The organism is Klebsiella sp. K-Nf6 (assembly GCF_002806655.1).
In the GTDB taxonomy this organism is placed as follows: domain Bacteria; phylum Pseudomonadota; class Gammaproteobacteria; order Enterobacterales; family Enterobacteriaceae; genus Klebsiella; species Klebsiella variicola.
Genome location: NZ_PIBN01000022.1, coordinates 1 through 57,671, shown reverse-complemented (window position 1 = coordinate 57,671; position 57,671 = coordinate 1). Strand labels below are relative to the sequence as shown.

General features: G+C 55.4%; 52 protein-coding genes. 19 read left to right on the top strand and 33 right to left on the bottom strand.

Annotation, left to right across the window (positions count from 1 at the left end):
- Positions 1 to 52: 52 nt before the first annotated feature.
- From yidA to dnaA, 5 genes are all read right to left on the bottom strand, one after another.
- Positions 53 to 865: a sugar-phosphatase gene (yidA, locus tag CWM61_RS25815; RefSeq protein WP_074385305.1), complete on the bottom strand. Its 813-nt coding sequence runs from the start codon at positions 863 to 865 to the stop codon at positions 53 to 55.
- 203 nt (positions 866 to 1,068) lie between these two features.
- Complete coding sequence (gene gyrB, locus CWM61_RS25810; RefSeq protein ID WP_074385300.1) at positions 1,069 to 3,483, bottom strand: DNA topoisomerase (ATP-hydrolyzing) subunit B; 2,415 nt, start codon at positions 3,481 to 3,483, stop codon at positions 1,069 to 1,071.
- Between the two features lie 28 nt (positions 3,484 to 3,511).
- On the bottom strand, positions 3,512 to 4,585 hold the full coding sequence (gene recF, locus CWM61_RS25805; RefSeq protein ID WP_074385299.1) for a DNA replication/repair protein RecF: 1,074 nt from the start codon (positions 4,583 to 4,585) through the stop codon (positions 3,512 to 3,514).
- A gap of 146 nt (positions 4,586 to 4,731) precedes the next feature.
- Positions 4,732 to 5,832, bottom strand: a complete 1,101-nt coding sequence (dnaN, locus tag CWM61_RS25800; protein ID WP_008806743.1) for a DNA polymerase III subunit beta — start codon at positions 5,830 to 5,832, stop codon at positions 4,732 to 4,734.
- 4 nt (positions 5,833 to 5,836) lie between these two features.
- Positions 5,837 to 7,240, bottom strand: a complete 1,404-nt coding sequence (gene dnaA, locus CWM61_RS25795) for a chromosomal replication initiator protein DnaA (RefSeq protein ID WP_061156307.1) — start codon at positions 7,238 to 7,240, stop codon at positions 5,837 to 5,839.
- A 621-nt stretch (positions 7,241 to 7,861) separates the two neighbouring features.
- On the opposite strand from dnaA, the gene rpmH reads away from it, so the two are divergent.
- From rpmH to CWM61_RS25740, 10 genes are all read left to right on the top strand, one after another.
- The gene (gene rpmH / locus CWM61_RS25790; RefSeq protein ID WP_000831330.1) at positions 7,862 to 8,002 is read left to right on the top strand and encodes a 50S ribosomal protein L34; all 141 of its coding nucleotides are present in this window, start codon (positions 7,862 to 7,864) and stop codon (positions 8,000 to 8,002) included.
- A 15-nt stretch (positions 8,003 to 8,017) separates the two neighbouring features.
- Positions 8,018 to 8,377, top strand: coding sequence for a ribonuclease P protein component (gene rnpA, locus CWM61_RS25785; RefSeq protein WP_004151535.1), 360 nt, complete (start codon positions 8,018 to 8,020; stop codon positions 8,375 to 8,377).
- The gene (gene yidD, locus CWM61_RS25780; protein WP_004151536.1) at positions 8,341 to 8,598 is read left to right on the top strand and encodes a membrane protein insertion efficiency factor YidD; all 258 of its coding nucleotides are present in this window, start codon (positions 8,341 to 8,343) and stop codon (positions 8,596 to 8,598) included. Before rnpA ends, yidD begins: the two co-directional genes overlap by 37 nt.
- Positions 8,599 to 8,600: 2 nt before the next feature.
- Positions 8,601 to 10,247 carry a membrane protein insertase YidC gene (gene yidC, locus CWM61_RS25775; RefSeq protein ID WP_061156305.1) on the top strand — a complete coding sequence of 549 codons (1,647 nt, stop codon included), beginning with the start codon at positions 8,601 to 8,603 and terminating at the stop codon, positions 10,245 to 10,247.
- A gap of 194 nt (positions 10,248 to 10,441) precedes the next feature.
- Positions 10,442 to 11,806 (top strand): tRNA uridine-5-carboxymethylaminomethyl(34) synthesis GTPase MnmE, encoded by a 1,365-nt coding sequence (gene mnmE / locus CWM61_RS25765; RefSeq protein WP_100632164.1) that lies wholly within the window; start codon positions 10,442 to 10,444, stop codon positions 11,804 to 11,806.
- A gap of 119 nt (positions 11,807 to 11,925) precedes the next feature.
- Complete coding sequence (locus CWM61_RS25760) at positions 11,926 to 12,345, top strand: GNAT family N-acetyltransferase (RefSeq protein WP_004151539.1); 420 nt, start codon at positions 11,926 to 11,928, stop codon at positions 12,343 to 12,345.
- Positions 12,346 to 12,444: 99 nt separating this feature from the next.
- Positions 12,445 to 13,623, top strand: a complete 1,179-nt coding sequence (locus CWM61_RS25755; protein ID WP_074385297.1) for an MFS transporter — start codon at positions 12,445 to 12,447, stop codon at positions 13,621 to 13,623.
- Positions 13,598 to 14,557 (top strand): HTH-type transcriptional regulator YidZ, encoded by a 960-nt coding sequence (yidZ, locus tag CWM61_RS25750; protein WP_061156302.1) that lies wholly within the window; start codon positions 13,598 to 13,600, stop codon positions 14,555 to 14,557. Before CWM61_RS25755 ends, yidZ begins: the two co-directional genes overlap by 26 nt.
- Positions 14,558 to 14,865: 308 nt before the next feature.
- Positions 14,866 to 15,435 (top strand): 4'-phosphopantetheinyl transferase family protein, encoded by a 570-nt coding sequence (locus tag CWM61_RS25745; protein ID WP_165784261.1) that lies wholly within the window; start codon positions 14,866 to 14,868, stop codon positions 15,433 to 15,435.
- Between the two features lie 36 nt (positions 15,436 to 15,471).
- A complete protein-coding gene (locus tag CWM61_RS25740) occupies positions 15,472 to 16,038 on the top strand; it encodes an NADPH-dependent FMN reductase (RefSeq protein ID WP_100632162.1) in 567 nt (188 codons plus the stop codon).
- A 45-nt stretch (positions 16,039 to 16,083) separates the two neighbouring features.
- On the opposite strand, the gene CWM61_RS25735 is transcribed toward CWM61_RS25740, so the two are convergent.
- Positions 16,084 to 17,421 carry an NCS2 family permease gene (locus CWM61_RS25735; protein ID WP_074385295.1) on the bottom strand — a complete coding sequence of 446 codons (1,338 nt, stop codon included), beginning with the start codon at positions 17,419 to 17,421 and terminating at the stop codon, positions 16,084 to 16,086.
- Positions 17,422 to 17,591: 170 nt separating this feature from the next.
- Between CWM61_RS25735 and yieH the strand changes: the two genes are divergently transcribed.
- A complete protein-coding gene (yieH, locus tag CWM61_RS25725) occupies positions 17,592 to 18,257 on the top strand; it encodes a 6-phosphogluconate phosphatase (protein WP_008806734.1) in 666 nt (221 codons plus the stop codon).
- A gap of 79 nt (positions 18,258 to 18,336) precedes the next feature.
- Here the strand turns inward: yieH and CWM61_RS25720 are convergent, their stop codons facing one another.
- The 23 genes from CWM61_RS25720 to asnC all read right to left on the bottom strand — a co-directional run bounded on the left by CWM61_RS25720 (position 18,337) and on the right by asnC (position 42,959).
- Complete coding sequence (locus CWM61_RS25720) at positions 18,337 to 19,056, bottom strand: glucosamine-6-phosphate deaminase (protein ID WP_074385293.1); 720 nt, start codon at positions 19,054 to 19,056, stop codon at positions 18,337 to 18,339.
- A gap of 49 nt (positions 19,057 to 19,105) precedes the next feature.
- Positions 19,106 to 20,272 (bottom strand): alpha/beta hydrolase-fold protein, encoded by a 1,167-nt coding sequence (locus CWM61_RS25715; protein WP_074385292.1) that lies wholly within the window; start codon positions 20,270 to 20,272, stop codon positions 19,106 to 19,108.
- 44 nt (positions 20,273 to 20,316) lie between these two features.
- The gene (locus CWM61_RS25710) at positions 20,317 to 21,945 is read right to left on the bottom strand and encodes a carbohydrate porin (protein WP_100632161.1); all 1,629 of its coding nucleotides are present in this window, start codon (positions 21,943 to 21,945) and stop codon (positions 20,317 to 20,319) included.
- Between the two features lie 482 nt (positions 21,946 to 22,427).
- Positions 22,428 to 23,153, bottom strand: a complete 726-nt coding sequence (phoU, locus tag CWM61_RS25700) for a phosphate signaling complex protein PhoU (protein WP_004145007.1) — start codon at positions 23,151 to 23,153, stop codon at positions 22,428 to 22,430.
- A gap of 50 nt (positions 23,154 to 23,203) precedes the next feature.
- Positions 23,204 to 23,977, bottom strand: a complete 774-nt coding sequence (gene pstB / locus CWM61_RS25695) for a phosphate ABC transporter ATP-binding protein PstB (RefSeq protein ID WP_004145006.1) — start codon at positions 23,975 to 23,977, stop codon at positions 23,204 to 23,206.
- A gap of 47 nt (positions 23,978 to 24,024) precedes the next feature.
- Positions 24,025 to 24,915 (bottom strand): phosphate ABC transporter permease PstA, encoded by an 891-nt coding sequence (gene pstA, locus CWM61_RS25690; protein WP_061156294.1) that lies wholly within the window; start codon positions 24,913 to 24,915, stop codon positions 24,025 to 24,027.
- A complete protein-coding gene (gene pstC, locus CWM61_RS25685) occupies positions 24,915 to 25,874 on the bottom strand; it encodes a phosphate ABC transporter permease PstC (protein WP_061156293.1) in 960 nt (319 codons plus the stop codon). Before pstC ends, pstA begins: the two co-directional genes overlap by 1 nt.
- A 128-nt stretch (positions 25,875 to 26,002) precedes the next feature.
- The gene (gene pstS, locus CWM61_RS25680) at positions 26,003 to 27,043 is read right to left on the bottom strand and encodes a phosphate ABC transporter substrate-binding protein PstS (RefSeq protein WP_061156292.1); all 1,041 of its coding nucleotides are present in this window, start codon (positions 27,041 to 27,043) and stop codon (positions 26,003 to 26,005) included.
- Positions 27,044 to 27,379: 336 nt separating this feature from the next.
- On the bottom strand, positions 27,380 to 29,209 hold the full coding sequence (glmS, locus tag CWM61_RS25675) for a glutamine--fructose-6-phosphate transaminase (isomerizing) (protein WP_061156291.1): 1,830 nt from the start codon (positions 29,207 to 29,209) through the stop codon (positions 27,380 to 27,382).
- Between the two features lie 183 nt (positions 29,210 to 29,392).
- The gene (gene glmU / locus CWM61_RS25670; RefSeq protein WP_061156290.1) at positions 29,393 to 30,763 is read right to left on the bottom strand and encodes a bifunctional UDP-N-acetylglucosamine diphosphorylase/glucosamine-1-phosphate N-acetyltransferase GlmU; all 1,371 of its coding nucleotides are present in this window, start codon (positions 30,761 to 30,763) and stop codon (positions 29,393 to 29,395) included.
- 693 nt (positions 30,764 to 31,456) lie between these two features.
- On the bottom strand, positions 31,457 to 31,876 hold the full coding sequence (locus CWM61_RS25660) for a F0F1 ATP synthase subunit epsilon (protein WP_008806724.1): 420 nt from the start codon (positions 31,874 to 31,876) through the stop codon (positions 31,457 to 31,459).
- 20 nt (positions 31,877 to 31,896) lie between these two features.
- A complete protein-coding gene (atpD, locus tag CWM61_RS25655; protein ID WP_008806723.1) occupies positions 31,897 to 33,279 on the bottom strand; it encodes a F0F1 ATP synthase subunit beta in 1,383 nt (460 codons plus the stop codon).
- A 26-nt stretch (positions 33,280 to 33,305) separates the two neighbouring features.
- Complete coding sequence (gene atpG / locus CWM61_RS25650) at positions 33,306 to 34,169, bottom strand: F0F1 ATP synthase subunit gamma (protein WP_008806722.1); 864 nt, start codon at positions 34,167 to 34,169, stop codon at positions 33,306 to 33,308.
- A gap of 50 nt (positions 34,170 to 34,219) precedes the next feature.
- Positions 34,220 to 35,761: a F0F1 ATP synthase subunit alpha gene (atpA, locus tag CWM61_RS25645; protein WP_012543303.1), complete on the bottom strand. Its 1,542-nt coding sequence runs from the start codon at positions 35,759 to 35,761 to the stop codon at positions 34,220 to 34,222.
- A 12-nt stretch (positions 35,762 to 35,773) separates the two neighbouring features.
- The gene (gene atpH, locus CWM61_RS25640) at positions 35,774 to 36,307 is read right to left on the bottom strand and encodes a F0F1 ATP synthase subunit delta (protein WP_004202307.1); all 534 of its coding nucleotides are present in this window, start codon (positions 36,305 to 36,307) and stop codon (positions 35,774 to 35,776) included.
- Between the two features lie 14 nt (positions 36,308 to 36,321).
- Complete coding sequence (gene atpF, locus CWM61_RS25635) at positions 36,322 to 36,792, bottom strand: F0F1 ATP synthase subunit B (protein ID WP_004107293.1); 471 nt, start codon at positions 36,790 to 36,792, stop codon at positions 36,322 to 36,324.
- A 50-nt stretch (positions 36,793 to 36,842) separates the two neighbouring features.
- Positions 36,843 to 37,082: a F0F1 ATP synthase subunit C gene (gene atpE, locus CWM61_RS25630; protein WP_000429386.1), complete on the bottom strand. Its 240-nt coding sequence runs from the start codon at positions 37,080 to 37,082 to the stop codon at positions 36,843 to 36,845.
- 48 nt (positions 37,083 to 37,130) lie between these two features.
- Positions 37,131 to 37,946 (bottom strand): F0F1 ATP synthase subunit A, encoded by an 816-nt coding sequence (gene atpB / locus CWM61_RS25625; protein ID WP_016162026.1) that lies wholly within the window; start codon positions 37,944 to 37,946, stop codon positions 37,131 to 37,133.
- A 7-nt stretch (positions 37,947 to 37,953) separates the two neighbouring features.
- Positions 37,954 to 38,334 (bottom strand): F0F1 ATP synthase subunit I, encoded by a 381-nt coding sequence (atpI, locus tag CWM61_RS25620; RefSeq protein WP_008806719.1) that lies wholly within the window; start codon positions 38,332 to 38,334, stop codon positions 37,954 to 37,956.
- Positions 38,335 to 38,950: 616 nt separating this feature from the next.
- Positions 38,951 to 39,574: a 16S rRNA (guanine(527)-N(7))-methyltransferase RsmG gene (gene rsmG / locus CWM61_RS25615; RefSeq protein WP_050887797.1), complete on the bottom strand. Its 624-nt coding sequence runs from the start codon at positions 39,572 to 39,574 to the stop codon at positions 38,951 to 38,953.
- 116 nt (positions 39,575 to 39,690) lie between these two features.
- Positions 39,691 to 41,580 (bottom strand): tRNA uridine-5-carboxymethylaminomethyl(34) synthesis enzyme MnmG, encoded by a 1,890-nt coding sequence (mnmG, locus tag CWM61_RS25610; protein WP_061156287.1) that lies wholly within the window; start codon positions 41,578 to 41,580, stop codon positions 39,691 to 39,693.
- A 381-nt stretch (positions 41,581 to 41,961) separates the two neighbouring features.
- Entirely contained in the window at positions 41,962 to 42,402 is a 441-nt protein-coding gene (gene mioC, locus CWM61_RS25605) for an FMN-binding protein MioC (protein ID WP_008806716.1), read from the bottom strand.
- A 98-nt stretch (positions 42,403 to 42,500) separates the two neighbouring features.
- Positions 42,501 to 42,959: a transcriptional regulator AsnC gene (gene asnC, locus CWM61_RS25600; RefSeq protein WP_002882510.1), complete on the bottom strand. Its 459-nt coding sequence runs from the start codon at positions 42,957 to 42,959 to the stop codon at positions 42,501 to 42,503.
- A 151-nt stretch (positions 42,960 to 43,110) separates the two neighbouring features.
- On the opposite strand from asnC, the gene asnA reads away from it, so the two are divergent.
- Positions 43,111 to 44,103 carry an aspartate--ammonia ligase gene (asnA, locus tag CWM61_RS25595; RefSeq protein WP_100632160.1) on the top strand — a complete coding sequence of 331 codons (993 nt, stop codon included), beginning with the start codon at positions 43,111 to 43,113 and terminating at the stop codon, positions 44,101 to 44,103.
- A 4-nt stretch (positions 44,104 to 44,107) separates the two neighbouring features.
- On the opposite strand, the gene viaA is transcribed toward asnA, so the two are convergent.
- Both viaA and ravA read right to left on the bottom strand, forming a co-directional pair.
- The gene (gene viaA / locus CWM61_RS25590) at positions 44,108 to 45,556 is read right to left on the bottom strand and encodes an ATPase RavA stimulator ViaA (RefSeq protein ID WP_008806714.1); all 1,449 of its coding nucleotides are present in this window, start codon (positions 45,554 to 45,556) and stop codon (positions 44,108 to 44,110) included.
- Entirely contained in the window at positions 45,553 to 47,052 is a 1,500-nt protein-coding gene (ravA, locus tag CWM61_RS25585; RefSeq protein WP_074385288.1) for an ATPase RavA, read from the bottom strand. Before ravA ends, viaA begins: the two co-directional genes overlap by 4 nt.
- Before the next feature lie 217 nt (positions 47,053 to 47,269).
- Between ravA and kup the strand changes: the two genes are divergently transcribed.
- The 7 genes from kup to rbsR all read left to right on the top strand — a co-directional run bounded on the left by kup (position 47,270) and on the right by rbsR (position 55,177).
- A complete protein-coding gene (kup, locus tag CWM61_RS25580) occupies positions 47,270 to 49,138 on the top strand; it encodes a low affinity potassium transporter Kup (RefSeq protein WP_012543298.1) in 1,869 nt (622 codons plus the stop codon).
- Positions 49,139 to 49,323: 185 nt separating this feature from the next.
- Positions 49,324 to 49,743, top strand: coding sequence for a D-ribose pyranase (gene rbsD, locus CWM61_RS25575; protein ID WP_002882527.1), 420 nt, complete (start codon positions 49,324 to 49,326; stop codon positions 49,741 to 49,743).
- 10 nt (positions 49,744 to 49,753) lie between these two features.
- Entirely contained in the window at positions 49,754 to 51,259 is a 1,506-nt protein-coding gene (gene rbsA / locus CWM61_RS25570) for a ribose ABC transporter ATP-binding protein RbsA (protein WP_012543297.1), read from the top strand.
- Between the two features lie 5 nt (positions 51,260 to 51,264).
- Positions 51,265 to 52,230: a ribose ABC transporter permease gene (rbsC, locus tag CWM61_RS25565; protein WP_008806709.1), complete on the top strand. Its 966-nt coding sequence runs from the start codon at positions 51,265 to 51,267 to the stop codon at positions 52,228 to 52,230.
- 27 nt (positions 52,231 to 52,257) lie between these two features.
- Positions 52,258 to 53,148: a ribose ABC transporter substrate-binding protein RbsB gene (rbsB, locus tag CWM61_RS25560; protein WP_012969238.1), complete on the top strand. Its 891-nt coding sequence runs from the start codon at positions 52,258 to 52,260 to the stop codon at positions 53,146 to 53,148.
- A gap of 100 nt (positions 53,149 to 53,248) precedes the next feature.
- Entirely contained in the window at positions 53,249 to 54,181 is a 933-nt protein-coding gene (gene rbsK, locus CWM61_RS25555; RefSeq protein ID WP_162678220.1) for a ribokinase, read from the top strand.
- Positions 54,182 to 54,184: 3 nt separating this feature from the next.
- Positions 54,185 to 55,177, top strand: coding sequence for a ribose operon transcriptional repressor RbsR (rbsR, locus tag CWM61_RS25550; RefSeq protein ID WP_074385287.1), 993 nt, complete (start codon positions 54,185 to 54,187; stop codon positions 55,175 to 55,177).
- On the opposite strand, the gene mdtD is transcribed toward rbsR, so the two are convergent.
- Both mdtD and CWM61_RS25540 read right to left on the bottom strand, forming a co-directional pair.
- On the bottom strand, positions 55,174 to 56,571 hold the full coding sequence (mdtD, locus tag CWM61_RS25545; protein ID WP_074385286.1) for a multidrug transporter subunit MdtD: 1,398 nt from the start codon (positions 56,569 to 56,571) through the stop codon (positions 55,174 to 55,176). The two genes, rbsR and mdtD, sit on opposite strands and share 4 nt — an antisense overlap.
- A gap of 12 nt (positions 56,572 to 56,583) precedes the next feature.
- Positions 56,584 to 57,285: a FadR/GntR family transcriptional regulator gene (locus CWM61_RS25540; protein WP_074385285.1), complete on the bottom strand. Its 702-nt coding sequence runs from the start codon at positions 57,283 to 57,285 to the stop codon at positions 56,584 to 56,586.
- Positions 57,286 to 57,671 lie beyond the last annotated feature (386 nt).

The following is a 57,671-nucleotide window of genomic DNA, read 5'->3' as shown; positions in this document are numbered from 1 at the left end:
GTTCATGAAAAAAGAGAAGACCGGCCCGGACAACGCCGGGCCTGAAGAACGCTTACGCTAAAACGTATTTTTCAATGGCGAAGGCGACGCCATCTTCGAGGTTAGATTTGGTGATGAAGTTCGCCGCTTCTTTGACCGCGGGAATGGCGTTATCCATCGCCACGCCGACGCCGGCAAACTCAATCATCGCGATATCATTTTCCTGATCGCCAATCGCCATAATCTCTTCCGGCTTGATGCCCAGCGCATCGGCCAGGGACTTCACGCCGGTGCCTTTATTGACGCGTTTATCCAGAATTTCGAGGAAGTACGGCGCACTTTTCAGCACGGTATACTTCTCTTTCACTTCCGCCGGGATACGGGCGATGGCCTTATCCAGGATCGCCGGCTCATCGATCATCATCACCTTCAGCAGCTGGATCTCAGGGTCCATCTTCTCCGCTTCACAGAACACCAGCGGGATGGTCGCCACGTAGGATTCGTGGACGGTGTAGTAGCTGATATCGCGGTTCGCGGTGTAGAGCGTGTTGCGATCGAGCGCGTGGAAGTGAGAGCCGACCTCGCGGGAGAGCTGCTCGAGGAAGCGATAGTCATCATAGCTCAGCGCGGTTTGCGCAACGGTACTGCCATCACCGGCCTTCTGTACCAGCGCGCCATTGTAAGTAATGCAGTAATCACCCGGCTGTTCCATATGCAGCTCTTTCAGATAGCTGTGGACACCGGCGTAAGGGCGGCCGGTGGTCAGCACCACGTTGACACCCCGCTCGCGCGCCGCGGCGATGGCGGTTTTCACCGCAGGAGAGATGGTATGGTCTGGCAGCAGCAGAGTGCCGTCCATATCGATTGCAATCAGTTTAATAGCCATAGGATCCCCGGGTAAGATGAGTCTTCCCTCATGCTAACGCGATTCCGCTCAAAAAACAGTAAAAGTGTCGGGCAGAAAGGGGGATGGAAGCGGGGACGAAGAATCCCCTTTTAGCGGTAAAGAAAAGCCCGGTGAAGCTTACGCCTACCGGGCCTGCGCATTGTGCCATCCCGGTAACGCTGCTTACCGGGAGAACTTACGCTTTAGATATCAATATTCGCCGCTTTCAGGGCGTTCTCTTCGATAAAGGCGCGACGCGGCTCAACGGCATCGCCCATCAGAGTGGTGAACAGCTGGTCGGCAGCGATCGCATCCTTAACGGTGACGCGCAGCATGCGGCGGCTGTCCGGATCCATGGTGGTTTCCCACAGCTGATCCGGGTTCATCTCACCCAGACCTTTATAGCGCTGGATAGAGAGACCGCGACGGGACTCCTTCACCAGCCAGTCGAGGGCCTGCTCGAAGCTGGCTACCGGCTGACGGCGTTCGCCGCGCTCGATGTAGGCATCTTCTTCCATCAGGCCACGCAGTTTCTCACCCAGGGTACAGATACGGCGATATTCCGGCCCCATGACGAACTCGTTATCCAGCGGATAGTCGGTATCCACCCCGTGGGTACGGACGCGGATAATCGGTTCAAACTGCTGCAACTCGGTGTTCTCACGGACATCAAATTTCCACTGGCTGCCGTGCTGCTCTTTCTCATTCAGCTCGGAGACCAGGGTGTTCACCCAGCGGGTCACCTTCTGCTCGTCAGCCAGATCGGCCTCGGTCAGGGTCGGCTGATAGATAAGCTCTTTCAGCATCGCTTTCGGGAAGCGGCGCTCCATGCGGCCAATCATTTTCTGGGTGGCGTTGAACTCGGCAACCAGTTTTTCCAGCGGTTCGCCCGCCAGCGCCGGCGCATTGGCGTTGGTATGCAGGGTCGCACCGTCAAGAGCGATAGCGATCTGATACTGATCCATCGCTTCGTCGTCTTTAATGTACTGTTCCTGCTTGCCTTTCTTCACTTTGTACAGCGGCGGCTGGGCAATGTAGACATGGCCGCGTTCGACGATTTCCGGCATCTGACGGTAGAAGAAGGTCAACAGCAGGGTACGAATGTGCGAGCCGTCGACGTCCGCATCGGTCATGATGATGATGCTGTGATAGCGCAGTTTATCCGGGTTGTACTCATCGCGGCCGATGCCGCAGCCAAGGGCGGTGATCAGCGTCGCCACTTCCTGGGAAGAGAGCATTTTATCGAAGCGGGCTTTCTCAACGTTGAGGATTTTACCCTTCAGCGGCAGGATCGCCTGGTTCTTACGGTTACGACCCTGTTTAGCAGAGCCGCCCGCGGAGTCCCCTTCCACCAGGTACAGTTCAGACAGCGCCGGGTCGCGTTCCTGGCAATCCGCCAGTTTGCCCGGCAGGCCTGCCAGGTCAAGGGCGCCTTTACGACGGGTCATCTCACGGGCGCGACGCGCAGCTTCGCGGGCGCGGGCGGCGTCGATAATTTTGCCGACCACAATTTTGGCATCGGACGGGTTTTCCAACAGGTATTCGCTCAGCAGTTCGTTCATCTGCTGTTCTACCGCCGATTTCACCTCGGAAGAGACCAGCTTGTCTTTGGTCTGCGAGGAGAATTTCGGATCCGGCACTTTCACGGATACCACGGCGATCAGGCCTTCACGCGCGTCGTCGCCGGTGGCGCTGACTTTCGCTTTTTTGCTGTAGCCCTCTTTATCCATGTAGGCATTGAGGGTACGGGTCATCGCCGCGCGGAAGCCCGCCAGGTGAGTACCGCCGTCGCGCTGCGGAATGTTGTTGGTAAAGCAGTAGATGTTTTCCTGGAAACCGTCGTTCCACTGCAGCGCCACTTCCACGCCAATACCGTCTTTTTCGGTGGAGAAATAGAAGATATTCGGGTGGATCGGCGTTTTGTTCTTGTTGAGATACTCAACAAACGCCTTAATGCCGCCTTCGTAGTGGAAATGGTCTTCTTTGCCGTCGCGCTTATCGCGCAGGCGGATTGAAACCCCGGAGTTCAGGAACGACAGCTCGCGCAGACGTTTCGCCAGGATCTCATATTCGAATTCAGTAACGTTGGTGAAGGTTTCATGGCTCGGCCAGAAACGCACCATGGTGCCGGTTTTATCGGTCTCGCCGGTCACCGCCAGCGGCGCCTGCGGTACACCGTGCACATAAATCTGTTTGTGGACTTTGTTATCGCGCTGGATAACCAGCTCCAGCTTCTGCGACAGGGCGTTAACCACCGAGACGCCTACGCCGTGCAGACCGCCGGACACTTTATAGGAGTTATCATCGAATTTACCGCCGGCGTGCAGGACGGTCATGATAACTTCCGCTGCGGAGACGCCCTCTTCCGGGTGAATGCCGGTTGGGATGCCGCGACCGTCATCCTGTACGGAGACGGAGTTATCGCTGTGGATGGTCACAACGATATCTTTGCAGTAACCCGCGAGCGCTTCGTCGATAGCGTTATCCACAACCTCGAATACCATGTGGTGCAGACCGGTGCCGTCATCCGTGTCGCCGATATACATACCCGGGCGCTTACGCACCGCATCCAGCCCTTTCAGGACTTTGATACTGGAGGAGTCATAAGAATTCGACATCAACGTTTCTCGCTCATTTAATCTTGGGTTAATCCGTTATTTTACCTTTTTCCACGCGGAACATCTTCGAATTTTTGTCCGACATGTCCATAACGTGTTCAGCGCTGATCGCGCTGACGAAAACCTGCGACTGCGTCGCTTTCAGGCGGCTGGATAACAGACCGCGGCGGGCATCATCAAGTTCCGAGGCAAAATCATCTATCAGGTACAGGCAGCGCCGCCCGCTGACGCGGGTGAGGAACTCACCTTGCGCCAGACGCAGGGCGCACATCAGCAGCTTAAGCTGCCCGCGCGACAAGGTATCTTCCACCGGCGCCCCGTCGGCGCGAATACGGAAATCCGCTTTATGCGGGCCGTGGGCGGTGTAGGTTAACATTCTGTCGCGCTCGAAATTCCGCTCCAGCACCTCCGCGTAGTCGGTCTCTTTTTCCCAACCGCGCTGGAAAGAGAAGGTGAGCGTGAATTCTGGTAAAAATTGCTGACAAGTATCCGCCATGTCTTCGACGATAGCGGCGCTGTATTCGGCACGCCAGCGGCTGATTTGTTCCGCCAGCGGAATGAGTTCCAGATCCCATGGTCGCAGCTGGGCATAGCGGCTGACCTGACGCAGCGCGGCGTTGCGCTGCTTGACCAGGCGCTTCAGGTTGCTCCAGGCGGTGAAGAATCCGGCTTCGTTATGAAAACATCCCCAATCGAGGAATGCTCTTCTGTATTTGGGGCCGCCATTGAGTAAAGTAAACCCCTCCGGCGTAATCAGTTGCATCGGCATCAGGTGCGCCAGCTCCGCCACTTTGTGGCCGTCGGTGCCGTCGATGCGCACCTTGCTGTCGCCCTGTTTGTCTTTGGTCAGGCCGATGGCGGTTTCCCGCTCTTCGCCCTGCAGGCGGCCGTGCAGGACAAAAGCCTCCTGCTCGTGGCGGATCACCCGGCCAATTTGCAAACTACGAAACGCCCGGCCATGACCGAGCGTATAGATAGCTTCCAGCACGCTGGTTTTGCCGCTGCCGTTTGCGCCAACCAGGAAGTTAAAGCTGGGGGATAAAGCGAGATCCGCATTTTCAATATTGCGGAAATCTTTGATGAGCAAGCGCGTCAGTGACATATCAGCGTTCTTTGGGCCAGGGCGTTATCGGCGCAGCCAGTTTCAACGCGGACTGCGCGCAGACCCTGGAGCGTACACGAAGTACGTGACAGGGGCGAGCACAGCCCAGGTTGAAAATGGCAAGTAAGATAGCCCGATATTTTCCACTACAATCTCATAGGCATGACGACATAGGCTGCGGATTGCGAAGCCGCATCCTCAATCTGCACGCTCGACACCGAATCCGTCAGCAAAATGCGCACATTCTCGCACTTCAGCGCATTCAGCACATCCAGCACATAGCTAACGTTGAAGCCAATCTCCATCTCCGTTCCGGCGTAGGTCACATCCAGAATCTCTTCCGCCTCTTCCTGCTCCGGGTTATTGGCGGTGATTTTCAGCTGGTTTTCACTGACGTACAGCCGCACGCCGCGGAATTTCTCGTTCGAGAGGATTGCCGCGCGGGCGAAGGCCTGCTTGAGAATGTCACAGCCAGCATCGAGATGTTTATCCGGATTTTTCGGCAATACGCGGCGATAATCCGGGAAACGGCCATCAACTAGCTTCGACGTAAAGATAAAATCGCCCACGTGAGCGCGGATATTGTTGCTGCCAATCTGCACGCGCAGCGGGGTATCGCCGCCATCGAGCATCCGCATCAACTCAATCACCCCTTTACGCGGCACGATCACCGAATGGTTCGGCAGCGACGCTTCCAGCGGCATCGAACAGACCGCCAGGCGGTGACCATCGGTGGCCACCGTGCGCAGTTCGCTACCTTCGGTTTCAAACAGCATACCGTTTAAGTAGTAACGAACATCCTGGTGCGCCATCGAGAACTGAGTGGCTTCGATCAGACGCTTCATGGTCGCCTGCGGCAGGGTAAATTCCACTTCGCTCTGCCAGTCATCCAGATTCGGGAAGTCGGCAGCAGGCAGCGTCGACAGCGAGAAGCGGCTGCGGCCGGAACGCACCAGCATCCGATCGCCTTCCAGCTGAACCGCGATCTCCGCGCCTTCCGGCAGGCCGCGGCAGATATCAAAGAATTTACGCGCCGGAACGGTCGTTGCGCCCGCTTCGTGCGGCTGAACCAGCGCCACGCGCGCCACCATCTCCATTTCAAGATCGGTACCGGTCAGCGACAGTGCGCCGTCCGCGACCTGAAGCAGCAGGTTACCGAGAATGGGCAGCGTCGGACGACCACCTAACGGACCGCTCACCTGTTGCAGCGGTTTTAATAAATGTTCACGTTCTACGGTAAATTTCATAGCGTCACGAGGATAATGTTCTGATTAAATTGGAAAAATCTTCTTTAATGTCGTGGCTTTCTTCACGCAACTGCTCAATCTTACGGCAGGCGTGCAGCACGGTGGTATGGTCGCGGCCGCCAAACGCATCGCCGATTTCCGGCAGGCTGTGGTTGGTCAGCTCTTTGGCCAGCGCCATCGCCATCTGGCGAGGACGCGCCACCGAACGGGAGCGGCGCTTGGACAGCAGATCCGCTACCTTAATCTTGTAGTACTCCGCCACCGTCTTTTGAATATTGTCGATGGTGACCAGTTTTTCCTGCAGCGCCAGCAGATCGCGCAGCGCTTCGCGCACGAAATCGATGGTGATCGCCCGGCCGGTGAAGTTGGCGTTGGCGATAACGCGGTTCAGCGCCCCCTCCAGCTCACGCACGTTTGAGCGCAGGCGCTTGGCAATAAAGAACGCCACTTCGCCTGGCAGGCGAATGTCGTTTTCATCGGCTTTTTTCATCAGGATCGCGACGCGGGTTTCCAGCTCCGGCGGCTCGATCGCCACCGTCAGGCCCCAGCCGAAGCGGGATTTCAGACGATCTTCAACGCCATTGATCTCTTTTGGATAACGATCCGAGGTCAGGATGATCTGCTGATTACCTTCCAGCAGGGCATTGAAGGTGTGGAAAAACTCTTCCTGGGATCGTTCTTTATTGGCAAAGAACTGAATGTCATCGATCAGCAGGGCGTCAACGGAGCGGTAGTAGCGCTTAAACTCTTCGATGGCGTTGTTTTGCAGCGCTTTGACCATGTCCTGGACGAAACGCTCGGAGTGCATATAGACCACTTTCGCGTTCGGCTTACGCGCCACAATGCCGTTACCCACCGCGTGCAACAGGTGGGTTTTCCCCAGACCGGTACCGCCATAAAGGAACAGCGGGTTGTAGGCGCCGCCCGGGTTATCGGCCACCTGACGCGCCGCCGCGCGGGCCAGCTGGTTAGATTTACCTTCGACGAAGTTATCAAACGTGTGTTTCACGTTAACGTTAGAGCGGTAGGTCGGCTCCGCCGGTGCCGGAACATTATCCCAGCCAGGGCGCACGATCGTCGGCGCCACGCGCGCGGTCTGCACCTGCGCTGCCGGGATGGCCGCTGTGGCCGGGCTTACCGCTCCTTTCTGCAGCGAGCTGGCTGGCTTAGCACCCACCTCAAAACGCAGCTGCGGGGCATCAGCACCGCAAAAATCATTGAGGAGTCCATTGATATTATTGAGGTATTTGTCCCTTACCCAGTCGAGCACAAAACGGTTTGGCGCATACAGTGCCAGCGTGTTATCGCTCAGTTCCGCCTGCAATGGGCGGATCCACATGCTGAATTCTGTGGCTGGTAACTCATCCTGCAATCGGGCAAGACACTGCTGCCAAAGCGAAAGTGACACGGCGGACTCCACTCGAACATAAAATCGATATCAAAGAAAAACAGAAACAATCGTGATTGTTGGCACACGTCGACAAGACCCTGCATTAGCCGAAAAGCCCCTGCACTAAAGGGGTGACGTGCGAACCGCTATCTGCGGTTATTACCCGTTGCGGATCCGGGGATCGCGATCGGGACCGGGGATCATAGCCTAAACTGAGAAAGAGATCTTGTGTTTCTCAACAGATTCTTCCCGATTTATCCACAGGAAGGATCGAAACCGGGTAAGTGTAATCGATCCTGGGGAGAGTGAAGCACGATTTCCGCCGCATATTGGAAAAATTAATGAGCTATGCTGGTTTTGGGCGGAAACGATCTAACAAAGATCCTTCCGGATCCTTGCGCTTTACTGGCCAGGCCGTATAATCCCCCACCCGGCGCGTAATGCCCGTTTTCGTCACGCGTCTCAGCTTATTTTTTGTGCGACAAGGTGCGAGAAATAAGGAAAGAGAATTGACTCCGGAGTGTACAATTATTACAATCCGGCCTCTTTAATCACCCACGCTGAGGCGTAAGTCGTTCGAAGTTCGTTCGGGTCTACGCAAAAGTCAGTGAATTTATTCAAGTTTAGGTAGAAATCGCCATGAAACGCACTTTTCAACCGTCTGTACTGAAGCGCAACCGTTCTCACGGCTTCCGTGCTCGTATGGCTACTAAAAATGGTCGTCAGGTTCTGGCACGTCGTCGTGCTAAAGGCCGCGCTCGTCTGACCGTTTCCAAGTAATAAAGCTAACCCTGCGTGGTTAAGCTCGCATTTCCCAGGGAGTTACGTTTGTTAACTCCCAGTCATTTCACTTTCGTCTTCCAGCAGCCACAACGGGCTGGCACGCCGCAAATCACCATCCTCGGCCGCCTGAATTCGCTGGGGCATCCCCGCATCGGTCTTACGGTCGCCAAGAAAAACGTAAAACGCGCACATGAACGCAATCGGATTAAACGTCTGACGCGTGAAAGTTTTCGTTTGCGTCAACATGAACTCCCGCCAATGGATTTCGTGGTGGTGGCGAAAAGAGGGGTTGCCGACCTCGATAACCGTGCTCTCTCGGAAGCGTTGGAAAAATTATGGCGCCGCCATTGTCGCCTGGCTCGCGGGTCCTGATCGGCCTGATTAGAGTTTATCAGCGCCTGATTAGTCCGCTACTCGGGCCGCATTGTCGTTTCACCCCAACCTGTTCTCAATACGGAATTGAGGCCTTACGCAGGTTTGGTGTGATAAAAGGCAGTTGGTTGACAATGAAACGCGTATTAAAATGCCACCCTTTACACCCTGGTGGTGACGATCCCGTCCCGCCCGGACCATTTGATACCAGAGAACACTAACGATGGATTCGCAACGCAATCTTCTTATCATCGCTTTGTTGTTCGTGTCTTTCATGATCTGGCAAGCCTGGGAGCAGGACAAAAATCCGCAGCCCCAGCAGCAGACCACGCAGACTACGACCACAGCAGCGGGTAGCGCCGCCGACCAGGGCGTACCGGCCAGTGGCCAGGGGAAACTGATTACGGTTAAAACCGACGTGCTTGAGCTGACTATCAACACCAACGGTGGTGATATTGAGCAGGCGCTGCTTCTGGCGTATCCAAAAACGCTGAAGTCGACCGAACCGTTCCAGTTACTGGAAACCACGCCGCAGTTTGTCTACCAGGCGCAGAGCGGCTTAACCGGCCGTGATGGTCCGGATAACCCGGCGAATGGCCCGCGTCCGCTGTACAACGTCGATAAAGAGGCGTTTGTGCTGGCTGATGGCCAGGATGAAATCGTCATTCCGCTGACCTACACCGATAAAGCCGGCAACGTCTTCACCAAAACCTTCACCCTGAAACGTGGTGGCTATGCGGTGAACGTCGGTTATAGCGTGCAGAACGCCAGCGAGAAGCCTCTGGAAGTCTCGACCTTCGGTCAGTTGAAGCAGACCGCGGCGCTGCCGACCAGTCGCGATACGCAGACCGGCGGCCTGTCCACGATGCATACTTTCCGTGGCGCAGCGTTCTCCACCGCGGATTCGAAATACGAAAAATACAAATTCGATACCATTCTGGACAACGAAAACCTGAACGTCAGCACCAAAAACGGTTGGGTTGCCATGCTGCAGCAGTACTTCACCACCGCATGGGTGCCGCAGAATAATGGAACGAATAACTTCTACACCGCCAACCTCGGCAACGGCATTGTGGCTATTGGCTACAAATCGCAGCCGGTACTGGTGCAGCCTGGTCAAACCGACAAGCTGCAGAGCGTGCTGTGGGTCGGTCCGGCTATTCAGGACAAAATGGCTGCCGTTGCGCCGCACCTGGATCTGACCGTCGACTACGGCTGGCTGTGGTTCATCTCCCAACCGCTGTTCAAGCTGCTGAAATTCATCCACAGCTTCCTCGGCAACTGGGGCTTCTCGATCATCGTTATCACCTTTATCGTTCGTGGCATCATGTACCCGCTGACCAAAGCGCAGTACACCTCCATGGCGAAGATGCGTATGCTGCAGCCGAAGATTCAGGCCATGCGTGAGCGTCTGGGCGACGATAAACAACGTCAAAGCCAGGAGATGATGGCGCTGTATAAAGCGGAAAAAGTGAACCCACTGGGTGGCTGCTTCCCGCTGATTATTCAGATGCCGATCTTCCTTGCGCTGTACTACATGCTGAGCGCCTCGGTTGAACTGCGTCATGCGCCGTTTATCCTGTGGATCCACGACCTGTCTGCACAAGACCCGTACTACATCCTGCCGATCATCATGGGCGCGACCATGTTCTTCATCCAGAAGATGTCGCCGACCACCGTGACCGACCCGATGCAACAGAAGATCATGACCTTTATGCCGGTCATCTTCACGGTGTTCTTCCTGTGGTTCCCGTCTGGCCTGGTGGTGTACTACATCGTCAGCAACCTGGTCACCATTATTCAGCAGCAGCTGATTTATCGTGGTCTGGAGAAGCGTGGCCTGCATAGCCGCGAGAAGAAGAAATCCTGATACTCTTCATTCTTCAAGCCGCAGATGCGTTGGTTTCATTAGTTCGCCCCAGTCACTTACTACAGTAAGCTCCTGGGGCCTCACTAACTTGCCGCCTTTCTGCAACTTGAATTATTTCGAGTATCTACGGTAGCGTTAATGCCAGAGAAGGCGGTCAATGGACCGCCTTTTTTACATCTACATAGAGAGTCACCATGAGCCATAACGACACTATCGTCGCCCAGGCCACCCCTCCGGGACGCGGTGGGGTGGGCATCCTGCGTATCTCCGGCCTCAACGCGCGCGATGTCGCGCAGGCGGTGCTGGGCAAGCTGCCGAAGCCGCGTTATGCCGACTACCTGCCGTTCAACGACGTTGACGGTACGCCGCTGGATCAGGGGATTGCGCTGTGGTTCCCCGGGCCGAACTCCTTTACCGGGGAGGATGTGCTTGAGCTGCAGGGTCACGGCGGCCCGGTCATTCTCGATCTGCTGCTCAAACGTATTCTGACGTTGCCCGGCGTACGCATCGCCAGGCCGGGCGAGTTTTCCGAACGCGCGTTCCTCAACGACAAGCTCGACCTGGCGCAGGCAGAAGCCATCGCCGACCTCATCGACGCCAGTTCAGAACAGGCGGCGCGCTCGGCGTTGAACTCCTTGCAAGGGGCCTTCTCCGCGCGGGTTAACCACCTTGTGGAAGCGCTCACTCACCTGCGCATCTACGTGGAAGCGGCGATCGATTTCCCGGATGAAGAAATTGATTTCCTCTCCGACGGCAAAATTGAAGCCCAGCTGAACGGCGTGATGGCCGACCTCGACGCCGTCCGCGCGGAAGCTCGTCAGGGCAGTCTGCTGCGCGAAGGGATGAAAGTGGTGATCGCCGGGCGACCAAATGCCGGTAAATCGAGCCTGCTGAACGCCCTGGCGGGCCGCGAAGCGGCGATCGTCACCGACATTGCGGGCACCACCCGCGACGTGCTGCGCGAACATATCCATATCGACGGCATGCCGCTGCATATCATCGATACCGCGGGCCTGCGCGACGCCAGTGACGAAGTGGAGCGTATCGGCATCGAGCGCGCCTGGCAGGAGATTGAGCAGGCGGATCGGGTGCTGTTTATGGTCGACGGCACCACCACCAGCGCCGTTGACCCGGCGGAGATCTGGCCGGACTTTATCGAGCGCCTGCCCGCTAAACTGCCGATTACCGTGGTGCGCAATAAAGCCGACGTCACTGGCGAAACGCTGGGGCTCAGCGAAGTCAATGGCCACTCACTGATCCGACTGTCGGCACGTACCGGCGAAGGCGTGGAGGTGCTGCGTAACCATCTCAAGCAGAGTATGGGCTTCGATACCAGCATGGAAGGTGGCTTCCTCGCCCGCCGCCGTCACCTGCAGGCGCTGGAAGAGGCGGCGAACCATCTGCAGCAGGGCAAAGCCCAGCTGCTGGGCGCCTGGGCCGGGGAGCTGCTGGCGGAAGAGCTGCGCCTCGCGCAGCAGGCGCTGAGCGAGATCACCGGGGAGTTCACCTCCGACGACCTGTTGGGCCGCATCTTCTCCAGCTTCTGCATCGGCAAATAACGTTTAGTCCGTAAACGTTCACTCACCCGCATTAACGCCGCGTTAATGCGGGTTTTTTCTTGCCCTTTGCGGCGCAACGTTCTCTACTTTTATCTCCCCTTTTACCACGAGACTAAAGCATGACCGTTGAATATACCGTGATCGAGAAGGTGCCCTCCGCCGAAGCGTTTTGCCACCTGCGGGTGGCGGCGGGCATGTCGCCACGCCCCCTGGAAGGCGCCAGAGCCGGACTGCCGCATAGCTGTTACGGCGTACATATCCTCTGGCAGGAGACGCCGATCGCGATGGGACGCATCGTCGGCGACGGCGCGATTAATTTCGATATTGTCGACGTCGCCGTCGATCCGGCTCATCAGGGAAAAGGCCTGGGCCGGCTGGTGATGGAGAAGCTGGTCGCCTGGCTGGACGCTAACGCCTTTGACGGGGCCTATGTCACGCTGGTGGCGGATGTGCCGGAGCTGTATGCGAAGTTCGGCTTCGAAAGCGTCAGACCGGAGAGCGAAGGGATGGCCCGCGTCTGGCGAACCCGGAGTCGTTAGCTCGCATTTCCTGCCAGGAAAAGAGCGTTGTCCAAATGGCAACTCGTCTTGCGGCACGTTCCTCACTATGCTGAACGCCATTCACATCGCGAGGATCCCATGACACGCTTTCTTCTCTGCAGTTTCGCCCTGGTTCTGCTCTATCCTTCCGGCATCGATATGTATCTGGTCGGCCTGCCGCGTATTGCTCAGGACCTGGGAGCCAGCGAGGCACAATTACATATCGCCTTTTCGGTCTATCTGGCCGGTATGGCCTCCGCAATGCTGTTTGCTGGTCGCATCGCCGACCGGTCTGGACGTAAGCCTGTCGCCATTGTGGGCGCGGTGATCTTTGTTGTCGCCTCCCTGCTCTGCGCCCAGGCGCACACCAGCAGCCACTTCCTCGCCGGACGCTTTATCCAGGGGATCGGCGCCGGCAGCTGCTACGTGGTGGCTTTCGCTATCCTGCGCGATACGCTGGACGATCGTCGCCGCGCCAAGGTGCTGTCGTTGCTCAACGGCATTACCTGCATTATCCCCGTCCTGGCGCCGGTGCTTGGTCACCTGATTATGCTGAAATATCCGTGGCAGAGCCTGTTCTACACCATGACCGGCATGGGCGTCATGGTCGGTTTGCTGTCGGTCTTTATCCTGCGCGAGACGCGCCCGACGGCACACCCGCAGACTGCGACACCACAGCATGGCGGCAGTGAGTCGCTGCTGAACCGCTTTTTTCTCAGCCGCATTCTCATCACCACCCTCAGCGTGACGGCGATCCTGACCTACGTGAACGTCTCTCCGGTACTGATGATGGAAGAGATGGGGTTCGACCGGGGAACTTACTCAATGGCGATGGCCCTGATGGCGATGATCAGCATGGCAGTCTCCTTCTCGACGCCGTTCGCCCTGTCGCTGTTTAACCCCCGCACCTTAATGCTGACCTCGCAGGTGCTGTTTCTGGCGGCAGGCCTGGCGCTGAGCCTCGCCACCCGCCAGTCCGTCACCCTGATCGGACTGGGCATGATTTGCGCCGGCTTCTCCATTGGATTCGGCGTCGCGATGAGCCAGGCGCTGGGGCCCTTCACGCTGCGCGCGGGCGTCGCCAGCTCGGTTCTCGGCATCGCGCAGGTGTGCGGTTCATCGCTGTGGATTTGGCTCGCCGCCATCATCGGACTCAGCGCGATGAATATGCTGATCGGGATACTCATTGCCTGTAGCATAATGAGCCTTGTTTTATTACTGGTCGTCACCCCACCGCGGGTTGCGCAATACGATGAAGAAGCCGCTGTCGAGTCTTGATCTTAATTTACTCCTCTGCCTGCAGCTCCTGACCCAGGAGCTCAGCGTTACCCGTACGGCGAAACGGATGAACGTTTCGCCGTCAGCGGTGAGCAAGTCGCTGGCCAAACTGCGCGCCTGGTTTGACGACCCGCTGTTTGTGAAAACCCCTCTGGGTCTGGCGCCTACGCCGCTGGTCAGCAGCATGGAGCAGGATCTGGCGGACTGGATGCAGATGGGCAACCAGATCCTCGATAAACCGCACCACACCATGCCCAGCGGCCTCAAATTCGAGCTGGCGGCGGAAACGCCGCTGCTGATGATCCTGTTTAACACCCTCTCCCAACGCATCTATCAGCGCTATCCGCAGGCATTGATTCGTTTGCGCAACTGGGACTACGACTCCCTGGACGCCATTATTCGCGGCGAGGTGGATATCGGCTTCTGCGGGCGCGAAAGCCATCCGCAGTCGCGGGAGCAGCTGAGCCTGCTGCCGTGGTATATCGATTTTGATGTCCTGTTCACCGACCTGCCGCAGGTCTGGCTGCGCGCCGATCATCCGGCGCTCAGAGAGGAATGGGATCTGGCGGCATTCTTGCGCTATCCGCATATCACTATCTGCTGGGAACAGAGCGATACCTGGGCACTGGACGATGTGCTGCAGGAGCTGGGGTATAAGCGTAACGTGGCGCTGACCGTGCCGGGGTTTGAACAATCGCTCTTTATGGCCGCTCAGCCGCAGCACACCATGCTGGCCACCGCGCCGCGCTACTGCCAGCACTATAATCAGCAGCACCAGCTACCGCTGGTCTCTCGCCCGCTGCCGCTGGAACCTCAGCTTCTGGAAAAGCTCCGCGTCCCCTTCACCTTGCTATGGCATAAGCGCAACAGCTACAACCCCAAGCTCGTCTGGCTTAGAGATACGTTAAAAGAACTCTATTCCGGTACGCTGTAAGCCTTGTTTCGTGTCCATCGCACCTTATTGCGCAAGAATTTGTAAAATTCAAACAAATTCTCTTTTCAACGGGGCATTTCGGCATTAAAACCTGTTAATACCAGGCGATAATAACGCGCGCAATTTTTACCAGACCATTACTCACGGAGCGACGTATGGCAACGCATTTTGCACGAGGGATACTCAGTACCGGGGAGCCGCTATCGACACGTTTGTCGGCGGCCTGTCATCAATCCGCACGTCTACTCCCTGAATACCGCCAGGCTCGCTTTCGTGCTTCGCGTTCGCTGCTCGCCGAACTGCTGTTTATGCTATACGGCATCAGCGAGCTGCCTGAAATCGTCAACGCCGCCAATGGCAGACCGGTTTTTAGCGATCGTCATCTTCCCCACTTTTCTATCTCTTATACTGGCAATATTGTTGGCGTCGCGCTGACCACCGAGGGGGATTGTGGCCTCGACATGGAACTGCAGCGCACGGTGCGTGGACACGACGCTGACCGGCACAATTTCAGTAACAATGAAAATCTGTGGATTAACATTCAGCATGACCCGGATGAAGCGCGTAGCCAGCTGGTGGCGCTGCGGCGAAGCGTGTTGAAACTGACCGGTGAAGCATCAACGCAGCTGCTGCCGGGCTCTGGCCGCCTGCGCACCGCCGGTAGCCAGCCGATCGAAGCCGTCTGTGACGCCGAATCGCTGCTGGTGTGGTCGATTGCCGCCAGCCCAAATATCGGCTCACTGAAGGTCTGGGAATATGACGCTAAGGGGGGCGAATGGCATAGTCTGCCGGATGCTCAGCGGCGCGCACGCGAACCGTCGGCCCGCCTGATGCGCTTTACCAGCTTACCGATGGAAAAAACCTTATCCCTCAATTGACCGGTTTTGCCGGCATCATGATACAAAGGAGCAATCATGTCAGATACCTTAAAAGTGGTTACGTTACTCGGCAGCCTGCGCAAAGGGTCGTTTAATGGAATGGTCGCGCGCACTCTGCCCGGCATCGCGCCCGCGGGCATGGACATCTCCGCGCTGCCGTCGATCGGTGATATCCCGCTGTACGATGCTGATATTCAGGAGGAAGAGGGGTTCCCACAGAGCGTGCAGGATATTGCGCAAAAGATCCGCGAGGCGGATGGCGTGGTGATTGTCACTCCCGAGTATAACTATTCCGTGCCTGGCGGCCTGAAAAACGCTATCGACTGGCTGTCACGCCTGCCCGAGCAGCCGCTGTCCGGCAAACCAGTACTGATTCAGACCAGCTCAATGGGTGCCATCGGCGGCGCACGCTGCCAGTATCATCTGCGCCAGATTCTGGTCTTCCTCGATGCGATGGTGATGAATAAACCGGAATTTATGGGCGGTGTGATCCAGAACAAAGTGGATCCGCAGTCAGGTGAAGTAGTCGATCAGAGCACCCTCGACCATCTGCGCGGCCAGCTGACCGCCTTTGGCGACTATATTCAGCGGGTTAAAGCATAAAAAAAGCCCGGCAGCGATGCCGGGCTTTTTCATCATGCGTGCGGATTAATGTGCATCGATAAAGACAATCTTCAGCACAAACAGCAGCGAGACGATCACCACGCACGGGCTGAGCTCGCGCAGGCGGCCGGTTCCGATCTTCATCACGCAGTAAGAGATAAAGCCTAAGGCGATACCTTCGGTGATCGAGAAGCTAAACGGCATCATCACCGCGGTGATAAACGCCGGTACCGCTTCCGTCAGGTCATCCCACTTCACGCGCGCCAGGCTGGAGGTCATCAGCACGCCAACGTAAATCAGCGCGCCGGCGGCCGCATAGGCTGGAACCATCCCCGCCAGCGGAGACAGGAAGATAACCAGCAGGAACAGGATCCCAACGACAACGGCGGTCAGGCCGGTGCGCCCGCCCACGGAAACGCCGGAGGAGGATTCGATATAGGCCGTCACCGACGAAGTACCGATGAAGGAACCCGCCACCGACGAGACGCTGTCGACAAACAGCGCTTGCTTCATGCGCGGGAATTTACCCTGTGCATCAGCCAGACCCGCTTTATCGGTAACGCCAATCAGCGTCCCGGAGGAGTCAAACAGGTTGACCAGCATAAACGAGAAGATCACGCCGGCCAGGCCCAGGTTCAGGGAGCCCGCCAGATCGACATGACCAATCACCGACGTCACGCTCGGCGGCGCGGAGACGATGCCGGTGTAGTGCACATCGCCCAGCATCCAGCCCAGCAGGGTGGTGACCACAATAGACACCAGGACCGCGGCATGAATGTTACGTGATGCCAGAATTGCGATGATAAAGAAGCCCAGTATGCCCAGCAGCACACTGTGGGAGGTCAGATGACCAATGCTGACCAGCGTTTCCGGATTAGCGACGATAACCCCGGCATTTTTCAGACCCATCATGCCGATAAACAGGCCGATACCGCTGGTGATACCGACGCGCAGGCTCACCGGAATATTGGCGATCATCCAGTAGCGTACACGGAAAATCGTCAGCAGCAGCAGACCGACGGCGCCCCAGAAAATCGCGCCCATGCCTACCTGCCACGGCAGGCCCATCGCCTGTACCACCACAAAGGCGAAGAAGGCGTTCAGACCCATCGCCGGCGCAAGAGCCACCGGCAGGTTCGCGAACAGACCCATCAGGATACTGCCGAACGCAGCAATCAGACAGGTAGTCACAAACACGGCGCTGGTATCCATGCCCGCTACGCCAAGAATTTGTGGGTTAACAAAAACGATATACACCATCGTCAGGAACGTGGTGAAACCGGCGATCGCTTCCGTACGCACTGTGGTGCCGTGCTCGCGCAGCTTAAATACGCGCTCCAGCAGACCCTGGCCAGAAGACTGGCTGGTTTGTTGTTGACTCATTATCGGTTTCCGAACGTAAAGGAGGGAAAATTCGAGGCTATCCTATACCAAAACAGGGCACCCGGCGCAGTTGTATGGTAATTTTTTTCATTTATTTTGCTTATACGGCAACGATTGCGTCGCGGCATTGGGCATGACGAAAACGTTAAACTTGTTAATACGGAAAGACTATGACTCAACCAGAAGCAGTATTTTTTGACTGTGACGGCACACTGGTCGACAGTGAGGTGATTTGCTCCCGCGCCTACGTTCACATGTTCCAGGAATTCGGCATTACGCTGGACCTTGCCGAGATTTTTAAGCGCTTCAAAGGGGTGAAGCTGTACGAAATTATCGACACTATCAACGCTGAGCATGGCGTTAACCTGCAAAAAGCGACGCTGGAGCCCATTTACCGTGCGGAGGTCGCTCGCCTGTTTGATAGCGAACTGGAGGTGATTGCCGGAGCCCAGGCGCTGCTGGATGCGGTAAGCGTCCCGATGTGCGTGGTTTCCAATGGCCCGGTCAGTAAAATGCAGCACTCTCTTGGCCGCACCGGCCTGCTGCACCATTTCGCTGACCGCTTGTACAGCGGCTACGATATTCAGCGCTGGAAGCCTGACCCGGCGCTGATGTTTCATGCGGCAGAGGCCATGCAGGTAAAAGCCGAAAACTGTATCCTGGTGGATGACTCCAGCGCCGGTGCTCAGTCGGGGATTGCCGCCGGTATGGAGGTGTTTTATTTCTGCGCCGATCCGCACAACCAGCCGATCGATCATCCCAAAGTGACCACCTTTACCGATCTGGCAGAGCTGCCGGCATTGTGGCAAGCGCGCGGCTGGGATATCACGCGTTAAGGGCCTGGTGAGCGGCACATTGGCATCGATGTAGCCCCGCTAAGCGTCTGCGCAAGCGGGGAATAGAACCAGCGACTGGTTATGGCTGCAATTCAGTGACTGCCGCCTTATCGGCAATAATCACCAGTGAAGGGTGTAATTTGAGCACCGACGCCGGCACCTGCTCGCTGACCGGGCCTTCAACCACCTGCTTAAGGACTTGCGCCTTCGCCGCGCCGCTCACGATCAACAGCAGATTTTTTGCCGCCATCACGCTTCTCGGCCCCATGGTGACATAGCTATCGGGCACGACGGAAAAATCCCCACCCATCTCGCCGTTAGCGACAATATCAATCATTTCCCCATGAATCGGCACTTCAACCGTCTGATCATGAAAGCGGGTGGTATTCGGCAGGTTGCCGCAAAAATGGCCGTCGGCCCCCAGCCCCAGCACCATCAGGTCAAGGCCACCAGCCTCTTCCAGCTGGCGATCGTGCTGAGCGGCGTTGTCCAGCGTCAGCTTGTGAATATTCTCTTCTTTGATCTGCGCCGGGGTAAAAAACAGCTGGCGCAGATTAGATATCGTGACGCCTTCTCGCGACTGGCCGCGAAAGGGTATCTCATCGAAGTTGTAATAGTGCACCCGATCATAGAATGCTTTGCCTTTCACGGCGGCGGTTAGATGCTCATACATCCGCTTTGGCGTGCTGCCGGCCGTCACGGCGAGATTCACCCGCCGCGGCGCCGTGATATAGCCCAGAACATGATGGCTGGCGACCAGGCTCATCTCTTCATAATCTTCAGTCACAATCATTTTCATCTTGTCGTCCTTCACAAGCACAAAACGGGGGCTGAAGGCCCCCTAACGGTTATTTAAACAGTTTCTGCACAAACTCGGCGTAGGCCGGGCGCCAGACGTCCATTTCATGGTTCAGGCCGGGATACGAGTGATAGTCGAAGTTGATCTTCTGTTTTTCCAGCTCGCTTTTCAGACCAGCGATGTCTTTACCGGTTACGGAATCTTTTTCCCCGACGACCACGGTAAAGTTACGCAGTTGCTTATTGATCGCGTCAGGATGCTTCAGCTGCGCTTCCACGCCGGCATTCGGCACCGTGGTGGTCGTGACACCGCTAAAGGTGGCAAGCCAGCCAAAACTATCCAGATGGTTCATTCCGGAAACCAGCGCCTGATAACCGCCCTGTGACAGGCCAGCCAGCGCCCGGCCATCGGCATCTTTACGCGCGTTAAACCGGGTATCGATCAGCGGAATAATATCCTGCATCAACTCGTTATCCGCCGCCTGTGCATTGAGCGGATAGAAGTTTTTGCGCCGCTCCTGCGGCGGGAAGTTTTCCGCGACCGCTTCCGGGGTGTCGGTTTCGGTATCCGGGACCACCACCAGCATCGGCTTGATTTTGCCCTCCGCCAGCAGGTTATCCATGATCTGCGGGATACGCCCCTGATCGATGGCCGACAGACCGCTGTCGCCAAAGCCATGATAGAAATAGAGCACTGGCAGCGGATCGCCGGTTCCGCTATAGCCCGGCGGCGTCCAGACATAGAGACGACGTTCGGCGTTCAGTGCCTTCGAGTGATAAGTGAGGGTGCGCAGATCGCCATGCGCGACCGCCCGATCGTCGAGAATACTACCAGGTACCAGAATCAAGCTGGTATTCACCTGGCGCTGCGGCTTCTGATAGCGACTGCCGGTATCCACCGAGCGGAAGCCATCCACATCGAAATAGTATTCATAGAGATTGGGTTTCATCGGCTCACTTTTCCATGTCCACACCCCCTGAGCCTCTTTGGTCATGTCGTGTGAGACAAAGGAGTCCGGCGTGGCGCCGGTCACTACCGAGACCCGCCGGGCATCGGGAGCAAACAGGCGATAAGTGATACTCTTATCCGCGTTAACCTGGGTAATAAAGTGGCTCACCGGCAGGGTGGGATCCGGCATCGCGGGTAATGGCGCCGCCTGGAGGGTAAACGCCGCGCCCGCCAGCGCCAGTGCGAAATAAATTGCATGTCGTTTCATCGTTATTCCTCTTCCGTTGTGTCCGTTCTGTTATCGTCTTACCATCAGATTTCCGCCTGCGCCCCCACGGCAAACTGATCGTTTTTACCGTCTTCAAAAATGCTGGTGGTATTATTCGCTGCCTTATCCAGGTCGATATCCTTCGCTTTAATATAGGTGGCATAGAAGCGAATTTCCGGGCGCGAGGTCAGCATACTGGTATTGACTTTGAAGGTATGGAACAGCGTGGTCTTGTAGCCGGACTCGTTATATTTCTTGCCGGTAACATCTTTGTTTTGCTGTTTGAAGTATCCCAGCTCGACGCCGGTCTGGTTATATTTATCCCAGATATAAGCCGGTCGCAGGACCGTGCGAATGGATTCAAAATCGGAGTGGGCCCCGGTCTCGTAGCTATAGACGTCGTTACCAAAGGAGTAGACGATGGCATTCGCCATAATAATGTCATCGCGTAAATAGGTTTCTCCCTGCGAGGTTAAGCGCACCGCGGTGCCATTGGTATGATCGCCATAATAGCGGCCGTTAAAAGTGGTATAGGGGCTGGATCCGGCATAGCGCGAGAAGCTGCTGGCAATAGAATTATTCGCCAGTAAGAAAGAGAATTCGTTAAAGCCGCCGTTAGCCCATTTCTGCGTTAACGAGGTGCCTGCCATCCAGGTATCTTTCCACGGATAATAACCTTCATTGCCCTCTTTATATTTCTCCGAGGAACTTTGGTTGGCAGCGACATAGCGCCCGCTGACCATCAGGCTGGCTTTATCCCACAGCGGAATCGCTTTGTAGCGGACGTCCAGGGTGTTGGTGTTAATTTGCTGCTTATTGCTCAAAGAACGGTCGTAATCATCGACATCTTCTCGGACCAATGCGATATCGAATTTCCCGGCGCCCACCTGCCAGTTTTCCAGCCCCACGCCGGCCGCCGCATCGGTTCTCTGCGTTTTCCAGTCCAGCATCTGGATTTCGATTTTTGGCGCCCCGTGTTTGCCGACCCAGAAATCGGCTTCCGGGGCAAACGGCAGGAACCCTTTGGTGTTAACGTACATATCCGAGAACTGGATGTAGTTTTCGCCGCCAGCGTTGTCACCAAACCAGCCAGCGGAATACTGCTGGCCGACGTTACCGTCGAGCATCACGATGGCATCAACGCGTTTATCGCCTTCCTGAAACACCCGCTGCTTCAGCTGCAGATCGAACCAGCCGGAATATTCATTGCCCAGGCGGCCAAGCGAACCGATCGCCCACGATTTTGGCGAGCCGTGCGAGGCGGTGCCCCAGCCGGAACGGAAGTAGCCGTTATAGCTGAAGCCAATTTCATCTTTCACGAACGTGCTAAAATCTTTCAGCGTCATCGCGCTATAGGCTGGCGCGCCGTCCGTGGCTGGTTGTTGATTTTTGACCAGCACCGCGTCCGGTTTCACCGCTGTTTTCGGCCCGGCGGTCGCCACCCCGGTCTTGCGCTTCTGACCTTCTGCTGGCGGAGACCATGAGGCCCAAATCTGGTCTCTTTTTCTCTCCTGGTCCTGATATTTTTTGAGTTCTTTTTGCGTGTCTTTGAGCGCTTTTTCCAGCAGCTCAAGCCGTTGCTCCACCGTCAACGGGCTCGCTATCAGAGTGGTGGAATAACAAAGCGGTGCCAGCAATACCATCGCCGGAGCGATCCTGGTTTTTCTCATCATAATATTCCCTTATATAAGTATTGGCGTAAATAAAACACGACAGCAACAAGCATCCCGCGCAGGTTCGAATAGCCGTATCCATACCGTTTGAGGTCGCGGCGGCTGTTATTTTTGCGGTTAGACAAAAGCAAAAAAAAACCTGAAGAAGACCATCTGCCTTAACAGATAATCCTCTTCAGGTTTTGCCCGCGCATCGCGGTAGCAACCCTCATTCAGCCATTATTGGCCCGCATAAAACAAAAAAACCTGATACCGCCGCCGTAGGGGCAATATCAGGTTTTGCCTGCTGTCGCAGTCACAATCCGTTTAAACCACCCTGAGCGTTAAAGCTCAGAAGTGAACGCTGATTGTTACGCGATAAAATGAAGAACTCAAATGGGCAGCCTGTTAATTGTGACGATAATCTCAGCAATCTCGCTGCCGCGGGAAAAATTATATCTAATCCTGATAAATCCATTTACCAGAATTAGACAGAATGATTATTACTCTTTCGGATCTTTGCCGGCGAGCAGTTTATCCAGCTCATCGCCGCCAACGTGACGGAAATCCTGACCTTTGACGAAGTAGAAAATATATTCGCAGATATTCTGGCAGCGGTCGCCGATGCGCTCGATCGAACGCGCGCAGAACAGCGCGGTCAGGACGCTCGGGATAGTGCGCGAGTCTTCCATCATGTAGGTCATCAGCTGGCGCACGATGCCTTCATACTCCTGGTCGACTTTCTTATCTTCGCGATAAATACGTACCGCTTCGTCGAGATCCATACGCGCAAACGCATCCAGCACGTCATGCAGCATCTGCACCGTGTGACGGCCCAGCGATTCGAGGCTCACCAGCAGCGGCTGATGCTGCTGGGAAAACTTCTCCAGCGCGGTGCGGCAGATTTTATCCGCCACGTCGCCGATGCGTTCCAGCTCAGCGATAGTCTTGATGATCGCCATCACCAGGCGCAGGTCGCTGGCGGTCGGCTGGCGCTTGGCGATGATGCGCACGCAGGCCTCGTCGATCGCCACTTCCATCATGTTGACCTGCTTGTCGCCGTCGATGACGCGTTTCGCCAGATCGCTGTCCTGATTATGCATCGCGGTGATCGCATCAGAAAGCTGCTGCTCCACCAGCCCACCCATGGTCATCACCTGGGTGCGGATGTACTCCAGTTCAGCGTTGAACTGGCCGGATATATGTTTGTTAAGATTTAGGTTGTCCATGGTGTCTCCTGATTGCCCAACTGGTGAGAGCCTGAAAGCACAAGGGCAAATCAACCGTAGCGGCCAGTAATATAATCTTCAGTTTGTTTCTTCGCGGGCTTGGTGAACAGGTCGTCCGTGTTGCTGAACTCAATCAGCTCGCCAAGATACATAAATGCCGTATGGTCGGAGCAACGCGCAGCCTGCTGCATGTTGTGAGTCACGATAACGACGGTGTAGTCCTGTTTCAGCTCGGTGATCAGCTCTTCGATACGCCCGGTGGAGATCGGGTCCAGCGCGGAGCACGGCTCATCAAGCAGCAGGACTTCCGGACGGATCGCGATACCGCGCGCGATGCACAGGCGCTGTTGCTGGCCACCGGAGAGAGAATACCCGCTCTGGTGCAGTTTATCTTTGGTTTCGTTCCATAATGCGGCTTTGGTCAGCGCCCACTGCACGCGCTCGTCCATATCGGCACGGGACAGCTTTTCAAACAGGCGCACGCCGAAGGCGATATTGTCATAAATGGACATCGGGAACGGCGTCGGTTTCTGGAATACCATGCCAACCTTGGCGCGCAGCAGGGCGATATCCTGGGTGTTGGTCAGAATATTATCGCCATCCAGCAGGATCTCGCCTTCCGCGCGCTGCTCCGGATACAGTTCAAACATTTTGTTGAACGTGCGCAGCAGGGTGGATTTACCACAGCCTGACGGACCGATAAACGCCGTCACCTGGTTTTTGGTGATATCCAGGTTGATGTTCTTCAGGGCATGGAATTTGCCGTAGTAGAAGTTCAGGTTACGAACTGAAATCTTACCCGGAGCTGTATTCACCATACTCATCTCAATCTCTTCCTCATTCAGCGCAGCAGCCGCTGCGCCGCAAAAAATTAACCGTGTTTCTTCTTGGCGAAGATAACGCGCGCCAGGATGTTCAGCAGCAAGACGCACAGGGTGATAATCAATACCCCGGCCCATGCCAGTTGCTGCCACTCCGCAAACGGACTCATGGCAAATTTGAAAATGGTCACCGGCAGGTTGGCAATCGGCTGCATCATGTCGGTGCTCCAGAACTGGTTGGAGAGCGCGGTGAACAGCAGGGGAGCCGTTTCCCCGGCAATACGAGCGATTGCCAGCAGGATCCCGGTCATAATCCCCGAGACGGACGCTTTCAGGGTAATCGCCGAGATCATCTTCCACTTCGGCGTCCCCAGCGCATAGGCCGCTTCACGCAGGCTATCCGGCACCAGCTTCAGCATATTTTCGGTGGTACGAATAACGATAGGCACCTGCAGCAGCGCCAGCGCGATAACGCCCGCCCAGCCCGAGAAGTGTTGCATCTGCGCCACCACGATGGTGTAGACGAACAGGCCGACCACGATAGACGGCGCGGAAAGCAGAATATCGTTGATAAAACGGATGATTTCCGCCAGTACCGACTTGCGGCCGTACTCCGCCAGATAGATACCCGCCATGATCCCCAGCGGCGTACCAAAGACGGTCGCCCACAGGATCAGCAGGCCGCTGCCGGCGAGGGCGTTGGCCAGGCCACCGCCTGCCGTGTTCGGCGGCGGCGTCATTTCGGTGAACAGCGCCAGACTCATGCCATCGAAACCGCGGGTTATCGTCGCCATCAGGATCCAGATAAGCCAGAACAAACCAAACGCCATGGTCGCTATGGACAGCGCCAGAGCGATACGGTTCTTCATGCGGCGTTTGGCCTGCATCTTGCGACGGGACTCCGCCAGCTCGGTAGTGGTTTGCAATTCAATGGTCGCCATTAGCGTGCCCCCTCATTCTTCGCGAGGCGCATAATCATGAACTTAGACGCGGCCAGAACGATAAAGGTGATAACGAACAGGATCAGGCCCAGCTCCATCAGCGCCGCCACGTGCAGTCCGGTTTCCGCTTCGGCGAACTCATTAGCCAGCGCGGAAGTAATGCTGTTCCCTGGCATATACAACGAGATGCTGTCGAGCTGGTAGGTGTTGCCGATGATAAAAGTGACCGCCATGGTTTCACCCAGCGCGCGGCCCAGACCGAGCATCACCCCGCCGATCACCCCATTCTTGGTGAACGGTAAGACAATGCGCCAGATAACTTCCCAGGTGGTGCAGCCGATGCCATAGGCCGACTCTTTCATCATCACCGGCGTCTGTTCGAAAACATCACGCATGACCGCGGCGATATAAGGGATGATCATGATGGCCAGAATGATGCCAGCGGCCAGGATACCGATACCAAACGCCGGACCGGCAAACAGCGCACCGACGAACGGGATCGTTGACAGGACGTTGCCGACCGGCTCCTGGAAGTAAGTCGCAAACAGCGGGGCGAAAATAAACAGGCCCCACATGCCGTATACGATACTCGGGATTGCCGCCAGCAGCTCAATCGCAATACCCAGCGGGCGCTTGAGCCAGGCCGGGGAAAGTTCGGTCAGAAACAGCGCGATGCCAAAACTCACCGGGACGGCAATCAGCAGCGCGATAAAGGAGGTGACCAGGGTTCCGTAAATCGGTACCAGCGCGCCGAAGATTTCGTTTGGCGCATCCCACTCCTTGGTCCACAAAAAGGCAAAGCCAAACTTTTGAATGCTCGGCCAGGAAGAGATGATCAGGGAAACGATGATGCCGCCCAGCATCAACAGGACAATCAGCGCAGCCAGTTTTACCAGCGCACTGAAAATCATGTCACCCTTTTTCCCCGGAGGGGTAAATGCAGGCTTGGTTGCAGCCATAGATTACTCTTTACGTATTAAAACTTGTTCGAATAAATGCCCGGTGGCGTTCGCTCCCGGGCCTACAGTCTGAACCGTAGGGCGGGCAGCGCCTGAACGCCCCCGCCATCTTCGTCAAAAATCTACTGTTAGTACAGCGCTTTACCGCTGCTGTCTTTGACGTTGGTTTTCCATGCTGCACGAACCTGCTCTACCACGCTTTCCGGCAGCGTCGCGTAATCCAGTGCATTTGCTTCTTTCGCGCCGTTTTTATACGCCCAGTCGAAGAACTTCAACACTTCAGCGGTCTGTTCCGGCTTGTTGGTCGCCTTATGCACCAGGATGAAGGTGGTTGAGGTGATCGGCCATGCATTTTCACCTTTCTGGTTGGTCAGGTCCTGTGCGAAGGACTTGCTCCAGTCAACGCCTTTCGCGGCGTTAGCGAAGTTATCTTCAGTCGGGCTAACCGGCTTGCCACCAGCGGACACCAGCTTGGTGTACGCGAGGTTGTTTTGCTTGGCGTAAGCGTATTCGACGTAACCAATAGAGCCCGGCAGACGCTGAACAAAGGCGGCGATACCGTCGTTACCTTTGCCGCCCAGTCCGGTTGGCCAGTTTACGGTAGAACCTGCACCGATTTTCGATTTCCACTCTTCATTCACCTTGGACAGGTAGCTGGTGAAGACGAAGGAGGTACCGGAACCATCAGCGCGGCGAACCACGGCAATGTTCTGTGAAGGCAGCTTCAGGCCCGGGTTGAGTTTAGCGATCGCTTCGTCATCCCATTTTTTAATTTTACCCAGATAGATATCACCGAGGGTTTTGCCATCCAGCACCAGTTCGCCGGATTTCACGCCAGGCAGGTTAACCGCCAGCACCACGCCGCCAATTACGGTGGGGAACTGGAACAGCCCTTCCTGAGTCAGTTTGTCATCAGCCAGCGGAGCATCAGAAGCACCGAAATCAACGGTGTTAGCAATAATCTGCTTAACGCCACCAGAGGAACCAATGCCCTGGTAGTTCACTTTATTGCCCGTTTCTTTCTGATAGGTGTCAGCCCATTTGGCATACACCGGCGCAGGGAAAGTTGCGCCTGCGCCAGTCAGGCTTGCTGCTGCGAAGGCAGAGAAAGCGCTCATCGATAAGGTCGCGGCGACAACTGTTGCGACGGTGGTACGCATAACGTTCATAATGTCTCCTGCTGGGATTCGTAAATCATTGTTTCGAGGCTATGGTGAGCAAAATAGGTCAAAGAGGTGACAGTAAAATGTACGAATTATGACAGTTTTATGACAGGTCGAAAGAAGGGATTTTATAGCAAATAATAGTCATATAACTCAGATGGTTATCTGTAATCATGACCGTGCAATGACAGAATAATTTTCTTTTTATGACAGCAAAATCGAACCGCCAAACGATCGTTTGTCATCTACCGCCAGCCAAAATATTTCGCGCAAGTTCGGTGATGAACAGCAGGTGAAAATAAAAAGGGCTGCCGCCGGCAGCCCTTTGCAAGATATGATGCTTTACTCCACAGTCACCGATTTCGCCAGGTTACGCGGCTGGTCAACGTCAGTGCCTTTGATCAGCGCGACGTGATAAGCCAACAGCTGCAGCGGTACCGTATAGAAGATAGGGGCGATCATCTCTTCGACATGCGGCATCTCAATGATGTGCATGTTATCGCTACCGTTGAAGCCGGCGTCACCGTCGGCGAAGACGTACAGCTCGCCGCCGCGGGCACGAACCTCTTCGATGTTGGATTTCAGTTTTTCCAGCAGCTCGTTGTTCGGCGCCACCACAATCACCGGCATTTCCGCATCAATCAGCGCCAGCGGGCCATGTTTCAGCTCACCTGCCGCATAGGCTTCCGCGTGAATGTAGGAGATCTCTTTCAGCTTCAGCGCTCCTTCCATGGCGATCGGGTACTGATCGCCGCGGCCGAGGAACAGCGCATGGTGCTTATCAGAGAAACGCTCTGCCAGCTGTTCAATACGCTTGTCCTGGGAGAGCATCTGCTCGATACGGTTCGGCAGCGCCTGCAGACCGTGCACGATATCGTGCTCAATCGCCGCATCCTGACCTTTCAGACGCGCCAGTTTCGCCACCAGCATCAACAGCACGGTCAGCTGAGTGGTAAAGGCTTTAGTTGAGGCCACGCCGATTTCAGTACCGGCTTTGGTCATCAGCGCCAGATCGGACTCACGCACCAGTGACGAACCCGCCACGTTACAGATGGCCAGCGAGCCGAGATAGCCCAGCTCTTTAGAGAGGCGCAGCGCCGCCAGGGTATCGGCGGTTTCACCCGACTGGGAGAGGGTGATCATCAGACTGTTGCGACGCACCGCGGACTTGCGATAGCGGAATTCCGAGGCGATTTCCACATCGCACGGGACGCCGGCTAATGCTTCGAACCAGTAACGGGAGACCATCCCGGAGTTATAGGAAGTCCCGCAGGCAACAATCTGAATATGTTCAACCTGAGCCAGCATTTCATTGGCATTCGGCCCCAGCTCGCTGAGATCCACTTCGCCGTGGCTGATGCGCCCGGTCAGGGTGTTTTTAATCGCGTTCGGCTGTTCGTAAATCTCTTTCTGCATATAGTGGCGGTAGATACCTTTATCGCCAGCGTCATACTGCAGATTAGATTCGATCTCCTGGCGCTTCGCTTCCGCGCCGGATTTATCGAAAATCACCACCGAGCGGCGAGTGACTTCGGCAATATCGCCCTCTTCGAGGAAGATAAAGCGGCGGGTCACTGGCAGCAATGCCAGCTGGTCGGAAGCGATAAAGTTTTCGCCCATTCCCAGGCCAATCACCAGCGGGCTACCGGAGCGGGCCGCCAGCAGGGTTCCCGGGTCACGGGTATCCATGATCACCGTACCGTAGGCGCCGCGCAGCTGCGGAATAGCGCGCAGCACGGCTTCACGCAAGGTACCGCCTTGTTCCAGTTCCCAGTGCACCAGATGGGCGATAACTTCGGTATCGGTCTCGGTGACGAAGACATAGCCGCGAGACTGCAGCAGGGCACGCAGCGGCTCATGGTTCTCGATGATCCCGTTATGGACCACCACAATGTGTTCAGAAACATGCGGATGCGCATTGCTCTCAGACGGTTCGCCGTGCGTCGCCCAGCGAGTATGGGCGATCCCGGTACCACCATGTAACGGTTGCTCTTCTACCGCCTGAGCCAGCATCTGAACTTTACCCAGGCGACGCACGCGGGTCATATGACCTTCGCTGTCGACCACCGCCAGACCGGCAGAGTCATACCCACGGTATTCCAGACGACGTAAACCTTCGAGAAGGATTTCAGCAATATCACGCTGCGCGACTGCGCCAACAATTCCACACATAGTTAAATTTCCTGATAATGGCGATATGCCATGCGTTGTCGCTGACCTGTATTTGCCCGTTTTCCGGGCGCCCCGAGCCTTGTAGAGAGTGGGGTTATTGTTATGGTACTGCCTGCGGACGGGGGTCTATATTGACCCTCTCATCCTGGTTCGCCGGGCATATTTCCCCGGCGACAATCCAAATTATTTCTTCTTCACCGGACGCTGCCAGCCCTGCTTGTGGACCTGCGGTACGCGGCTCAACACCAGTTCGTTATCGGCGATATTGCGCGTAACGGTGGTCCCGGCGGCGATAGTAACACCGTTGCCTACCGTGACTGGCGCCACCAGCTGGGTATCCGAGCCGACAAAGACATCATCGCCAATAATCGTTTTGTGTTTATTCGCGCCATCGTAGTTGCAGGTGATGGTGCCGGCGCCGATATTGACGTTATCACCGATCTCCGCATCGCCCAGATAGGTCAGATGACCCGCCTTGGAGCCTTTCCCGAGACGCGCTTTTTTCATTTCCACGAAGTTGCCAACGTGGGCGCCTTCCAGCAGTTCGGCGCCCGGGCGCAGACGGGCAAATGGGCCGATGGTGCAGGCAGCCTGCAGCAGGGCATCTTCCACCACGCTATAGGGGCTAATTTCGCAGTCATCGCCGATGGTGCTATTTTTGATCACGCAGCCGGCGCCGATTTTCACACGATCGCCCAGCACCACATTGCCTTCCAGAATAACGTTAGTATCGATCTCCACATCGCGCCCGTGCTGCAGCGTACCGCGCAGATCGAAACGCGCCGGATCGCGCAGCATCACGCCCGCCAGCAGTAATTTTTCTGCCTGCTCAGCCTGGTAAACGCGCTCCAGGCGCGCAAGCTGCAGGCGATTGTTGACGCCTTCGACTTCGCTCAGGCGCTGCGGATGCACCGCGACGATCTCGTGCCCTTCCTGATACGCCATGGCGATGATATCGGTGATGTAGTATTCGCCCTGAGCGTTGTTATTGGTGAGCTTCGCCAGCCAGCGCTTGAGGTCTGCTCCGCCGGCGATCAGGATCCCGGTGTTGATTTCCTGGATCTGGCGCTGCGCCTCGCTGGCATCTTTGTGCTCAACGATGCCCGTCACCTGGCCATTTTCACGGGTAATGCGGCCGTAGCCCGTTGGGTCATCCAACTTCACCGTCAGCAGACCAATACCACCCTGTGGTTTCGCGGCGCGCAGGCGCTGTAGCGTCTCAACGGAAATCAGCGGCACGTCGCCATAGAGCATCAGGATGTCTTCATCATCATTGAAGAAGGGTGCTGCCTGCTGCATGGCGTGTCCGGTTCCGAGCTGCTCGGCCTGCAGCACCCAATTCAGGTTGTCTTCATGGAGGGTCTGACGCAGCAGATCGCCACCGTGACCGTACACCAGATGCACCGCACATGCGCCTAAATCGTTAGCGGCATCAATGACATGCTGCACCATAGGCTTCCCGGCCAGGGTATGCAGCACCTTAGGAAGATCGGAATACATGCGGGTCCCTTTGCCTGCGGCAAGGATAACCACGCTCATCGCACTATTTGACATACTCATCCTGACGGTAGTTAGAACGGAAAGTAAAAGCCTTTCACGTTGAAATTTCTACATATTTTTCATCATAAAACGAGACGTGGAGAAAACGTCCAGGCTCGCGGTTATACACCATTTTATGACGCTATTTTTGACCACTGCAAATCAGTTTAACGCTGAAAAAGGAGGGTGGGGAGGGTAATCATTGACTATCTCACTGCTTTTGCTGTTTTTTCGCCACCTGAATAAAGCGGCAGAGCGCGGCCCTATTGGCGGAGATCAACAGGATATGAGCCGACTGAGTGGAAATCAGCCGCAGGCAGAGGAGAGCTGAAGTGATTGGTGGCATCAATAAAATACAAAAGGCCACCGTCAGGTGACCTTCATTTACCGGTTTCACATCGCCAGTGTTGTCGTTTTGATGGGCGATACGTCGTGCAAGCCGGGGAATAGCGCGTGGCTTAGAAGCTCAGTACGCTGAATTTGGCGATGATTTTATGGAACAGTTTCATGATGATTTCCTGACGCAGGTGCAGTTTGATAACGTTCTTTTATGTGACATACATCACAAAATAGAGTCTACGCCTCATCATTTAACTAATCAATAACAATTAAGGGTGGATCCTGTTTTCACTTTACCCGCTCGCCAGCCGCTGGCCATAAAAAAAGCCAGCCTGGAAACCAGACTGGCTTTTTACGTTCAAGCCGGTGTTACATCGCTTTTTTGGTCAACTCGATAACGCGCAGTTTAGCGATCGCTTTGGCCAGTTCCGCAGACGCCTGAGCGTAATCCACATCGCCGTGGGAGCTCTTAATGTGCTCTTCGGCTTTGCGTTTCGCTTCCAGCGCTCGCGCTTCGTCGAGGTCCTGACCGCGAATTGCGGTATCCGCCAGAACGGTCACGCTGCCAGGCTGCACTTCAAGAATGCCGCCAGACAGATAGATAAACTCTTCATGACCGTGCTGTTTAACGATGCGAATCATACCAGGCTTAATGGCGGTGAGCAGCGGCGCGTGTCCCGGGTAAATACCCAGTTCACCTTCGCTACCCGTTACCTGGATTTTTTCGACCAGACCAGAGAACATTTGTAACTCTGCGCTGACGACGTCCAGGTGGTAAGTCATTGCCATATCACCCTCCGATTAAGGCGTTAAAGTTTTTTGGCTTTTTCCACGGCTTCGTCGATGGAACCGACCATGTAGAACGCCTGCTCTGGCAGGTGATCGTATTCGCCTTCCATGATGCCTTTAAAGCCACGGATAGTGTCTTTCAGCGCCACGTATTTGCCCGGAGAACCGGTAAAGACTTCTGCTACGAAGAACGGCTGGGACAGGAAGCGCTGGATCTTACGTGCGCGAGCTACCACCAGTTTGTCTTCTTCAGACAGTTCGTCCATACCGAGGATGGCGATGATGTCTTTCAGTTCCTGATAACGCTGCAGGATGGACTGAACGCCACGCGCGGTGTCGTAGTGTTCCTGACCAACAACCAGCGGATCCAGCTGACGGCTGGTGGAGTCCAGCGGGTCAACGGCCGGGTAGATACCCAGGGAAGCGATCTGACGGCTCAGTACTACGGTTGCATCTAAGTGAGCAAAGGTAGTGGCTGGGGATGGGTCAGTTAAGTCATCCGCCGGTACGTATACCGCCTGTACGGAGGTGATAGAACCGGTTTTGGTGGAGGTGATACGTTCCTGCAGAACGCCCATCTCTTCCGCCAGAGTCGGCTGATAACCTACCGCTGAAGGCATACGACCCAGCAGTGCGGATACTTCAGTACCGGCCAGGGTGTAACGATAGATGTTATCGACGAACAGCAGAACGTCACGACCTTCGTCACGGAATTTCTCAGCCATGGTCAGGCCGGTCAGTGCAACGCGCAGACGGTTTCCCGGCGGCTCGTTCATCTGGCCGTAAACCAGGGATACTTTATCGATAACGTTGGAGTCGGTCATTTCGTGGTAGAAGTCGTTACCCTCACGAGTACGCTCACCGACGCCCGCAAACACAGAGTAACCGGAGTGCTCGATCGCGATGTTACGGATCAGCTCCATCATGTTTACGGTTTTACCTACACCCGCACCACCGAACAGACCAACTTTACCGCCCTTCGCGAACGGACACATCAGGTCGATAACTTTGATACCGGTTTCCAGCAGTTCCTGAGAGCTGGACAGCTCTTCATAGGAAGGTGCTGCACGGTGGATAGCCCAACGCTCTTCTTCACCGATATCGCCTTTCATGTCGACCGGCTGACCCAGTACGTTCATGATACGACCCAGTGTTGCTTTACCTACCGGGACTTCGATTGGGTGCTCGAGGTCTTTTACTTCCAGACCGCGGCGAAGACCATCGGAAGAACCCATGGCGATGGTACGAACGATACCGCCGCCGAGCTGCTGCTGAACTTCCAGCACCAGAACTTCTTTACCATTCTGCACCTCAAGAGCTTCGTACACGCGCGGTACGGCATCCTGAGGGAATTCGACGTCAACTACGGCGCCGATTACCTGGACAATTTTTCCAGTAGCCATCTTGAATCCTCTACGAATTAACCTGGTTATACCGCGGATGCACCACCGACGATCTCGGTGAGTTCCTGAGTAATGCTGGCCTGTCGAGCTTTGTTGTATACCAACTGCAGCTCTTTAATCAGGCTGCCGCCATTGTCGGTCGCGGCTTTCATCGCCACCATACGTGCGGCCTGCTCGCTGGCCAGGTTTTCTACCACGCCCTGATAGACCTGAGATTCGACATAACGACGCAGGAGGGTATCCAGCAGCGCTTTCGGATCGGGTTCGTACAGGTAATCCCAGGATTTACGTTTCAGATCAGCGTCTTCTGATGCCGGTAACGGCAGCAGTTGAGTGATCGTCGGAACCTGAGACATGGTGTTAATAAATTTGTTGCTGACAACGTACAGCTTGTCCAGACGGCCTTCATCATAGGCCTGCAACATCACTTTTACCGGGCCGATCAGTTCGGACAGGGAGGGGTTATCCCCCATACCAGTCACCTGTGCAACCACGTTACCGCCAACGGCGTTAAAGAAAGAGACGCCTTTAGAGCCGATCATTGCGAGGTCGCACTGAACGCCTTTATCGGACCATGCTTTCATTTCCGCCAGCAGTTTCTTGAACAGGTTAATGTTCAAGCCGCCGCACAGACCACGGTCGGTCGACACCACCAGGTAGCCCACGCGCTTAACGTCGCGTTCTTCCAGGTAAGGGTGCTTATATTCCAGATTACCGTTCGCAAGGTGACCAATCACTTTGCGCATAGTATCTGCGTAAGGACGGCTGGCCGCCATGCGCTCCTGCGATTTACGCATTTTGGAAGCGGCGACCATCTCCATCGCTTTAGTGATCTTTTGCGTGTTCTGGACGCTTGCGATCTTACTACGTATCTCTTTTGCGCCGGCCATGAGCTTCTCCTCAATGCCTTGCGGCCTGCCCTAAGACAGACCGCCAGACGTTACCAGGACTGGGTTGCTTTGAAGGAATCGAGGATGCCTTTCAGCTTGCCTTCGATTTCGTCGTTATAGCCACCGGACTGGTTAATCTCTTGCATCAGCGGAGCGTGATCACGGTCGACGTAAGCCAGCAGAGCGGCTTCGAAGCTACCGATTTTCGCCAGTTCTACATCAGCCAGGTAACCACGTTCTGCTGCGAACAGAACCAGAGACTGCTGCGCAACGGACATCGGCGCATACTGTTTCTGTTTCAGCAGTTCGGTCACTTTCTGACCGTGGTCCAGCTGTTTGCGGGTTGCATCGTCAAGGTCGGATGCAAACTGGGAGAACGCTGCCAGTTCACGATACTGCGCCAGTGCGGTACGGATACCACCGGACAGTTTCTTCATGATCTTGGTCTGCGCTGCACCACCAACACGGGATACGGAGATACCCGGGTTAACCGCAGGACGAATACCGGCGTTAAACAGGTTGGTTTCCAGGAAGATCTGACCATCGGTAATGGAGATTACGTTGGTCGGAACGAATGCGGAAACGTCGCCCGCCTGCGTTTCGATAATCGGCAGCGCAGTCAGAGAACCGGTTTTCCCTTTCACTTCACCTTTGGTGAAAGCTTCAACGTATTCGGCGTTAACACGCGCAGCACGCTCCAGCAGACGAGAGTGGAGGTAGAATACGTCGCCCGGGAAGGCTTCACGTCCTGGCGGACGACGGAGCAGCAGGGAGATCTGACGATAAGCAACAGCCTGTTTAGACAGGTCATCGTAAATGATCAGCGCATCTTCGCCGCGGTCGCGGAAGTATTCGCCCATTGCGCAACCAGCGTATGGCGCCAGGTATTGCAGTGCAGCAGATTCGGATGCAGTCGCTACCACCACGATGGTGTTAGCCAGCGCGCCGTGCTCTTCCAGTTTACGCACCACGTTAGAGATGGTGGACGCTTTCTGGCCGATAGCAACATAGACGCACTTGATACCGGAATCACGCTGGTTGATGATGGCATCGATAGCCAGCGCAGTTTTACCGGTCTGACGGTCGCCGATGATCAGTTCACGCTGACCACGACCGATTGGGATCATGGCGTCAACGGATTTATAACCGGTCTGTACCGGCTGATCGACGGACTGACGTTCGATTACGCCCGGTGCGATCGCTTCTACGGCGGAGAAACCGTCGTTTTCCAGCGGACCTTTACCATCAATTGGCGCGCCCAGGGTGTTAACCACACGGCCCAGCAGGCCGCGGCCAACCGGAACTTCCAGGATACGGCCAGTACATTTAACCTTCATGCCTTCGGCGAGGTCAGCATACGGACCCATCACCACGGCACCAACGGAGTCGCGCTCCAGGTTCAATGCGATAGCGTAACGGTTACCCGGCAGGGAGATCATCTCACCCTGCATACATTCGGCAAGGCCGTGGATGCGGATAACACCGTCACTTACAGAAACAATAGTACCTTCGTTATGAGCTTCGCTCACAACATTGAACTGAGCAATGCGCTGCTTGATCAGTTCGCTGATTTCGGTGGAATTCAGTTGCATGCTCCAGTCCCCTTAAGACTGCAAGACGTCTGCAAGGCGATCAAGACGGCCGCGTACGCTACCATCAATGACCATATCACCCGCACGGATGATAATACCTGCCATAACAGACTTATCGATTTTGCAATTCAGCTTAACTTTGCGTGACAGACGTTTTTCCATCGCGCTGACGATCCTGGCAAGCTGTTCATCACTCAGTTGGTTGGCAGATATTACTTCTACCTCTGCGATGGCCTCACTGGCCGCACGCAGGTGAATGAATTGCTCAAGAACGTCCGGGAGCACTTTCAGACGATTGTTTTCCGCCATCACCTTAATCAGGTTCTGGCCGTTTTCGTCGAGTTGCTCACCGCAGATAGCGATAAACGCTTCTGAGAGCGTTTCCGGCGCCAAAGCACCGGAGAGAAGCTCTGCCATTTGGTCGTTTTTGGTCACTTCGGCGGCAAACGCCAGCATATCCTGCCAGCGTTCAACACTGTTGTGTTCGACGGCAAAGTCAAAAGCTGCTTTGGCGTAGGGGCGAGCTACCGTTACAAATTCAGACATCAGCCCCTCCCTCCTTACAGTTCAGCGACAAGTTTATCCACGATGTCGCTGTTAGCAGCTTCATCCACGGAACGTTCGATGATCTTCTCGGCGCCAGCAACAGCCAGGATAGCGACCTGCTTACGCAGCTCCTCACGTGCACGTTTACGCTCAGCATCAATTTCAGCCTGCGCTTGTGCAACGATTTTGGTGCGTTCCTGTTCTGCTTCAGCTTTAGCTTCGTCCAGAATCTGAGAGCGACGCTTGTTCGCCTGCTCAATGATTACCTGGGCTTCCGCTTTCGCTTTTTTCAGCTGGTCGGTCGCGTTGGCCTGTGCAAGGTCCAAATCTTTCTTAGCGCGTTCTGCAGAAGCTAAACCGTCAGAAATCTCTTTCTGGCGTTTTTCGATGGCAGCCATTAAAGGCGGCCATACGTACTTCATGCAGAACCATACGAAGATAACAAACGCGATGGCCTGGCCGAGGATTGTTGCGTTCATGTTCACAGCACAATACCTCTTTAATTAACTCTGTGGCTTAGGTTTCTAACAACTTACTACGCGACGGCGAACATCACGTACAGACCCAGACCTACAGCGATCATCGGGATAGCATCCACCAGACCCATAACGATAAAGAACTGAGTACGCAGCAGAGGAATCAGATCCGGTTGACGCGCTGCGCCTTCCAGGAATTTACCTCCGAGGATGCCGATACCGATCGCAGCACCGATTGCCGCCAGACCCATCATCACAGCGGCAGCCATGTACAGCAGATCCATATTCAGGTTTTCCATGACAGTCTCCAGTTTGTTTCAGTTAAAACGTAGTAGTGTTGGTAAAAATCAATGCTCTTCGGACGCCATCGACAGATAGACAATCGTCAGAACCATGAAGATGAAGGCTTGCAGCGTAATAATCAGGATGTGGAAAATGGCCCAAGGCACATTCAGGATCCACTGTGACCACCACGGCAACAGACCAGCAATCAGAATGAAAATCAGCTCACCGGCATACATGTTGCCGAACAGTCGCAGACCAAGAGAAACCGGTTTGGACAGCAGGCTTACCCCTTCAAGGATTAAGTTGACAGGAATGAACGCCCAGTGATTGAACGGCTGCATGGTCAGTTCTTTAACGAACCCACCTACGCCTTTCATTTTGATGCTGTAGAAAATGATCAGGATGAACACGCCAAGCGCCATCGACAGGGTGATGTTCACGTCGGCAGACGGAACCACGCGCAGTGCAGGCAGGCCGAGTATGTGCTCACCGATCCAAGGTAAGAAATCGATAGGCAAGAGGTCCATCAGGTTCATCAGGAAGACCCAGACGAACACGGTCAGCGCCAGTGGCGCGATAACCTTGCTCTTGCCATGGTACATGTCTTTGACGCTGCCATGGACGAAGCCGATGATCATTTCGATGAAGGTTTGGAATTTCCCTGGTACGCCGCTGGTCGCTTTCTTAGCAACGCTACGGAACATGGCAAGGAACAGCAGACCGAGAACCACCGAGAAAAACATGGAGTCAATGTTGAGCGTCCAGAAGGTGGCTGTGTGGTTGTGCGGATCCACCAGCGAGAATGTACGTAGGTCCAGCTGAAGGTTGTTCAGATGGTGTCCTATGTAATCCTGCGGCGTCATATTTTCTGAAGCCATGATGCCTTTACCCTTTGTTGTTAATTACAGCTGGCGCCAGAACTTGTACCACCAGCACCAAAACCCACGTCACGATCAGCGGCATAAATACCACTTTTAAAACAGCCAGCGCCATCGCCAGAAGGGCGAAGGTCAGCAACACCTTGAAGGCTTCACCGAAGGCGAAGGTCCAGGCCACACGGCCTTTTGCTGGTGTATGCGCCTGATGACGCCAGGCAAAAATCATAAACATCAGGTTTGGCAAAACCACTGCCAAACCGCCGCATACTGCGGAAATGCCCCAGAAGGGGTCTTTGAGGCTGAACAGCAGTCCACTTGCTATTACTGCCAGTAACTGAATAAACAGAAGCTTGCGAGCAACGTTTCGACTCAAGAGCGACACTGACATCACGTTTTTACTCCTGCTCCCTTTGAGGTATGTCGCGTGTCGTATAAAACGTCCTTTAAGACGAAGAGTCAAGCATCAAAAAGCGGACAAATTATACGGTGACGCCCCGTGAATTCAAACAATAAGTAGCAAAATAGTGAATAAATGTTTAATTATTTTCCAACGGACAACTTTCCGTGCATTTCAGCGTTCTGTGAGCGGTCATACAAAACTGCAAATAGTGAGTAAACACGGCAATTAAAGCGTGCATTAGATCACATAATAAACATTTCACGTGCCCTTTAATGAATCAAGGACATAAAACACTATTTTTCATGCTTTTGATATTCAAGATAAAAAGTGAGGACATTATCTAAAACAACCCCACATACAATAAAAACCTTTTATTGACATTTATAATAAAAATTTAACATCACTATGCTGTTTATCCGTGTCGATTTTTAGCACCCTGATATTTTCAAAGTTGACTATTTTGTCAGTGAATCACTTACGCTAAGTTAACTGCAAGAAAAGCCATAGTAAAAACATGGTTAAATGCAGCCCGATAATATCGGAAGGTGACCTTTATTTTTGTAACATCCGCAGGCCACATTTTTTCCACATTTTTTGATAAAAACTAACGCGATTTTGGCGTGATCACCACCAGGTGCCGCTCCCCTTCCAGCTGAGGAACATGCAGCTCAATCACCTCGGCAATGGCATACCCTTCCGGCAGATTTTCCATTTCTTCTTTTTGCGCTAACCCTTTGAGCGCATAGAAGTGACCGTTCGCCGCCGGCAGATGATGGCACCAGCTCACCATATCATTGAGCGACGCGAAGGCGCGACTGATGACCCCATCAAATGGCGGTTCGGCAGGGAAGGCTTCCACGCGACTTTGCACCGGAGTAATGTTCTCCAGATTCAGTTCATGCTGCACCTGACGCAGGAAGCGCACGCGCTTGCCAAGACTGTCCAGCAGGGTGAAATGCGACTCCGGACGCACGATGGCCAGTGGAATGCCAGGGAGCCCCGGTCCGGTCCCGACATCGATAAAGCGCGAACCCTGCAGATAAGGCGCCACGATGATGCTGTCGAGGATATGACGCACCAGCATCTCATTCGGATCGCGAACGGAAGTCAGATTATAGGCTTTGTTCCACTTATCGAGCAGCCCGACGTAGGCCACCAGCTGGTTTTTCTGGTGATCGGTGAGCGAAATACCCGCTTCATCCAGCAGACGAGAAAGTTTGTTGAGCACGGTCAGTACCTTCAAAAAATAATGAGCCCGGAGGCGCTAACGCTTACCGGGCTATGAATGATAAAGGCGAACGCTGATTATGCAACTGCGAAATCAGCGCTGGCAGGTGGCCGCAATCAGGCGCTGCGGCGCAGCATCCCCTGCTTTTTCAGCCAGACCAGCAAAATAGAGATCGCCGCCGGCGTGATCCCGGAAATACGTGACGCCTGCCCTATCGACGACGGCTTATGGTCGTTCAGTTTGGCGATCACTTCGTTAGACAGCCCGGTGACCTGGCGGTAATCGAGCGTCGCCGGCAGCACGGTATTCTCGTTACGCTGCTGTTTCTCGATCTCATCCTGCTGGCGCGCGATATAACCCTCATACTTCACCTGGATCTCTACCTGCTCGGCCGCTTGTTGATCCTGCAGGCCTGGCGCGAACGGCGACAGCTGTACCAGCTGTTCGTAGGTCATTTCTGGACGACGCAGCAGATCTTCACCACTCGCTTCACGTGACAACGGCGCGGTCAAGTGAGCGTTCACTTCGGCAGCGCTCTCTGCCTGCGGGTTCACCCAGGTCGATTTCAGACGCTGGCGTTCACGTTCAATGCTTTCCAGCTTCTCGTTGTACCGCGCCCAGCGTTCATCGTCCACCAGACCCAGTTCGCGCCCCTGTTCGGTCAGGCGCAGGTCGGCGTTATCTTCGCGCAGCATCAGACGATATTCGGCACGGGAGGTAAACATGCGGTACGGTTCTTTGGTACCCAGGGTGCACAGGTCATCCACCAGCACGCCGAGATAAGCCTGATCGCGACGTGGCGCCCAGCCCTCTTTTTCCGCAGAGAAGCGGGCGGCGTTAAGACCGGCCAGCAGACCCTGAGCAGCGGCTTCTTCATAACCGGTGGTACCGTTGATCTGTCCGGCAAAGAACAGACCCTGAATGAATTTGCTCTCGAGTGTTGGCTTCAGATCGCGTGGGTCGAAGAAATCGTACTCAATGGCGTAGCCAGGACGGACGATCCGCGCGTTCTCCATCCCCTGCATTGAGCGGACGATTTGCATTTGCACATCAAACGGCAGGCTGGTGGAGATACCGTTCGGATAAATTTCGTTTGAGGTCAGGCCTTCCGGTTCAAGGAAGATCTGATGCTGATTGCGATCGGCAAAGCGCATGACTTTGTCTTCGATCGACGGGCAATAGCGTGGCCCGATCCCTTCGATCACTCCGGCGTACATTGGGCTGCGATCGAGGTTATTGCGGATCACGTCATGGGTTTTCTCGTTGGTATGGGTGATATAGCACGGCACCTGGCGCGGATGCTGATCCGCGGATCCCATGAACGAGAAGACCGGCATTGGGTTATCGCCGTGCTGTTGCGCCAGCACGCTGAAATCGATGGTGCGGGCGTCAATACGTGGCGGGGTACCTGTTTTCAGACGACTTACACGCAGCGGCAGCTCACGCAGACGACGAGACAGCGGGATTGACGGCGGATCGCCGGCACGGCCGCCGCTGTAGTTGTCCAGACCAATATGAATTTTGCCATCGAGGAAGGTCCCGACGGTCAACACCACCGCTTTAGCGCGGAATTTGAGGCCCATCTGAGTGACGGCACCCACGACGCGATCGTTTTCCACAATCAGATCTTCCACCGCCTGCTGGAAGATCATCAGGTTCGGCTGGTTCTCCAGCGCGGTGCGTACCGCCTGACGATACAGCACGCGGTCTGCCTGGGCACGAGTGGCACGTACCGCGGGCCCTTTGCTGGCGTTTAGTATCCTAAACTGAATACCCGCCTGATCGATTGCGGTTGCCATCAACCCGCCAAGTGCGTCCACTTCTTTTACCAGGTGTCCTTTCCCAATGCCGCCAATCGCCGGGTTGCAGCTCATCTGCCCCAGCGTGTCGATATTGTGTGTCAAAAGCAGGGTTTGTTGGCCCATTCGCGCTGCGGCCATCGCGGCCTCAGTGCCTGCATGACCCCCGCCAATGATAATGACGTCAAAAGGATCCTGATAAAACATGGTGATCTGCCTCGCATAACGCGGTTTGAAAATGGATTGAAGCCCGGGCCGTGGATTCTACTCGGCTTTGCTCTTTTGAGAAAGACTCCGGGATCCTGAGTATTAAAAAGAAGATCTTTATATAGAGATCTGTTCTATTGTGATCTCTTATTAGGATCGACTCTCTTTGTGGATAAGTCGGATCCGCGAAGTAAGATCAAATGCTTAAGAAGGATCACTATCTGTGAATGATCGGTGATCCTGGTCCGTATAAGCTGGGATCAAAATGAAGGGTTATACACAGCACAAAAACCATACGACGGTTATTCTTTGGATAACTACCGGTTGATCCAAGCTTTTAAGCATGGTTATCCACAGAAGATCCGACGATCTTTACAATTCTCAGAGCAAATTTTTCCAGGATCCCAGCCAGATTTCCGCTGGATCCTCCGGAATTTCATGTTCCAGTACGTTAATTTTCAGCGTTTCGCCGATCTGTTTTGCGCCGCTGGCCTTCAATGCTGCTTCTAATTTATCGATCGCGCCGCAGAAGGTGTCGTATTCGCGGCTGCCGATCCCGATGGCGCCAAAGCGCACGGCGGAAAGATCGGCCTTCTGCTCCAGCAATGCGTCATAGAAGGGAACCAGGTTGTCGGGAATGTCGCCGGCGCCATGCGTTGAAGAGATAACTAACCAGATCCCTTCCGCCTGCAGATCGTCAACCAGCGGACCGTGCTGGATTTCAGTGCTGTAGCCGGCTTCTTCCAGCTTTTCCGCCAGATGCTCTGCTACATATTCCGCACTGCCCAGGGTGCTGCCGCTGATAAGTGTAATGTCTGCCATGATCGCCGATCGCCCGCTCAACTGTTCAGAGTGGCGTATTGTACGCTGTGAGCGAGCTGGGATCTACCTGTGGAAAAATGTGGGATTAAAAAAAGCGATCAGGGCTTGATGGTACGCATGATCGGGTTCTGCAGCACGATCAGCGTCTCGGTGGACTGAATTTCATCAATTGTTTGGATCTTGTTGATAAGTACCTGCTGCAGGGCATCGATGGATTTACACATCACCTTAATAAAGATGCTGTAGTGGCCGGTGGTGTAATAAGCCTCGGTGACCTCCTCCAGGCTTTCCAGGCGAGCAAGGGCGGAAGGGTAGTCCTTGGCGCTCTTGAGAATAATGCCGATAAAGCAGCCGACATCATAGCCCAGTTGCTTGGGGCTAACGTCAATGCGCGCGCCGGTAATGATGCCCGCCTGCTTCATCTTCTCAACACGTACGTGGATGGTGCCTGGGCTGACGCTGAACTGTTTGGCCAGTTCGGCGTAGGCGGTACGAGCGTTGGCCATCAGAGCATCGAGAATGCCGCGGTCCAGATTGTCGATCTGATAATTTTCCATATCTTTTTCTTATGAAGTTTGAGGGTTCTTGCTATTTTAGCGCCATATTTTGATGAATTAAAAGTCGATGCGGCTTTTTATTGATTGATTATTGTATTGCGGCCCTGTTTTGTTGCTTAATCAATGGCAACAGGACGCAGGAGTTATAAAAATGAAAACCGCATATATCGCAAAACAACGCCAGATCAGTTTCGTTAAATCCCACTTTTCCCGTCAGTTGGAAGAGAAGCTTGGCCTGATTGAAGTCCAGGCGCCAATCTTAAGCCGCGTGGGCGATGGGACGCAGGATAACTTGTCCGGCTGCGAGAAAGCGGTTCAGGTAAAAGTGAAAACACTGCCCGACGCCCAGTTCGAAGTGGTTCATTCGCTGGCGAAGTGGAAGCGTCAAACCCTGGGACAACACGACTTCAGCGCGGGCGAAGGGCTTTACACGCACATGAAGGCCCTTCGCCCCGATGAAGACCGTCTGACGCCTATCCATTCCGTCTATGTCGACCAGTGGGACTGGGAGCGCGTGATGGGCGATGAAGAGCGTCACGTCGGCACTCTGAAGGCAACCGTCGAGGCGATCTACGCCGGGATCAAAGCTACCGAGCTGGCGGTCAGCCAGGAATTTGGCCTGAAGCCGTTTCTGCCGGAACAGATCCATTTTGTTCACAGCCAGGAGCTGCTGAGCCGCTATCCCGATCTTGATGCCAAAGGCCGTGAGCGAGCCATTGCCAAAGAGTTGGGGGCCGTCTTCTTAATTGGTATCGGCGGCAAACTGTCTGACGGTAAGCGCCACGACGTGCGTGCGCCGGATTACGATGACTGGATCACAGAGGTTTCTGAAGGCTTTGCCGGTCTGAACGGCGATATCCTGGTGTGGAACCCGGTGCTGGAAGATGCTTTCGAGATCTCCTCAATGGGGATCCGCGTTGACGCCGAAGCGCTGAAGCGCCAGCTGGCCGTGACCGGCGATGAAGATCGCCTACAGCTTGAATGGCACCAGGCGCTGCTGCGCGGCGAGATGCCGCAGACTATCGGCGGCGGCATTGGCCAGTCTCGTCTGACGATGCTGCTGCTGCAGCTTGACCATATCGGCCAGGTACAGTGCGGCGTATGGCCGGCCCAGGTTCGCGAAAGCGTTTCCGCGCTGCTGTAATGAATTAGCGCCGCCAGCGTCGCAGCAGGCGGCTACGCAGCCCGGTATCAAAGCGCCAGATATGATCGAAGATGCGCATGATGCCGGGTTTGCCGTGTACCGACATCGCCACCGCGTGAAAACGGTGCTGGTGCTTACGCTGTAACTCCCCCACCTGAGCAATCACCTCATCCGGCAACCGCTGGGCGATAAAGTCAGAGATCACGACGGCATCCGCATCCACCCACTGCGGGTTTTGCAGACGTTCAATAATGGCGCGAAAACAGCTGGCCAGATCGGTACCGCCGCGAAAGCGCTGGCTTAAAAAGCGGATCGCCTGCTCCAGCCCGCGCTCGCTGGTTAGTTCGTAATGCACCACTTCGCTGGAGAACAGCATAATAAAGCAGCGACGGTTATCGGCCAGCGCGACGCGCATCAGGGCCAGACAAAAGGCCTTAGCGCACTGCTCGTTAAAACCGCCCATCGACCCTGACGTATCGACGCAGACAATAAAGGGCCCGCGCGGCTGTTCATCAAAATCCTGCCGTGTTACCGGGCGTTCGGTGATTTTCTCACGCCAGGCGTCGCCATGCAGCCGGTAGGTGAGCAGCTGCTTCTCCACCAGCTTGCGATAAAATTCAAACTCCAGCTCCGTGATGCCGAGCGTCGCCAGCTCCGGCGGCAGCAGCCGCAGAATGTCGTCACTCTGCTGAAGGCCGTCGACTTGCTCCGGTACTGTCGCCGGCTCGCGCACCAGGCTGCGAAAGGTTTCCATCGGGGCGTCTTTCTTCGGCACGGATTTCGCTTCCCGTGAACGCCCGAGTTGTTCCGCCAGCTGCAGCAGTTCCGGCTGCTGGTTGAGAAAATCGCCATAGCGCACGATCAGCTGATAGTCGCCGCGTTTGAGTTCGCCAGCGCTCATATCCCACAGACGCCCGGCGGCAGTGTCATTTTCCGCCAGTACCGGATCGAGCTGACCGCTGAGCGTCATTCGTTCCTGGACCTCACTGAGTAACTGGTCGCGTTCTTCATCCAGCAGTTGCTGGTTAAGGCTGGTGGCTTGCACCACCAGGCTCAGGCGCCAGCGCTGTAAAAACAGCGTATGCAGCGCCGGAGTAAAGGTGGCATTGTCATCCACCAGCTTCTGCGCCTGAGCGGCAAAAGGAGACTGTAGCTGGTGTAGTTTGCCGAGGATCTGCGGGAGCTGGACGATAAACTGCGAGGTAGAGAGCAGCTGAGCCTGCTGATAGGTTTGCACTTCGGCGTCCAGATCCGGCGGGACGTTAACTTCTTTCAAACGGGCGCGAACGGCTTCACGCCAGCGTGGAATATCCGCCGCGATGATGTTTTTCAGGCGGGGAAATTTCTCAAAGAACACCGCCAGCTGAGGAGAGGCCAGCAGCGCCAGCAGCATCTCCTCGATCATTCCCTCTTCGCTGACTGCCAGCATGACATTCAGCATATCGAGCGTCATGGCTGCTTCGCCTGTTTAATCTGCGCGCCGACGTCCTGCAGGCTGGCTTCGATTCTTCCCAGCCACTCGACCGGGATAAACAGACACTTTTGCTGCTCGCTGAAGCGGTTGTGTTGCTGGTGCCACTCATCATCGAGCGCCTCCAGCTGTTGGCGAATTTCTGCCGGCATGTTCTCCTGCGATGCGCTACCGGGCAGCGCGAGGCGTGAGCCCTGCAGGCTGACGTCGCGGACGACCAGGTGCTGGCTGGTGTCGACATCCATATTGAGCAGTTGGGCAAAGCCGATCCCGTTGAGCTTACCGCGGATCTCACCGCCTTTTTCCAGCCAGCTGGCTAACGCCTCGCGTTCAAAAGTAATGTGGATCACTTCCATATCGTGAAGTTTGAGCGGCTGCTGCAGCAGCAGCGTCAGGGTGGCCCCCTGGATCTCCGCCGGCAGTTCATAGTGCGGTTTGCGGCTAAACATCCCGCCAAGGCGGGTGACCTTCAGCGCCGTTTTGTCGCTTTGCTGCTGTTGGATCTGAATGCGTCGCTGGACAATGGCCCCCAGCCGCGTCAGCATCGCCTGCTGTTGCCAGGCGTGGCAGGTCATTAGCGTTTCCAACTGCTGCGACATCAGGTTCATGCTCTCGACGTTGTGCCACAGACAATCTTTCAGCAGGATCAGATCTATCGGCGCGATGCTGTCGCGCCCGCTGAAGAAGGCGCTGGCCTGCAGCAGGCGAATGGCCTTTTTCCAACGGCGATCCGAGACGTACGGCGCATTTGGTAGAGCATCCAGCTGCTGGCGGAGCTGGAATATCAGCTCAAACACCGCGTCTGGCAGTTTGATATTGCCGATCTGCTGCTGCCATTGGGTAAACTCTTCGTCGCTAACCTGCAGCGCGCTGGGCACTGGATTGATGTTTTCATCCTGCTGGCTGACCAGCATTGAACGGAAATTACCTTTATCCTGCACTTTATCAAGCCACAGACGGATCAGCATTCGGTCATACAGCGCTTCCAGACTGCTGTCGGCTTCGGGGAGTTCGTTCGACGCGGCCACCAGCAGGCGCATCGGGATTTTCTCTTCGTGCGCGCCATTGCGGAAGTGACGTTCGTTAATCGCCGTCAGCAGGGTGTTGAGGATGGCCGGACCCGCTTTCCATATTTCATCGAGAAACACGATTTCTGCTTCCGGCAGGTAGCCGGCGGTTAAACGTTCGTAACGGCCTTCATCTTTCAGCGCCTGAATGGACAGTGGCCCAAAAACCTCTTCCGGGGTGGAGAAGCGGGTCATCAGGTATTCAAAAGCGCGCGCCTGCTGGAAGGCGAACTTGAGGCGGCGGGCAATCAGGCTTTTGGCGATCCCCGGTGGGCCGAGCAAAAAAACGCTCTCGCCGCTGAGCGCCGCCAGCAGGCAAAGGCGTATCGCGTGGCTGCGTTCAAAGAGTCCTTTTTCGAGTGCCGCGCTGAGCCGGGAAATTCTTTCAGCCAGTAAATGTGTTTGAGCCATAATTGAGTTGCGTGCTTTGTCATGTATCGTTATTGGGTCGAGTATAGATGTTAGAGCAGGGGCGGTAATAGCCTGAAGAATCGATTTATTTTTTTTGAGCCAGGTTAATATGGTGTCTGTTAGGGGTACGATTTCGCAAATAATCGTGCATACTGTGCGCTTTTTGTGGGCCAAGGGACTAGGCACACATTTGTTTTATAAACGAAAAGACTAGTCTATGAGCACTGATAATAAACAATCGTTGCCGGCATTAACGTTGGCGGCCATCGGCGTGGTGTACGGCGATATCGGTACCAGTCCACTGTATACCTTGCGCGAATGCCTGTCAGGTCAGTTCGGCTTTGGCGTTGAGCGCGATGCCGTGTTTGGCTTTTTGTCGCTGATTTTCTGGCTGTTAATCTTTACCGTATCGATTAAATACATCACCTTCGTAATGCGGGCGGATAACGCCGGGGAAGGGGGGATCTTAACGCTGATGTCGCTGGCCGGACGTAATACCTCGGCCCGAATGACCTCCGTACTGGTGATCCTCGGCCTGATCGGCGGTAGCTTCTTCTATGGCGAAGTGGTGATTACGCCGGCGATTTCCGTTATGTCGGCGATAGAGGGGTTAGAAATTATCGCCCCGCAGCTTGATACCTGGATTGTCCCTATCTCCATTATCGTGCTGACCCTGCTGTTTGTGATCCAGAAGCACGGGACCGGAATGGTCGGTAAGCTGTTTGCGCCGATTATGCTGATTTGGTTCCTGTTGCTGGCAGTGCTTGGCGCGCGCAGCATCCTCGATAACCCGGAAGTTCTGCAGGCACTAAACCCCTACTGGGCGGTGCACTTTTTCCTGCAGTACAAAACGGTTTCCTTTATTGCGCTCGGTGCGGTGGTGCTGTCGATTACCGGGGTGGAAGCGCTGTACGCCGATATGGGGCACTTTGGCAAACTGCCGATCCGCGTGGCCTGGTTCTCCGTCGTGCTGCCCTCGCTGGTGCTGAACTACTTTGGCCAGGGCGCGCTGCTGCTGAAGCACCCGGAAGCGATTAAAAACCCGTTCTTCCTGCTGGCGCCGGAGTGGGCGCTGATCCCGATGCTGATTATCGCCACGCTGGCGACGGTTATCGCCTCGCAGGCGGTGATCTCCGGGGTCTTCTCCCTGACCCGTCAGGCAGTGCGTCTGGGCTATCTGTCGCCGATGCGCATTATCCACACCTCGGAAATGGAGTCCGGGCAGATTTACATCCCGTTCATTAACTGGCTGCTGTACGTTTCTGTGGTCATCGTCATTGTCAGCTTTGAGCATTCGTCTAATCTGGCGGCGGCGTACGGTATCGCGGTAACGGGCACCATGGTGCTGACCTCCATTCTGTCGGCAACGGTGGCGCGCAAAAACTGGCACTGGAATAAGCTGTTTGTCGGCCTGATGCTGGTGGCCTTCCTGTGTATCGATATCCCGCTGTTCTCGGCGAACCTCGATAAGATTGTCTCCGGTGGCTGGCTACCGTTGTCTCTGGGGCTGGTGATGTTTACGGTGATGACCACCTGGAAGAGCGAGCGTTTCCGCCTGCTGCGCCGGATGCACGAGCACGGTAACTCGCTGGAAGCGATGATCTCTTCGCTGGAGAAGTCACCGCCGGTGCGTGTGCCGGGTACCGCGGTGTATATGTCCCGCGCCCTGAACGTGATCCCGTTTGCCCTGCTGCATAACCTGAAGCACAACAAGGTGCTGCATGAGCGAGTGATCCTTCTGACCTTGCGCACCGAAGACGCGCCTTACGTGCATAACGTTCGCCGGGTGCAGATCGAGCAGCTGTCGCCGTCGTTCTGGCGGGTGGTGGCCAGCTACGGCTGGCGGGAAACGCCAAACGTTGAAGAAGTATTCCATCGCTGTGGCCTGGAAGGACTCAGCTGCCGGATGATGGAGACCTCGTTCTTTATGTCGCATGAGTCGCTGATTATCGGCAAACGACCGTGGTATCTGCGTCTGCGCGGCAAGCTTTATCTGCTGCTGCAGCGTAACGCCCTGCGCGCGCCGGATCAGTTTGAAATCCCGCCAAACCGGGTTATCGAGCTCGGTACCCAGGTCGAAATATGATGTAAAAAAAGCCCTTCCATTGCGAAGGGCTTTTTGTTTCTCACTCCGGCTGTAACGTCCTGTCTATGCTTCGCGAAACGTTTCGATGGCGATCACATTTCTCTTCTCTGATGATGGTTTTCTGCTCACGCATTGATAATAATTATGTTAGCGAAACGTTTCGCTAGTGGAGCAAAAGAGAAAAAATGAAAAAAGGCACCGTACTTAACGCTGATATTTCCGCGGTCATCTCCCGCCTGGGCCACACCGATACGCTGGTGGTCTGCGATGCCGGATTACCGGTTCCCCGCAGCAGCACGCGCATTGATATGGCGCTGACGCAGGGCGTACCTTCATTTATGCAGGTGCTGGAAGTGGTGACGACGGAAATGCAGGTTGAAGCGGCTGTTATCGCGGAAGAGATTAAAACCCATAATCCGCAGCTCCACGCGACGTTGCTCACTCACCTTGAGCAGCTGCAGCAGCACCAGGGAAATACCATTGAAATTCGTTACACCAGCCATGAGCAGTTCAAAAAACAAACCGCAGACAGTCAGGCGGTAATTCGCAGCGGGGAGTGTTCCCCGTTTGCGAATATCATTCTCTGTGCCGGCGTCACGTTCTGAGGTCGCCGTCATGGAAGCCTTATTGCAACTGAAAGGGATCGATAAAGCGTTCCCTGGCGTCAAGGCGCTCTCCGGCGCGGCGCTGAATGTCTATGCCGGTCGGGTGATGGCGCTGGTAGGGGAAAATGGCGCCGGCAAGTCCACCATGATGAAGGTGCTGACCGGGATCTACACCCGTGATGCCGGCTCTTTGCTGTGGTTAGGCAAAGAGACGACCTTTAACGGCCCCAAATCCTCCCAGGAAGCCGGGATCGGTATCATCCACCAGGAACTGAACCTGATCCCGCAATTGACGATTGCCGAGAACATCTTCCTTGGTCGCGAATTTGTTAACCGTTTTGGCAAAATCGACTGGAAGCAGATGTATGCCGAAGCCGACAAGCTGCTGGCAAAGCTGAATCTCCGCTTTAACAGCCAGAAGCTGGTGGGCGATCTGTCGATTGGCGATCAGCAAATGGTGGAGATCGCCAAAGTGCTGAGCTTTGAATCGAAAGTCATCATTATGGATGAACCGACCGATGCGCTGACCGATACCGAAACCGAATCGCTGTTCCGCGTCATCCGCGAACTGAAGTCGCAGGGGCGCGGCATCGTCTATATCTCCCACCGTATGAAAGAGATCTTCGAGATTTGCGACGACGTGACAGTCTTTCGTGACGGGCAGTTTATCGCCGAGCGCGAAGTGGCTTCGCTGGATGAGGACCGACTGATCGAGATGATGGTCGGCCGTAAGCTGGAAGATCAATATCCACATCTCGATAAGGCGCCGGGCGCGGTGCGCCTGAAGGTCGATAATCTCTGCGGCCCGGGCGTGGAAAACGTGACCTTTACCTTGCGCCAGGGGGAAATCCTGGGTGTCGCCGGGCTGATGGGCGCCGGACGGACCGAACTGATGAAAGTGCTGTACGGCGCGCTGCCGCGCAGCAGCGGCTCCGTGACGCTGGATGGCCATGAAGTGGTGACCCGCTCGCCGCAGGACGGTCTGGCGAACGGCATTGTCTATATCTCCGAAGATCGTAAGCGCGATGGCCTGGTTCTCGGGATGTCGGTAAAAGAAAACATGTCCCTGACTGCGCTGCGCTACTTCAGCCGGGCGGGCGGCAGCCTCAAACATAAAGATGAACAGCAGGCGGTCAGTGATTTCATTCGGCTGTTTAACGTCAAAACGCCGTCCATGGAGCAGGCGATCGGCCTGCTTTCCGGCGGCAACCAGCAAAAGGTCGCCATTGCCCGCGGGCTGATGACCCGGCCAAAGGTGCTGATCCTTGATGAACCGACCCGCGGCGTCGACGTCGGGGCGAAGAAAGAGATCTACCAGCTCATCAATCAGTTCAAAGCCGATGGCCTGAGCATCATTCTGGTCTCCTCTGAGATGCCGGAGGTGTTGGGCATGAGCGATCGCATCATTGTGATGCATGAAGGGCATCTCGGCGGTGAATTCACACGCGAGCAGGCCACCCAGGAAGTATTGATGGCTGCCGCTGTGGGCAAGCTTAACCGTGTGAATCAGGAGTAAGAAAGATGACAACCCAGGCTGTTACTGGTCGCCGTTATTTCACGAAAGCGTGGCTGATGGAGCAAAAATCGCTGATTGCCCTGCTGGTGCTGATCGCGGTGGTATCGACCATGAGCCCCAACTTTTTTACCGTCAATAACCTGTTCAATATCCTGCAACAGACCTCCGTTAACGCCATCATGGCGGTAGGGATGACGCTGGTCATACTGACCTCGGGGATCGACCTGTCCGTCGGCTCCCTGTTGGCGCTCACCGGTGCGGTGGCGGCGTCGATTGTTGGCATTGAGGTTAATGCGCTGGTGGCGGTCGCTGCCGCCCTCGCATTAGGTGCCGCGATCGGCGCAGTCACCGGGGTGATTGTGGCGAAAGGCCGCGTGCAGGCCTTCATCGCTACCCTGGTGATGATGCTGCTGCTGCGCGGTGTGACCATGGTGTATACCAACGGCAGCCCGATCAATACCGGCTTTAGCGATAACGCCGATCTGTTCGGCTGGTTTGGCATCGGGCGTCCGCTGGGGATCCCGACGCCGGTATGGATCATGGCGATTGTCTTCCTGGCGGCCTGGTACATGCTGCACCATACTCGCCTGGGCCGTTATATTTACGCACTGGGCGGTAATGAAGCGGCGACGCGTCTGTCCGGGATTAGCGTCAATAAAGTCAAAATTATCGTCTACGCCTTGTGCGGGATGCTGGCGTCGCTGGCCGGGATCATCGAAGTGGCGCGTCTCTCTTCCGCGCAGCCGACGGCGGGGACGGGCTATGAGCTGGACGCCATTGCGGCGGTGGTGCTCGGTGGCACCAGCCTCGCGGGCGGCAAAGGACGCATTGTCGGCACGCTGATTGGCGCGCTGATCCTTGGCTTCCTGAATAATGGTCTTAATCTTTTAGGCGTTTCTTCCTATTACCAGATGATCGTTAAAGCGGTGGTGATTTTGCTGGCGGTACTGGTAGATAACAAAAAGCAGTAACTGAGAACTCTACAGGACATCTTAACTATGAATATGAAAAAACTGGCGACCCTGGTCTCTGCTGTTGCGCTAAGTGCGACCGTCAGCGCAAACGCGATGGCCAAAGACACCATCGCTCTGGTTATCTCTACTCTCAACAACCCATTCTTCGTGTCGCTGAAAGACGGCGCGCAAAAAGAAGCTGACAAGCTGGGCTACAACCTGGTGGTGCTGGACTCTCAGAACAACCCGGCGAAAGAGCTGGCGAACGTCCAGGATTTAACGGTGCGCGGCGCCAAGCTGCTGCTGATCAACCCCACCGACTCTGATGCCGTCGGCAACGCCGTGAAGATGGCAAACCAGGCGAAAATCCCGGTCATCACCCTTGACCGTCAGGCCACAAAAGGCGATGTCGTGAGCCACATTGCGTCCGACAACGTGCAGGGCGGAAAAATGGCTGGCGATTACATCGCGAAAAAAGTGGGTGAAAGTGCGAAAGTCATTGAGCTGCAGGGCATTGCCGGGACTTCTGCGGCGCGCGAGCGTGGCGAAGGCTTTAAACAAGCCGTGGCGGCGCACAAGTTCAACGTCCTGGCCAGTCAGCCGGCCGATTTCGACCGTACCAAAGGGCTGAACGTGATGCAGAACCTGCTGACCGCACACCCTGACGTGCAGGCGGTGTTCGCGCAAAATGATGAAATGGCGCTCGGCGCTCTGCGTGCGCTGCAGACTGCAGGCAAATCCGATGTGATGGTGGTTGGATTTGACGGCACTCCGGATGGCGAAAAAGCAGTAAACAGTGGCAAACTGGCGGCGACCGTCGCACAGTTGCCGGAGCAGATCGGCGCGAAAGGCGTTGAGACGGCTGATAAGGTACTGAAGGGCGAAAAAGTGGAAGCTAACTACCCGGTTGAGCTGAAACTGGTCGTTAAGCAGTAATATGCGATTCGGACTGGCAACGGTCCGAGGGACAATATAAAAAAAGAAAAGCAGGGCATGCGCCACCGGATCCCGGTGGCGCGCTTTCCCGGGAACAGAAATGATGAAAACTGCAGGCAAACTTGTCGTCCTTGGCAGTATCAATGCCGATCACATTCTTAACCTTGACACTTTCCCGACGCCGGGTGAGACCGTCACCGGCAACCACTATCAGGTGGCGTTCGGTGGTAAAGGGGCTAACCAGGCGGTGGCCGCCGGGCGCAGCGGAGCGGATATCGCGTTTATCGCCTGCACCGGCGATGACGATATCGGTGAACGCATCCGTCGTCAGCTGGCGAGCGACAAAATCGACGTGGCGCCCGTGCGCGCGGTCGCCGGGGAAGCGACCGGCGTGGCGTTAATCTTCGTGAACGCCGAAGGTGAGAATGTCATCGGTATTCATGCCGGCGCCAATGCGGCGCTTTCCGTCTCCCAGGTTGAGGCCGAAAAAGAACGTATCGCCAGCGCACAGGCACTGTTAATGCAGCTGGAGACGCCGCTGGAGAGCGTGCTGGCGGCGGCGAGAATCGCTCATCACCATCAGACTACCGTGGTGCTGAACCCCGCGCCAGCGCGTGAGCTCTCAGATGAATTGCTGGCGCTGGTGGATATCATTACCCCCAACGAAACCGAAGCGGAAAAGCTGACCGGTATTCGCGTTGAGAGCGACGAGGATGCGGCAAAAGCCGCCGACGTGCTGCATGCCAAAGGCATTGGTACGGTGATGATCACCCTCGGCAGCCGCGGCGTCTGGCTCAGTGCCGAAGGCGAAAGTCGTCGGATCCCGGGCTTTCGCGTGCAGGCCATTGATACTATCGCGGCCGGTGATACCTTTAACGGCGCGCTGGTAACCGCGTTGCTGGAAGGGACTTCCCTGCCAGAAGCGATCCGCTTTGCGCATGCCGCGGCGGCGATCGCCGTGACCCGCAAAGGCGCACAGCCGTCCGTGCCGTGGCGCACAGAGATTGATGAATTTTTAGCGCAACAGGGGTAATGCTTGGCTACGATGAAAGATGTGGCCCGCATCGCGGGCGTTTCCACATCGACGGTGTCACACGTCATCAATAAGGACCGTTTTGTCAGCGAGGCGATTACCGCCAAAGTAGACGCTGCGATCAAAAGCCTCAACTACGCGCCCTCTGCGCTGGCGCGTAGCCTCAAGCTTAATCAAACCCGCACTATCGGCATGCTCATTACCGCCAGTACCAATCCGTTTTATTCGGAGCTGGTGAGGGGCGTGGAGCGCAGCTGTTTTGAGCGGGGTTATAGCCTCGTACTCTGTAATACGGAAGGTGATGAGCAGCGAATGAATCGTAATCTGGAGACGCTAATGCAAAAACGCGTCGATGGACTACTGCTGCTGTGCACGGAGACCCATCAGCCTTCTCCGGAAATTATGCAGCGCTATCCGTCGGTACCGACGGTCATGATGGACTGGGCCCCCTTTGATGGCGATAGCGATCTGATTCAGGATAACTCGCTGCTTGGCGGCGATATGGCGACTCAGTATCTGATTGACCAGGGGTATTCGCGCATTGCCTGTATTGCCGGCCCGCTGGATAAAACCCCGGCGCGTCTGCGCCTTGAAGGTTACCATGCTGCGATGGCGCGCTGCGGCCTGCCGGTTGCCGATGGATACGTGGTGACCAGTGATTTTGAGTTTGGCGGCGGGTTTAGCGCGATGCAGCAGCTGCTGGCTTTGCCGCAGCGGCCGCAGGCGGTATTTGTCGGCAACGATGCCATGGCGGTTGGCGCTTATCAGGCGTTGTACCAGGCCGGTTTGCAGATCCCGCAGGACATGGCGCTGGTGGGCTACGATGATATTGAGCTGGCACGCTATATGACGCCGCCGTTGACCACCATTCACCAGCCAAAAGATGAGCTGGGAGAACTGGCCATCGATGTGCTGATCCATCGAATGGCCGATCCGCAGCAAAAACAGCAGCGCGTTCAGTTAACGCCGGAGCTGGTGGTTCGTGGCTCCGCTTAGCGTTTGTGCCGCTCGCTAATCAGATTGCGGCCATCCTTCGCTCTTAACAGCATAAACATCAATGCCGACACGATGGTGATCACGCCCATGGTGATAAAGGTGTAGTGAAACTGCTGTACCGTGCTGGCATTGTCAAAACCTTCATAGAAGCGCAACACCGCAGCGCTGATGGCCACCCCGAGACTGATTGAAAGCTGCTGGGTCACCGCCAGCAGGCTGTTACCGCTGCTGGCATTGTCATCCGTCAGGTCGGCCAGCGTAATGGTATTCATCGAGGTGAACTGCGTGGACATCGCCATCCCCAGCACAAACAGTGGCAGAAGAAGCATCCACAGCGGCATCTCTGGCGACTGCAGCGAGAACTGGGCAATCATGAGGCCAATAAATACCGTGATCCCCACCAGGGTCTTACGATAGCCAAACCAGCGCAGCACCTGGGTAACGGTAGATTTCGCAATAATGGAGCCGATAGCGGTAGGGGCAATCATACAGCCGGCGATAATGGCCGGATAGCCGAAGCCAACCTGCAGCATCAGCGGCATCAGGAATGGTACGCAGCCGGTACCTAAACGCGTGGCAAGGTTGCCAGCAATGCCGACTGAGAAAGTATGCGTCTTAAATAAAGAGAGCGAGATAAGCGGCGCAGGATGGCGGCGCGCGTGGCGAACATAGGCCACGAGCAGTAACAGACTGACGGCAATTACGGCCAGCGCCAGCCATGTCGCCACGATTTTTTCTCCAAACAGTTCAATACCGCTGGAAAACAGTACCAGGCTTAAGCCAAATAACAGAAAACCGGTTATATCGAAGCGCCTGCGCGGCGTCGTGAAATTTGGCATGTATTTGCGGGCATAGAGAATACCGATGATGCCGATGGGAATGTTTATCAGGAAAATCCAATGCCAGCTGGCCCAGGTGACAAACACCCCACCGAGCACGGGGCCCAGTATCGGCCCCACCAGACCTGGCATGGTCACAAAGTTGAGTACCGGAAGCAGCTCGCTGCGGGGATAGGCGCGCAGCAGCGCCAGTCTCGCCACCGGCATCATCATCGCCCCGCCGATCCCCTGAATTACCCGAAAAATGACCAGCTCCATTAATGAGCTGGAGAGCGCGCAGGCGAGGGACCCCAAAGTGAACAAGCTAACAGCGATGATAAAGACCCGGCGCGTACCAAAGCGATCGGCTAGCCAGCCGCTGACCGGGATCAGCATCGCCACCGTCAGCGTATAGCTGATAATGGCAGACTGCATTGCTAAGGGAGAACGATTAAGACTGTGGGCGATAGCCGGGAGGGCGGTGTTGAGAATGGTGGCATCCAGCGCCTGCATAAAGAAGGCCATCGCCGCGATCCACGGCAGGCCGGCCATGCTGCGCCCTTTTTTTCTGCTCATGCCAATTCCTTGTTATTGATTTACGTGGTGAGGGGCGTTCAACAACGCCTGACAGGCGAGCAAGGCACCTGGCGCATCACTGTTGAGAATGGCATCGACAATCGCCTGGTGGAGATCGAGCTTCACCACTTCATTTTGCGTAATCGACGTGAAGTAGGTGTGGTAGACCGAATGAAATAAAGAAGCGAATGAGCTGAGGAATGGATTACCGCTCATTTCATAGATGTGTTCATGCCAGGCCATATCGACATCTATCCAGCGATCGCGCTGAAAATGACGTTTCAAGGCAATCATCTCTTCCATTAAGGTATTGAGCTGCGCTTTTTGCTCTGTGGTGCCATTAGCGGCAGCGAGAAAACAGGCTTGTGGCTCCAGGCTGCTGCGCATGACGAGAAAGTGGCTCACCACTTCTTCGAAGTTATCTTCTGTTAGCCACCAGGACAGCAGTTCCTTATCCAGGAAGTTCCAGCTGCTGCGCGGCATCACCCGGGTGCCAATGCGAGGTCGAGGTAGCAACATGCCTTTTGCCGTAAGCGTCTTCACCGCTTCACGGACGGCGGTACGGCTTACGCCGAACTGCTCCCCCAACTCCATCTCGCCGGGAAGAATGCTTTCCGGCTGATATTCGCCAGTCAGTATTTTTTGGGCGAGCTTCTCGGCCAGTACCCAGGAGATGTTCTTTTGTGCCGCCAGTTGCTGTGCGCTTAAAGACATAAATGCCGTTCCTTTCTTTTCTTTACTCTAACAGTATGCCACCAGGCGCCCCGTTTCGTCGGTTAAAACAGCAAAACGGCGGTTTTTTGCGACATTCCTCGCCGCTTTGTTGAAAAAAGAGACGGTTGAAAAGTTTTTTTGAATTTCCCCTTGTCACCTCAGAATTACTCCCTATAATGCGCCTCCACTGACACGGAACAACGGCAAGCAAGCCGCCGGGTCAGCGGGGTTCCGGTGAGAACCTCGCGGAGAAAAGCAAAAATAAATGCTTGACTCTGCAGCGGGAAAGCGTAATATGCACACCCCGCGCCGCAGCGAAAAACGAAGCGGCACTGCTCTTTAACAATTTATCAGACAATCTGTGTGGGCACTCAAAGTGACATGGA

Excerpts from the sequence above, each read along its gene's own strand:
- yidA (WP_074385305.1), bottom strand. The coding sequence starts at position 865 with ATGGCTATTAAACTGATTGCAATCGATATGGACGGCACTCTGCTGCTG.
- gyrB (WP_074385300.1), bottom strand. The coding sequence starts at position 3,483 with ATGTCGAATTCTTATGACTCCTCCAGTATCAAAGTCCTGAAAGGGCTG.
- recF (WP_074385299.1), bottom strand. The coding sequence starts at position 4,585 with ATGTCACTGACGCGCTTGCTCATCAAAGATTTCCGCAATATTGAAAAT.
- dnaN (WP_008806743.1), bottom strand. The coding sequence starts at position 5,832 with ATGAAATTTACCGTAGAACGTGAACATTTATTAAAACCGCTGCAACAG.
- rpmH (WP_000831330.1), top strand. The coding sequence starts at position 7,862 with ATGAAACGCACTTTTCAACCGTCTGTACTGAAGCGCAACCGTTCTCAC.
- yidD (WP_004151536.1), top strand. The coding sequence starts at position 8,341 with ATGGCGCCGCCATTGTCGCCTGGCTCGCGGGTCCTGATCGGCCTGATT.
- yidC (WP_061156305.1), top strand. The coding sequence starts at position 8,601 with ATGGATTCGCAACGCAATCTTCTTATCATCGCTTTGTTGTTCGTGTCT.
- mnmE (WP_100632164.1), top strand. The coding sequence starts at position 10,442 with ATGAGCCATAACGACACTATCGTCGCCCAGGCCACCCCTCCGGGACGC.
- CWM61_RS25760 (WP_004151539.1), top strand. The coding sequence starts at position 11,926 with ATGACCGTTGAATATACCGTGATCGAGAAGGTGCCCTCCGCCGAAGCG.
- CWM61_RS25755 (WP_074385297.1), top strand. The coding sequence starts at position 12,445 with ATGACACGCTTTCTTCTCTGCAGTTTCGCCCTGGTTCTGCTCTATCCT.
- yidZ (WP_061156302.1), top strand. The coding sequence starts at position 13,598 with ATGAAGAAGCCGCTGTCGAGTCTTGATCTTAATTTACTCCTCTGCCTG.
- CWM61_RS25745 (WP_165784261.1), top strand. The coding sequence starts at position 14,866 with ATGCTATACGGCATCAGCGAGCTGCCTGAAATCGTCAACGCCGCCAAT.
- CWM61_RS25740 (WP_100632162.1), top strand. The coding sequence starts at position 15,472 with ATGTCAGATACCTTAAAAGTGGTTACGTTACTCGGCAGCCTGCGCAAA.
- CWM61_RS25735 (WP_074385295.1), bottom strand. The coding sequence starts at position 17,421 with ATGAGTCAACAACAAACCAGCCAGTCTTCTGGCCAGGGTCTGCTGGAG.
- yieH (WP_008806734.1), top strand. The coding sequence starts at position 17,592 with ATGACTCAACCAGAAGCAGTATTTTTTGACTGTGACGGCACACTGGTC.
- CWM61_RS25720 (WP_074385293.1), bottom strand. The coding sequence starts at position 19,056 with ATGAAAATGATTGTGACTGAAGATTATGAAGAGATGAGCCTGGTCGCC.
- CWM61_RS25715 (WP_074385292.1), bottom strand. The coding sequence starts at position 20,272 with ATGAAACGACATGCAATTTATTTCGCACTGGCGCTGGCGGGCGCGGCG.
- CWM61_RS25710 (WP_100632161.1), bottom strand. The coding sequence starts at position 21,945 with ATGATGAGAAAAACCAGGATCGCTCCGGCGATGGTATTGCTGGCACCG.
- phoU (WP_004145007.1), bottom strand. The coding sequence starts at position 23,153 with ATGGACAACCTAAATCTTAACAAACATATATCCGGCCAGTTCAACGCT.
- pstB (WP_004145006.1), bottom strand. The coding sequence starts at position 23,977 with ATGAGTATGGTGAATACAGCTCCGGGTAAGATTTCAGTTCGTAACCTG.
- pstA (WP_061156294.1), bottom strand. The coding sequence starts at position 24,915 with ATGGCGACCATTGAATTGCAAACCACTACCGAGCTGGCGGAGTCCCGT.
- pstC (WP_061156293.1), bottom strand. The coding sequence starts at position 25,874 with ATGGCTGCAACCAAGCCTGCATTTACCCCTCCGGGGAAAAAGGGTGAC.
- pstS (WP_061156292.1), bottom strand. The coding sequence starts at position 27,043 with ATGAACGTTATGCGTACCACCGTCGCAACAGTTGTCGCCGCGACCTTA.
- glmS (WP_061156291.1), bottom strand. The coding sequence starts at position 29,209 with ATGTGTGGAATTGTTGGCGCAGTCGCGCAGCGTGATATTGCTGAAATC.
- glmU (WP_061156290.1), bottom strand. The coding sequence starts at position 30,763 with ATGTCAAATAGTGCGATGAGCGTGGTTATCCTTGCCGCAGGCAAAGGG.
- CWM61_RS25660 (WP_008806724.1), bottom strand. The coding sequence starts at position 31,876 with ATGGCAATGACTTACCACCTGGACGTCGTCAGCGCAGAGTTACAAATG.
- atpD (WP_008806723.1), bottom strand. The coding sequence starts at position 33,279 with ATGGCTACTGGAAAAATTGTCCAGGTAATCGGCGCCGTAGTTGACGTC.
- atpG (WP_008806722.1), bottom strand. The coding sequence starts at position 34,169 with ATGGCCGGCGCAAAAGAGATACGTAGTAAGATCGCAAGCGTCCAGAAC.
- atpA (WP_012543303.1), bottom strand. The coding sequence starts at position 35,761 with ATGCAACTGAATTCCACCGAAATCAGCGAACTGATCAAGCAGCGCATT.
- atpH (WP_004202307.1), bottom strand. The coding sequence starts at position 36,307 with ATGTCTGAATTTGTAACGGTAGCTCGCCCCTACGCCAAAGCAGCTTTT.
- atpE (WP_000429386.1), bottom strand. The coding sequence starts at position 37,082 with ATGGAAAACCTGAATATGGATCTGCTGTACATGGCTGCCGCTGTGATG.
- atpB (WP_016162026.1), bottom strand. The coding sequence starts at position 37,946 with ATGGCTTCAGAAAATATGACGCCGCAGGATTACATAGGACACCATCTG.
- atpI (WP_008806719.1), bottom strand. The coding sequence starts at position 38,334 with ATGTCAGTGTCGCTCTTGAGTCGAAACGTTGCTCGCAAGCTTCTGTTT.
- mnmG (WP_061156287.1), bottom strand. The coding sequence starts at position 41,580 with ATGTTTTATCAGGATCCTTTTGACGTCATTATCATTGGCGGGGGTCAT.
- mioC (WP_008806716.1), bottom strand. The coding sequence starts at position 42,402 with ATGGCAGACATTACACTTATCAGCGGCAGCACCCTGGGCAGTGCGGAA.
- asnC (WP_002882510.1), bottom strand. The coding sequence starts at position 42,959 with ATGGAAAATTATCAGATCGACAATCTGGACCGCGGCATTCTCGATGCT.
- asnA (WP_100632160.1), top strand. The coding sequence starts at position 43,111 with ATGAAAACCGCATATATCGCAAAACAACGCCAGATCAGTTTCGTTAAA.
- viaA (WP_008806714.1), bottom strand. The coding sequence starts at position 45,556 with ATGACGCTCGATATGCTGAATGTCATGCTGGCAGTCAGCGAAGAGGGA.
- ravA (WP_074385288.1), bottom strand. The coding sequence starts at position 47,052 with ATGGCTCAAACACATTTACTGGCTGAAAGAATTTCCCGGCTCAGCGCG.
- kup (WP_012543298.1), top strand. The coding sequence starts at position 47,270 with ATGAGCACTGATAATAAACAATCGTTGCCGGCATTAACGTTGGCGGCC.
- rbsD (WP_002882527.1), top strand. The coding sequence starts at position 49,324 with ATGAAAAAAGGCACCGTACTTAACGCTGATATTTCCGCGGTCATCTCC.
- rbsA (WP_012543297.1), top strand. The coding sequence starts at position 49,754 with ATGGAAGCCTTATTGCAACTGAAAGGGATCGATAAAGCGTTCCCTGGC.
- rbsC (WP_008806709.1), top strand. The coding sequence starts at position 51,265 with ATGACAACCCAGGCTGTTACTGGTCGCCGTTATTTCACGAAAGCGTGG.
- rbsB (WP_012969238.1), top strand. The coding sequence starts at position 52,258 with ATGAATATGAAAAAACTGGCGACCCTGGTCTCTGCTGTTGCGCTAAGT.
- rbsK (WP_162678220.1), top strand. The coding sequence starts at position 53,249 with ATGATGAAAACTGCAGGCAAACTTGTCGTCCTTGGCAGTATCAATGCC.
- mdtD (WP_074385286.1), bottom strand. The coding sequence starts at position 56,571 with ATGAGCAGAAAAAAAGGGCGCAGCATGGCCGGCCTGCCGTGGATCGCG.
- CWM61_RS25540 (WP_074385285.1), bottom strand. The coding sequence starts at position 57,285 with ATGTCTTTAAGCGCACAGCAACTGGCGGCACAAAAGAACATCTCCTGG.